This window comes from Kitasatospora sp. NPDC059408 (genome assembly GCF_042751525.1).
In the GTDB taxonomy this organism is placed as follows: domain Bacteria; phylum Actinomycetota; class Actinomycetes; order Streptomycetales; family Streptomycetaceae; genus Kitasatospora.
The window spans coordinates 111,591-167,295 of record NZ_JBHYWI010000007.1 but is presented as its reverse complement, the minus strand read 5'-3'; the positions used below and the strand labels follow the sequence as shown (position 1 = coordinate 167,295).

At 74.3% G+C, this 55,705-nt stretch carries 52 protein-coding genes and 1 pseudogene (2 of these 53 only partly in view); 26 read left to right on the top strand and 27 right to left on the bottom strand.

All coding sequences use genetic code 11. The features are described 5' to 3' along the window. From ACFXDE_RS07700 to ACFXDE_RS07680, 5 genes are all read right to left on the bottom strand, one after another. On the bottom strand, positions 1–1,089 hold the 5' portion of the coding sequence (locus ACFXDE_RS07700; RefSeq protein WP_380491851.1) for a sensor histidine kinase. Its footprint begins 108 nt before the window's first position; the window shows 1,089 of its 1,197 coding nt (coding positions 1–1,089); it begins with the start codon at positions 1,087–1,089; its stop codon lies off the left edge, out of view. Between the two features lie 64 nt (positions 1,090–1,153). After that, positions 1,154–1,579, bottom strand: coding sequence for a hypothetical protein (locus ACFXDE_RS07695; protein ID WP_380491849.1), 426 nt, complete (start codon positions 1,577–1,579; stop codon positions 1,154–1,156). A gap of 151 nt (positions 1,580–1,730) precedes the next feature. Beyond that, complete coding sequence (locus tag ACFXDE_RS07690) at positions 1,731–2,444, bottom strand: maleylpyruvate isomerase family mycothiol-dependent enzyme (protein WP_380491847.1); 714 nt, start codon at positions 2,442–2,444, stop codon at positions 1,731–1,733. A gap of 61 nt (positions 2,445–2,505) precedes the next feature. Then, positions 2,506–3,036, bottom strand: coding sequence for an SRPBCC family protein (locus ACFXDE_RS07685; protein ID WP_380491844.1), 531 nt, complete (start codon positions 3,034–3,036; stop codon positions 2,506–2,508). A gap of 122 nt (positions 3,037–3,158) precedes the next feature. Continuing rightward, entirely contained in the window at positions 3,159–4,076 is a 918-nt protein-coding gene (locus ACFXDE_RS07680; protein WP_380491842.1) for a LysR family transcriptional regulator, read from the bottom strand. A gap of 68 nt (positions 4,077–4,144) precedes the next feature. On the opposite strand from ACFXDE_RS07680, the gene ACFXDE_RS07675 reads away from it, so the two are divergent. Then, entirely contained in the window at positions 4,145–5,071 is a 927-nt protein-coding gene (locus ACFXDE_RS07675; protein ID WP_380491840.1) for a DMT family transporter, read from the top strand. Positions 5,072–5,200: 129 nt separating this feature from the next. Here the strand turns inward: ACFXDE_RS07675 and ACFXDE_RS07670 are convergent, their stop codons facing one another. Beyond that, entirely contained in the window at positions 5,201–6,055 is an 855-nt protein-coding gene (locus tag ACFXDE_RS07670; protein ID WP_380491888.1) for a ketopantoate reductase family protein, read from the bottom strand. A gap of 390 nt (positions 6,056–6,445) precedes the next feature. Then, positions 6,446–6,724: pseudogene (locus ACFXDE_RS07665) on the bottom strand (DUF6817 domain-containing protein); the annotation flags it as partial. Positions 6,725–6,925: 201 nt separating this feature from the next. Here ACFXDE_RS07665 and ACFXDE_RS07660 point away from each other — a divergent pair. Both ACFXDE_RS07660 and ACFXDE_RS07655 read left to right on the top strand, forming a co-directional pair. Further along, on the top strand, positions 6,926–7,813 hold the full coding sequence (locus ACFXDE_RS07660; protein WP_380491838.1) for a LysR family transcriptional regulator: 888 nt from the start codon (positions 6,926–6,928) through the stop codon (positions 7,811–7,813). A gap of 167 nt (positions 7,814–7,980) precedes the next feature. Next, positions 7,981–8,358: an ASCH domain-containing protein gene (locus ACFXDE_RS07655; RefSeq protein WP_380491836.1), complete on the top strand. Its 378-nt coding sequence runs from the start codon at positions 7,981–7,983 to the stop codon at positions 8,356–8,358. 106 nt (positions 8,359–8,464) lie between these two features. Here ACFXDE_RS07655 and ACFXDE_RS07650 read toward each other — a convergent pair whose 3' ends face one another. The 3 genes from ACFXDE_RS07650 to ACFXDE_RS07640 form a co-directional block, all read right to left on the bottom strand. After that, positions 8,465–9,085 (bottom strand): TetR/AcrR family transcriptional regulator, encoded by a 621-nt coding sequence (locus ACFXDE_RS07650; protein WP_380445058.1) that lies wholly within the window; start codon positions 9,083–9,085, stop codon positions 8,465–8,467. 22 nt (positions 9,086–9,107) lie between these two features. Next, complete coding sequence (locus ACFXDE_RS07645) at positions 9,108–10,178, bottom strand: redoxin domain-containing protein (RefSeq protein WP_380491834.1); 1,071 nt, start codon at positions 10,176–10,178, stop codon at positions 9,108–9,110. A gap of 70 nt (positions 10,179–10,248) precedes the next feature. After that, positions 10,249–11,019: an enoyl-CoA hydratase-related protein gene (locus tag ACFXDE_RS07640; protein WP_380445060.1), complete on the bottom strand. Its 771-nt coding sequence runs from the start codon at positions 11,017–11,019 to the stop codon at positions 10,249–10,251. Positions 11,020–11,133: 114 nt separating this feature from the next. Here ACFXDE_RS07640 and ACFXDE_RS07635 point away from each other — a divergent pair, with 114 nt between their 5' ends. Then, entirely contained in the window at positions 11,134–12,471 is a 1,338-nt protein-coding gene (locus tag ACFXDE_RS07635; RefSeq protein WP_380491832.1) for a PLP-dependent aminotransferase family protein, read from the top strand. A gap of 15 nt (positions 12,472–12,486) precedes the next feature. Here the strand turns inward: ACFXDE_RS07635 and ACFXDE_RS07630 are convergent, their stop codons facing one another. Next, entirely contained in the window at positions 12,487–13,455 is a 969-nt protein-coding gene (locus ACFXDE_RS07630) for a helix-turn-helix transcriptional regulator (RefSeq protein ID WP_380445062.1), read from the bottom strand. 101 nt (positions 13,456–13,556) lie between these two features. On the opposite strand from ACFXDE_RS07630, the gene ACFXDE_RS07625 reads away from it, so the two are divergent. Then, the gene (locus ACFXDE_RS07625) at positions 13,557–14,102 is read left to right on the top strand and encodes a DinB family protein (RefSeq protein ID WP_380491829.1); all 546 of its coding nucleotides are present in this window, start codon (positions 13,557–13,559) and stop codon (positions 14,100–14,102) included. 56 nt (positions 14,103–14,158) lie between these two features. Here the strand turns inward: ACFXDE_RS07625 and ACFXDE_RS07620 are convergent, their stop codons facing one another. Next, the gene (locus ACFXDE_RS07620) at positions 14,159–14,887 is read right to left on the bottom strand and encodes a DUF2306 domain-containing protein (protein WP_380491827.1); all 729 of its coding nucleotides are present in this window, start codon (positions 14,885–14,887) and stop codon (positions 14,159–14,161) included. A 216-nt stretch (positions 14,888–15,103) separates the two neighbouring features. Here ACFXDE_RS07620 and ACFXDE_RS07615 point away from each other — a divergent pair, with 216 nt between their 5' ends. Beyond that, positions 15,104–15,766, top strand: coding sequence for a TetR/AcrR family transcriptional regulator (locus ACFXDE_RS07615; protein ID WP_380491825.1), 663 nt, complete (start codon positions 15,104–15,106; stop codon positions 15,764–15,766). 12 nt (positions 15,767–15,778) lie between these two features. Here ACFXDE_RS07615 and ACFXDE_RS07610 read toward each other — a convergent pair whose 3' ends face one another. Further along, positions 15,779–17,167: a pyridoxal phosphate-dependent decarboxylase family protein gene (locus ACFXDE_RS07610; RefSeq protein WP_380491823.1), complete on the bottom strand. Its 1,389-nt coding sequence runs from the start codon at positions 17,165–17,167 to the stop codon at positions 15,779–15,781. A gap of 265 nt (positions 17,168–17,432) precedes the next feature. Here ACFXDE_RS07610 and trpD point away from each other — a divergent pair, with 265 nt between their 5' ends. The 4 genes from trpD (at position 17,433) to ACFXDE_RS07590 (ending at position 25,196) form a co-directional block, all read left to right on the top strand. Beyond that, on the top strand, positions 17,433–18,521 hold the full coding sequence (trpD, locus tag ACFXDE_RS07605) for an anthranilate phosphoribosyltransferase (RefSeq protein WP_380491821.1): 1,089 nt from the start codon (positions 17,433–17,435) through the stop codon (positions 18,519–18,521). A gap of 359 nt (positions 18,522–18,880) precedes the next feature. Further along, positions 18,881–21,769 carry a type 2 lanthipeptide synthetase LanM family protein gene (locus tag ACFXDE_RS07600; RefSeq protein ID WP_380491819.1) on the top strand — a complete coding sequence of 963 codons (2,889 nt, stop codon included), beginning with the start codon at positions 18,881–18,883 and terminating at the stop codon, positions 21,767–21,769. A gap of 23 nt (positions 21,770–21,792) precedes the next feature. Continuing rightward, on the top strand, positions 21,793–21,978 hold the full coding sequence (locus ACFXDE_RS07595) for a hypothetical protein (RefSeq protein WP_380445069.1): 186 nt from the start codon (positions 21,793–21,795) through the stop codon (positions 21,976–21,978). Positions 21,979–22,235: 257 nt separating this feature from the next. After that, a complete protein-coding gene (locus ACFXDE_RS07590; protein WP_380491817.1) occupies positions 22,236–25,196 on the top strand; it encodes an ATP-binding protein in 2,961 nt (986 codons plus the stop codon). A 60-nt stretch (positions 25,197–25,256) separates the two neighbouring features. Here the strand turns inward: ACFXDE_RS07590 and ACFXDE_RS07585 are convergent, their stop codons facing one another. From ACFXDE_RS07585 to ACFXDE_RS07575, 3 genes are all read right to left on the bottom strand, one after another. Next, a complete protein-coding gene (locus ACFXDE_RS07585) occupies positions 25,257–26,408 on the bottom strand; it encodes a lanthionine synthetase C family protein (protein WP_380491815.1) in 1,152 nt (383 codons plus the stop codon). Between the two features lie 280 nt (positions 26,409–26,688). Further along, positions 26,689–27,567: an aldo/keto reductase gene (locus ACFXDE_RS07580; RefSeq protein ID WP_380491813.1), complete on the bottom strand. Its 879-nt coding sequence runs from the start codon at positions 27,565–27,567 to the stop codon at positions 26,689–26,691. Continuing rightward, positions 27,564–28,472, bottom strand: coding sequence for an NAD-dependent epimerase/dehydratase family protein (locus tag ACFXDE_RS07575; RefSeq protein ID WP_380491811.1), 909 nt, complete (start codon positions 28,470–28,472; stop codon positions 27,564–27,566). Before ACFXDE_RS07575 ends, ACFXDE_RS07580 begins: the two co-directional genes overlap by 4 nt. 45 nt (positions 28,473–28,517) lie before the next feature. Between ACFXDE_RS07575 and ACFXDE_RS07570 the strand changes: the two genes are divergently transcribed. Both ACFXDE_RS07570 and ACFXDE_RS07565 read left to right on the top strand, forming a co-directional pair. Continuing rightward, complete coding sequence (locus ACFXDE_RS07570) at positions 28,518–29,063, top strand: Lrp/AsnC family transcriptional regulator (protein WP_380446184.1); 546 nt, start codon at positions 28,518–28,520, stop codon at positions 29,061–29,063. Between the two features lie 167 nt (positions 29,064–29,230). After that, complete coding sequence (locus ACFXDE_RS07565) at positions 29,231–30,403, top strand: alpha/beta fold hydrolase (protein ID WP_380491808.1); 1,173 nt, start codon at positions 29,231–29,233, stop codon at positions 30,401–30,403. A gap of 82 nt (positions 30,404–30,485) precedes the next feature. Here ACFXDE_RS07565 and ACFXDE_RS07560 read toward each other — a convergent pair whose 3' ends face one another. After that, positions 30,486–31,118 (bottom strand): hypothetical protein, encoded by a 633-nt coding sequence (locus ACFXDE_RS07560; protein ID WP_380491806.1) that lies wholly within the window; start codon positions 31,116–31,118, stop codon positions 30,486–30,488. Between the two features lie 145 nt (positions 31,119–31,263). Here ACFXDE_RS07560 and ACFXDE_RS07555 point away from each other — a divergent pair, with 145 nt between their 5' ends. Both ACFXDE_RS07555 and ACFXDE_RS07550 read left to right on the top strand, forming a co-directional pair. Next, the gene (locus tag ACFXDE_RS07555; protein ID WP_380491804.1) at positions 31,264–31,569 is read left to right on the top strand and encodes a GNAT family N-acetyltransferase; all 306 of its coding nucleotides are present in this window, start codon (positions 31,264–31,266) and stop codon (positions 31,567–31,569) included. A 140-nt stretch (positions 31,570–31,709) separates the two neighbouring features. Beyond that, positions 31,710–32,555, top strand: a complete 846-nt coding sequence (locus tag ACFXDE_RS07550) for a methionyl-tRNA formyltransferase (protein ID WP_380491802.1) — start codon at positions 31,710–31,712, stop codon at positions 32,553–32,555. Here ACFXDE_RS07550 and ACFXDE_RS07545 read toward each other — a convergent pair. From ACFXDE_RS07545 to ACFXDE_RS07535, 3 genes are all read right to left on the bottom strand, one after another. Then, the gene (locus tag ACFXDE_RS07545) at positions 32,533–34,779 is read right to left on the bottom strand and encodes an ATP-binding protein (protein ID WP_380491800.1); all 2,247 of its coding nucleotides are present in this window, start codon (positions 34,777–34,779) and stop codon (positions 32,533–32,535) included. The two genes, ACFXDE_RS07550 and ACFXDE_RS07545, sit on opposite strands and share 23 nt — an antisense overlap. A gap of 295 nt (positions 34,780–35,074) precedes the next feature. Next, a complete protein-coding gene (locus ACFXDE_RS07540; RefSeq protein ID WP_380491798.1) occupies positions 35,075–35,692 on the bottom strand; it encodes a DUF6879 family protein in 618 nt (205 codons plus the stop codon). Then, positions 35,685–35,954, bottom strand: coding sequence for a hypothetical protein (locus ACFXDE_RS07535; protein ID WP_380446191.1), 270 nt, complete (start codon positions 35,952–35,954; stop codon positions 35,685–35,687). The genes ACFXDE_RS07540 and ACFXDE_RS07535 overlap by 8 nt, the downstream gene beginning before the upstream one ends. 500 nt (positions 35,955–36,454) lie before the next feature. Here ACFXDE_RS07535 and ACFXDE_RS07530 point away from each other — a divergent pair, with 500 nt between their 5' ends. Beyond that, positions 36,455–37,549, top strand: a complete 1,095-nt coding sequence (locus ACFXDE_RS07530; RefSeq protein ID WP_380491795.1) for a family 16 glycosylhydrolase — start codon at positions 36,455–36,457, stop codon at positions 37,547–37,549. Positions 37,550–37,748: 199 nt separating this feature from the next. Continuing rightward, positions 37,749–38,198, top strand: a complete 450-nt coding sequence (locus ACFXDE_RS07525) for a DUF6299 family protein (RefSeq protein WP_380446193.1) — start codon at positions 37,749–37,751, stop codon at positions 38,196–38,198. 135 nt (positions 38,199–38,333) lie between these two features. Here ACFXDE_RS07525 and ACFXDE_RS07520 read toward each other — a convergent pair whose 3' ends face one another. Beyond that, positions 38,334–38,960, bottom strand: a complete 627-nt coding sequence (locus tag ACFXDE_RS07520) for a TetR/AcrR family transcriptional regulator (RefSeq protein ID WP_380491793.1) — start codon at positions 38,958–38,960, stop codon at positions 38,334–38,336. Between the two features lie 155 nt (positions 38,961–39,115). Between ACFXDE_RS07520 and ACFXDE_RS07515 the strand changes: the two genes are divergently transcribed. Beyond that, positions 39,116–40,000 (top strand): lipase family alpha/beta hydrolase, encoded by an 885-nt coding sequence (locus tag ACFXDE_RS07515; RefSeq protein ID WP_380491791.1) that lies wholly within the window; start codon positions 39,116–39,118, stop codon positions 39,998–40,000. 122 nt (positions 40,001–40,122) lie between these two features. Further along, on the top strand, positions 40,123–40,635 hold the full coding sequence (locus tag ACFXDE_RS07510) for a hypothetical protein (protein ID WP_380491789.1): 513 nt from the start codon (positions 40,123–40,125) through the stop codon (positions 40,633–40,635). Positions 40,636–40,751: 116 nt separating this feature from the next. Here ACFXDE_RS07510 and ACFXDE_RS07505 read toward each other — a convergent pair whose 3' ends face one another. Then, positions 40,752–41,948 carry a M20 family metallopeptidase gene (locus ACFXDE_RS07505; RefSeq protein WP_380446197.1) on the bottom strand — a complete coding sequence of 399 codons (1,197 nt, stop codon included), beginning with the start codon at positions 41,946–41,948 and terminating at the stop codon, positions 40,752–40,754. Between the two features lie 190 nt (positions 41,949–42,138). On the opposite strand from ACFXDE_RS07505, the gene ACFXDE_RS07500 reads away from it, so the two are divergent. From ACFXDE_RS07500 to ACFXDE_RS07485, 4 genes are all read left to right on the top strand, one after another. Beyond that, the gene (locus tag ACFXDE_RS07500; RefSeq protein ID WP_380491786.1) at positions 42,139–42,741 is read left to right on the top strand and encodes a dihydrofolate reductase family protein; all 603 of its coding nucleotides are present in this window, start codon (positions 42,139–42,141) and stop codon (positions 42,739–42,741) included. A 570-nt stretch (positions 42,742–43,311) separates the two neighbouring features. After that, positions 43,312–44,133, top strand: a complete 822-nt coding sequence (locus ACFXDE_RS07495; protein ID WP_380491784.1) for an SDR family NAD(P)-dependent oxidoreductase — start codon at positions 43,312–43,314, stop codon at positions 44,131–44,133. Between the two features lie 449 nt (positions 44,134–44,582). After that, positions 44,583–45,029, top strand: coding sequence for a hypothetical protein (locus ACFXDE_RS07490; RefSeq protein ID WP_380491782.1), 447 nt, complete (start codon positions 44,583–44,585; stop codon positions 45,027–45,029). 146 nt (positions 45,030–45,175) lie between these two features. After that, a complete protein-coding gene (locus tag ACFXDE_RS07485) occupies positions 45,176–46,036 on the top strand; it encodes an NAD(+)/NADH kinase (RefSeq protein WP_380491781.1) in 861 nt (286 codons plus the stop codon). Between the two features lie 30 nt (positions 46,037–46,066). Here the strand turns inward: ACFXDE_RS07485 and ACFXDE_RS07480 are convergent, their stop codons facing one another. Beyond that, a complete protein-coding gene (locus ACFXDE_RS07480) occupies positions 46,067–46,759 on the bottom strand; it encodes a rhomboid-like protein (protein WP_380491779.1) in 693 nt (230 codons plus the stop codon). A 316-nt stretch (positions 46,760–47,075) separates the two neighbouring features. Between ACFXDE_RS07480 and ACFXDE_RS07475 the strand changes: the two genes are divergently transcribed. Next, positions 47,076–48,164: a glycoside hydrolase domain-containing protein gene (locus ACFXDE_RS07475; RefSeq protein WP_380491777.1), complete on the top strand. Its 1,089-nt coding sequence runs from the start codon at positions 47,076–47,078 to the stop codon at positions 48,162–48,164. Positions 48,165–48,174: 10 nt separating this feature from the next. Beyond that, positions 48,175–48,474, top strand: coding sequence for a hypothetical protein (locus ACFXDE_RS07470; RefSeq protein WP_380491775.1), 300 nt, complete (start codon positions 48,175–48,177; stop codon positions 48,472–48,474). Between the two features lie 17 nt (positions 48,475–48,491). On the opposite strand, the gene ACFXDE_RS07465 is transcribed toward ACFXDE_RS07470, so the two are convergent. Beyond that, positions 48,492–49,553 carry a UbiA family prenyltransferase gene (locus ACFXDE_RS07465; RefSeq protein ID WP_380491773.1) on the bottom strand — a complete coding sequence of 354 codons (1,062 nt, stop codon included), beginning with the start codon at positions 49,551–49,553 and terminating at the stop codon, positions 48,492–48,494. 548 nt (positions 49,554–50,101) lie between these two features. Between ACFXDE_RS07465 and ACFXDE_RS07460 the strand changes: the two genes are divergently transcribed. Then, complete coding sequence (locus ACFXDE_RS07460) at positions 50,102–51,040, top strand: nucleoside hydrolase (RefSeq protein ID WP_380491771.1); 939 nt, start codon at positions 50,102–50,104, stop codon at positions 51,038–51,040. Continuing rightward, a complete protein-coding gene (locus ACFXDE_RS07455; RefSeq protein ID WP_380491769.1) occupies positions 51,037–53,025 on the top strand; it encodes a hypothetical protein in 1,989 nt (662 codons plus the stop codon). Before ACFXDE_RS07460 ends, ACFXDE_RS07455 begins: the two co-directional genes overlap by 4 nt. A 62-nt stretch (positions 53,026–53,087) precedes the next feature. On the opposite strand, the gene ACFXDE_RS07450 is transcribed toward ACFXDE_RS07455, so the two are convergent. The 3 genes in view from ACFXDE_RS07450 to ACFXDE_RS07440 are tightly spaced (at most 1 nt apart) and all read right to left on the bottom strand, a layout consistent with a single transcriptional unit that may run on beyond the window. Beyond that, positions 53,088–53,594 carry a hypothetical protein gene (locus ACFXDE_RS07450; RefSeq protein WP_380491767.1) on the bottom strand — a complete coding sequence of 169 codons (507 nt, stop codon included), beginning with the start codon at positions 53,592–53,594 and terminating at the stop codon, positions 53,088–53,090. After that, positions 53,587–55,302 (bottom strand): type IV secretory system conjugative DNA transfer family protein, encoded by a 1,716-nt coding sequence (locus ACFXDE_RS07445; RefSeq protein WP_380491766.1) that lies wholly within the window; start codon positions 55,300–55,302, stop codon positions 53,587–53,589. The genes ACFXDE_RS07450 and ACFXDE_RS07445 overlap by 8 nt, the downstream gene beginning before the upstream one ends. A 1-nt stretch (position 55,303) precedes the next feature. Then, on the bottom strand, positions 55,304–55,705 hold the end of the coding sequence (locus ACFXDE_RS07440; RefSeq protein WP_380443659.1) for a type VI secretion protein. The gene runs 1,158 nt beyond the window's last position; the window shows 402 of its 1,560 coding nt (coding positions 1,159–1,560); its start codon lies off the right edge, out of view; the stop codon is at positions 55,304–55,306.

Below are 55,705 nucleotides of genomic sequence, written 5' to 3'. Positions count from 1 at the left end.
GGTGACCCGCAGCCGCCACCCGCGCGGGCCCAGCGGGCCGGCCTCGACGTTACCGTCCGCCGCCGCGACCCGTTCGCGCAGGCCCGCGAGCCCCTTGCCGTCGCCGACGGGGGAGCCCTTGCCCGGCCCGTCGTCGCGGATCTCCACCGAGGTGCCGGTGAGCAGCACCGTGCAGCGGGCCGCGCGGGCGTGCCGGACGACGTTGGTCAGGCCCTCCCGGACGACCCAGCCGAACAGCTCCCGGTGCGCGGGGGCCACCGCGTCGGTGGCGCCCGGCAGGTCGGCGACCACTCCGGCGGCCCGCAACAGCTCGCGGCCGCGCGCGAGTTCGGCGGCCAGCGTCACCTCGCGGTAGCCGGAGACGGCCGCCCGCACGTCGGCGAGCGCCTGCCGGGAGAGGTCCTCCACGGCGGCCATCTCCTCGACCGCGAGGGCGAGGTCCTTGGCGGCGAGCCGCTGTGCCAGCCGGGACTTGACGGTGATCGCGGTGAGCGAGTGCCCGAGCAGGTCGTGCAGGTCCCGGGCGATCCGGTTGCGCTCGGCCTCCGAGGCCAGGCGCGCCACCTCGGCCCGGGCGGCGACCAGTTCCTGGTTGGTGGTGGCGATCTCGGAGAACCCGCGCACGGTCAGCGAGCTGAAGAGCAGGGCCAGCGCCTGGAACCAGCCGGGCCCGCTGTGCCAGGGGCGCACCGCCCACGGCAGGACGAGGGCGCCCGCCGTGCCGGCCATCACGGCCGCGGTGGCCCGGGCGGGGAACAGCACGGCGACGAACGAGACCACGCCGGTGCCCAGGAAGAAGGCGTCGGCGTGGGCGAAGGGCAGGGCCGCCGCGAACAGCGTCGCCTGCCCGGCCGTCAGGAACTCGGCCTGCCGCCGCCGGCCCCGGGCGAACGCGATGCCGCCGGCCGCGTAGCAGACCGTGAAGGCCGCGACGACCGCGTACCCGGCGACGGCCCGCGCCCCGGTGACGGTGTGGGACACGCCCAGGGCGGTGAGGGCCGGGTAGACGAGCATCCCGGTGGCCAGCATGACGCGCCGCCAGCCGTACGCCCACGGGTGCGATCCCGGGTCGGGGCCTTCGTCGGTCACGGGTGTTCCTTCCGTCGGTCGGGGTCCGGCTCGCGGGCCGGGGCTCGGTTCGCCGGGTCGGAGCTCAGCTCTGCGGGGCGGCCGCCGTGAAGAGCGTACGCAGGTGGCGTCCGTTGAGGATCACGGCCACCCCCAGCAGCAGGGCGCCGCACAGCGCCTGCTCGGCCTTCATCCAGAACGGGAAGGTGCCCGGCAGGGCGATGATCACGACGATGGCGACGAGCATCGCGGTCGAGATGATCCGCAGCCGGCGGAACGCTCCGGTCGAGCCCCCGGCCGCCTTGACGGCCAGGACGAGCGTGATCACCGAGCTGGCCGCGACGGCACTGCCGCGGATCCAGACGGCGACGTTGACGAGGTCGGGGTGGCCGGCGAGCGCGACGATCGCGGCCATCGTGACGAGGCTGATCCCCAGGTAGGCGCTCAGGAGGCGGCGGATGGTGCGGAAGGCCCGGAGGGTCTCGGGGTGGTTCAGATCGGTCGAGGTCATGGCATTCATGCTGGCCGGGGGCACCCCGCGCGGGGCAGTGTGCTCGCACACGGATGGGCCGTGACAAATGTCAGCACCCCCGGCCCGGCACCCCCCCGGCCCGGCATCGGCCGGCTCGGCTCACCCCCGGCCCGGCACCGCCCGGTTCGGCTCACCCCCAGCCCGGCACCGGCGGCTGCGGCCACCGCGGCGGGGCCGGCAGCCCCGCGTCCGCCGCCGGGCCGCGGCCCGCGAGCCAGGCGAGCAGCGCGTGGCCGGGGCCGGCCGCGGTCGGGCCGGTCGGGGCGACGGTCCAGGAGCGGCCGAGGTCGACGGCCTCGAACCGGCCGACCGGGAAGCCCCGTTCGGCGAGCGCGGCGGCGGTCTCCGCCAGGGCCGCCGCGACGAAACCGGCCGGCCACGCGGCCGGAGTGTGACCGAGGGCCAGGTCGGTGTGGTGGACCTCCAGTTCGCGCCGCGCGCGGTGGAGGGTGTACCAGGCCGGGTGCTTCCAGCCCGCGAGGGCCGAGACCAGGACGGACCAGCGCTCGGCGGGCATCGCCGACACCTCGTCGAGCAGCCGGTCGAGGCTCGCGCGCAGGTCGGCGGCGAGGGCGGGGACGTCCCGCCGGGCGCCCTCGTGCAACAGGCGCTCCAGGGTGGCGCCGTCCGCCCTGGGGCCGGGCTCGACCCCGGTGCGGGCCAGGGCGAGCAGCCAGGTGTAGACGTCGGCGCTGCGGGCGACGTGGGTGACGACGTGCGCCCGGCTCCAGCCGGGCAGCGCCGAGGGCCCGCGCGCCTCCGCCTCGGTCAGGGCCGAGACGGAGGCGGCGAACCGGGCGGCGGACGCGCGGACGGCGTCGGGGAGTGCGGTGCGGTCTTCCACGGTGGTGCCCGACTTCCTTGCTCTGTACGGTCGTTCCGGGTGCAGCTTTGCCACTGGGCGGCTAACTTCCCTGTTCCGCCAGGGTCTTGATGCCGTCGAGGGTGGCCGTCATTCCGGTGCGCAGTTCACCGAGGCGGACCTCGATGATCTGCTCCTCGCGGTCCGGCCAGCGGTCGATGGCGGCCGTCACGCCGTTGCGGCCGGGGCCGATCAGCACCGAGTGGCGCAGCCGGGTGCCGCCGTCCTCCGGCGTGAGCTCGTAGCGCCAGGAGGCGAGGGAGGCCGCCGGGTCCACCGAGGGGCGGCCGAACCGGCCGTCCGCGTCGGTGACGATCCACGCGAACACCTCCCGGTCGGTCAGCTCGGTCACGTGGGAGACCGTCCGCCAGTTGCCCAGCCGCTCGTTCTCGTTGTGCCCCTCGAAGCGGGCCCCGACCGCGGGCCCCTCCGCGCCGTCGAGCCAGGCGACGCCCCGGAGTTCGGGGCTGAGCCGGGCGGGCAGGGCGATGTCGGTGATCAGCGACCAGACCTCCTCGACCGTGGCCTTGATGTGCACCTCGCAGTACGTCCGCGGTCCGTCCGCGTATCGCATGGCGCTTCCCCTCCGTCGCCGGGACCTTCACGGTTCCCGGGTGGTGACCGTCCGTGATGTTAGCGAGTTGTCATGGACCTCGACAGGTGCCGGACGAATCCCCGGCGATCTCCTCGGCCCGCTCACCGGACCCTCGACGTTCGGCCGCCCCGCCCGACGGACAATCCGTTCGCAGACCGTCGGTTCCCGGTCACCACGGCGCGGGCCAGCCGGACCAGGTCCGGGATGGCCGGGTGCGCCGGGACGCCCCGGCGCCAGGCCAGGAACAGCGGGACGGGCGGGGCGTCGGCGAGCGGGCGGTAGGCGATCGCGGGGTGCTTGTGCAGCCGGGGCGTCGCGACCGTCGAGATGCCGACGGCCCGGCCGGCCGCGATGGCGGTCAGCCACTCGTCGGTGTTGGCGACCTCGATCGTCGCCGTGGGGCGGTGGCCGGCCGGCCACAGGTCGAGGGTCGTGGTGCCGGCGACCGTGTTGAGGGCGACCGGCCACGCCGCGAGGTCCGCGAGGGTGAGGACCTCGCGGTCGGCGAGGTCGCTCGCGGCGGGCACCACCGCCACCCGCTCCTCGTCCAGCAGCAGCTCGGTGACGAGACCGGGCGCCGTGACCTCGCCGCGCAGCAGGGCGATGTCGACCCGGCCCTGGGTGAGGCCGGCCGTGCGGTCGTCGATGCGGCGCAGTTCGAGCGGCACGTCGGGGTGCTCGTCGTCCCAGCGGCGCAGCAGCGGGATGGTGTGATCGCCGAGGGCGGCCCAGGGGTGGCCGAGGCGCAGCGGCGGGGAGGCGAGCGTGCGGGGGTCGAGGGCGCTGTCCACGGCGGCGAGCGCGGCGGCGGCGCGGTCGCGGAAGGTGCGGCCGGCGGCGGTGAGCTCCAGGTGGTGGGTGGAGCGGTCGATCAGGCGGACGCCGAGGTGGTCCTCCAGCTGGCGCAGGGTCCGGGAGAGCGCGGGCTGGCCGGTGTGGAGGCAGGTGGCGGCGCGGGTGATCGTGCCCTCCTCGACGATGGCGAGGAAGGCCCGCAGGTGGCGCAGCTCGATGGTCATGCTTCGGAAGCATAACGGCTTGCCATTCGGCATTTCCCGGGGCACGAACGAATCCCTACCGTGGGGGCATGACGAACACGATGTCCGGGATGTCCCGGACGGCGGCGGCCGCCGCGACCCTCCCGGCGCCCCACCCGGCGGGACGGCCCGTTGCGCCGTCCCGGAGCGGCCTCGGCGGAATCGGGCTGGTGCTGGGCGGCACGCTGTCGGTGCAGTTCGGCTCGGCCGTCGCCGCCCTGCTGTTCCCGCGCGTCGGGCCGTTCGGGACGGTCGCGCTGCGGGTGACGATCGCGGCCGTGCTGCTGCTGGCCGTCTGCCGGCCCCGGCTGCGCGGCCACAGCCGCGGGGACTGGGCCGTCGCCGGGGCCTTCGGGGTGGCGCTCGGCGGCATGAACATCCTCTTCTACCAGGCGATCGACCGGATCCCGCTGGGCCCCGCGGTGACGCTGGAGGTGCTCGGCCCGCTCGTGCTGTCGGTGCTCACCGCCCGCCGGGCGGTGAGCCTGGTGTGGGCGGCGCTCGCGCTCGCGGGCGTCTTCCTGCTCGGCCGGGACGGCTTCGAGCGGCTCGACCTGACGGGCGCCGGGTTCGCGCTCGCCGCCGGCGCCCTGTGGGCGGCGTACATCGTCCTCAACTCCCGCTCCGGGGCCCGCTTCCCGCGCCTGGACGGGCTCGTGGTGGCGATGGCCGTGGCGGCGCTGATGAGCCTGCCGCTGGGGATCGCCGCCGCGGGCACCGCCCTGCTCGACCCCGCGGTGCTGGCGCTCGGGCTGGCCGTCGCACTGCTCTCCTCCGGCCTGCCGTACGCCCTGGAGGTGCTCGCCCTGCGGCGCCTGCCGGCGGCGACCTTCGCGGTGCTGATGAGCCTCGCCCCGGCGGTCGGCGCCCTGGCCGGCTTCCTGGTGCTGGGGCAGACCCTGTCGGCGTCGCAGTGCGCGGCGGTCGCCCTGGTGATGGCCGCGAGCGCGGGCGCCGTCCGCACCGGCCGGGCGTAGCGGCGGGCGCCGGCCGGGCCGGGCGGGCCTAGCGGCAGGCACCGGGCGGACGTAGCGGCAGGCACCGTCCGGACCGGCCGGACCGGGCGGGCCTTGCGGCAGGCCGTCCGGACCGGCCGGGCGTGACCGTCACCCCAGCTCGGCGACCAGGCGGGTGGCGAGCGGGACGGGGACGGCGTGGCGGGCGGCGGCGCGGAGGAGGGCTCCGCCGATGGCGTCGAGCTCCAGGGGGCGGCCCGCCTCGGCGTCGCGTTGCATGGAGGACTTCGCGGCGGGCGGGAACGCGTCGTAGAGCGCCAGCGACTTCGCCGGATCCGCCGGGGCCCCGCACGCGCGGGCGACGGCGGCGGCCTCCGCCACGAGGGCCTCCAGCTCGGCGCGGTGATCGGTGCGGACGCTCCCGATCGGGCTCCCGTACCGGGTGGTGAGCAGCGCGAACGGCGCGAGGAACGCGAACTTGGCCCACAGCACGGCCGGTTCGTCCTCGCTCACCCGGGTGTGCAGGCCCGCGCCGTCGAGCAGCCGCGCCACCGCGTCGAGCCGGTCGGCCGGACCGGCGAGGTCGATCTCGGTGAACGGGCTGCCGTGCTCGACCACGCCCGGCGCCACCCGGGCCGACTCGACCCGGACGACGGCCCCGACGACCCGCTCCGCCCCGAACCGCGCGCGCAGCCGCGCCGGATGCTCGATGCCGTTGAGCAGCGGCACCACCAGTCCGTCCGCGACGAGGGCGGGCGGCACCCGCTCCAGCGCCTCCGCCAGGTGGGTGTGCTTGACGGTCACCAGGCACAGGTCGACGGGCTCGCGCAGCGCGGTGTCCGCCTCCACGGGTGCGGTGAACTCGCCGAACTGGGCGCTGCGCACCCGGATCCCGTCCCGGCGCAGCACCTCGGCGGTCGCCTCCCCGGCGAGGCAGATCACCCGGTGCCCGGCCCGCGCGAGCAGCGCGGCGAGCAGCCCGCCGACCCCGCCGGGGCCGAGCACGGCGACCGTCCGGCGGGGGCCGTCGGGAGCGGAGGGACCGGAGGGACCGGAGGGAGCGGCGGTCGCGGGAGCCGGGGCGGGGGTGCGCGCGGTGGCGGCCGCTGCGCCGGGGCCGGGCGCGGCTTCGGGGCCGAGGACGGTCCGGCAGTCCTCCCACGCGGCCGGGCTCAGGAGCGGCCGCAGCCGGGTGAACAGGGCGAGCAGGTCCGCGCCCCACCGCTCGCGGAAGGCCGGGTCGGTCCGGGCGAGGTCGAGCTCGTTGGCAGCGGTCAGCTCGGCGAAGTCGCGCAGCTCGGACGGGTCCGGGGTGAGCGCGCGGCCGGTGAAGCGGTCGTGGAAGGCGGCGTCCGGGCCGGGCAGTCCGGGGTAGGTGGCGCGGCGGTCGCAGCTCGCGTACCGGTGGACGATCCGCTCGGCCCCGGGGCCGATCACGGCGGCCAGGTCGGAGCGGCGGTCGAGCGGCAGGAGGGCGGTGGGGAAGCCGTCCGTCCCGTAGGCGGCGTGGCAGAGCCCGGCGAGCCGGAGGTCCGGGCGGGCGCCCCAGTCGGCGAGCCGGAGCCGGACGCGTTCCAGGTGGGCGAGCAGGGTGCCGCCTGGGTGCGGTACTTCGGCCGCGCCGAGCGAGCGCAGAAAGGAGACGGCTCGGGGGATGGCATGGTCGATCGTCAACTCGGTGTTCCTCTCGGGGGATTGTGGGTCGGCACCCGCCGTGCCCCGCCTTGCGTCCGGAACGCGCGAGGACAGCGGGCGGGTTGCCGCCCTGGGCCCTGCAGCGATGATCGAGCCGCGCGGACATCCAAGTCAATCCACGGATTCACTAGGGAACCCCCAAGGGAAAGCTTGGGTCGGCACGAGCGTACGGTGGCCGCCGTGACCCTCGACGATCTCCGCGTCTTCGCCGCGGTGTGCCGGGCCGGCTCGCTCAGCGCCGTCGCCCGCCGGCTGTCCTGCACGCAGTCCGCCGTCAGCCAGCACGTGAAGCGGCTCGAACGGGAGCTGGGCGTCGTCCTGCTCGAACGCCACCCGCGCGGCGTCGTGCCGACGAAGGCCGGGCAGTTGCTGCGCGCGGCGGCCGTCGACAGCCTCGGCGGCATCGAGCACGCGTTGCGCGGCATCGACGAACTCGCCCGCGGGGAGGGCGGATCGGTGCGGATCACGACCGGCGCCACCAGCATCCGGCACTTCATGTCGGCGGCCGTCGTCGACTTCCGCCGCCGCTTCCCGGGGGTGAGCCTGGAGTTCCAGACGGAGGTGTCCAGCCGCAGCTGCTTCGAGGCGCTCGCCGCGGGCCGCGTCGACCTCGCCTGGATCTCGCTCGGTGCGCCCGCGCGCGGGATCGAGCAGCGGCCGATCGTCGAAATGCCCTGGGTGCTCGCCGTCGCCGCCGGGGACCCGCTCGCCGGCCGCACCCACGTCGACCCGGTCGACCTCCAGGACGCCCGCCTCATCGGGCTGCCGCAGAACTCCGTCTCGCGCTCCCAGCTCGACTCCTGGCTCGCCGGATCGGGCATCCGGCCGGTCTTCGACACCAGCGTCGCGGACTGGGACACCGCGATCCTGCTGGCCGAGCTCGGCCTCGGCCAGGCCGTCGTGCCCGCCCTTCCCGAGTGGCAGGGCCCGGGCCACCCCGGCCTGCGGCTGATCCCGCTGCCGGCCCTCCCCGCGCTCACCGCCGGCTGGGCCGTCCGCCGCTGGGACACCCTCTCGCCGCCGGCCCGCGCCTTCGCGGACACCGTCGCCGAGCACTGCGGGACGTGAGCGCGCGCCGCGCGGGCCGGGTGGACCGGGCAGACCCGGCAGACCCGGCGGCGGTCTGCCGCGGATACCCGTCCGGGCGGCAAGCGGATCTGCTAGAAGTGGAAACGATCCGCCCGGGGGCGGGCGCCCGGGAGAGGTGAAGGCAGATGTGGCCCAGGGTCAACGGTATGCGGTCGATGGAGCTCGGCACTCCGGACGGGATGCGGGCGGCGCTGAACTCCCTGGCGCTGGCCGGGCACAAGACCGCCACCACCGGCCTGCTGGACGACTACGCCAAGGAGACCGAGGGCCTGGAGTACCCCGGCGAACGCCTGGCGCTGGTGGACGACCAGGGACGGTTCGTCGCCGCCATCGAGATCACGGGCGTGGAGGTGAAGCCCTTCGGCGAGGTGACCTGGGGACACGCGCAGGCCGAGGGGGAGGGCTTCGACTCGCTGGAGGCGTGGCGCGCCGGGCACCGGCGGTACTGGGACCGCCTCGGCACCGCGGTGGAGGACCGCACTCCCGTCGTCTGCCTGGCCTTCCGTCTCCTCGCCGTGGACTGATCCGCCCCGGGCGCGGGGCCCCGGACCGGCAGCTGCGCTCAGGCGAAGGAGGCCAACGCCCACACCGCCAACGCCCACACCGCCAACGCCCCACGCCGGCAACGCCCTACGGCAGGAACGCCCCCACCGCCGCCCGCGTCAGCGTCCGGAAGCGCTGCTCGCCGAGGGCGCCCGGGAAGTGCCCGCCGCGTTCCAGGCTGATCACGCCGTGCGCGGCCGCCCACAGCGTGTCCGTCACCTCGTCCACGTCCGCGTCCGCCCGCAGCACGCCCGCCTCGACGCACGCCCGCGCCGCCTCCCGCAACACGTCGAGGCTCGTGGCGGCGGCCGTCCTGCACTCGTCGTCCGGGACGAAGCCGGGCACGCCCTCGCCGTGCATGACGCCGTAGAAGTTGGGCTCCTCCAGCGCGTTGGCCCGGTAGGCGCGGCCGAGGGCGGCCAGGTGCGCGGCCGGGTCGTCGCCGCGGGGCACCGCGTCCAGGCGGCGGCGCAGCCGGGCGAAGCCCTCCAGGTAGAGCTCCCGCGTGATGCCGTCCTTGGCCCCGAAGTGCCGGTACAGGACGGTGGTCGAGCAGTCCGCGGCGGCGGCGACGCGGCGCATGCTCAGCGCGGCCGGGCCCTCGGCGGCGAGCAGGCCGGCGGCGATGTCCAGCAGGGCGGTGCGCAGCGCGGCCTCGCCCAGGGCCTGGGCCCGGGCGAAGGCGCCGGTGGGTGATTTGGCGGGCATGCGGACGATTCTCCCGTACGCCCTAACCGCGCTCCGGCAGCGGACGGTAGATCGGCACGCCCGCCCCCTCCAGCGCGGCCCGGCGGGCGAAGTACTCGTCGCCCATCGGGTCGACGCCGAGCAGCGGCATCGCGCTGCGCCACGTGGTGACGTCCTCCGGGGCGAGGTCGGCGGCCGTCGCGAAGTGCCGTTCGGCGGCGCCCGGGTGGCCGTGGCGCAGCAGCCACAGGGCGAGTGCGGCCTCGGTGCGGGCGCGCTGGCGCGCGGGGGTGCCCGGCTCGGTCAGTGCGGCGACGGCGGCGGCGTCGACGCCCGGGTCGCCGGTGGCCGCCCAGCGGCGCAGCGCGTCGAGCGTCCGGCCGGAGTCGAGGCCGCTCATCGAGCGGAACAGGTCGGTCGCGAACTGGGTGTCGTTGGGCCGCACGATGCGGCCGTCCTCGTCGATCCAGACCGCGGTGGGGACGTTGAGCAGCTGGTAGAGGTCGGCGACCCGACCGTCGACGTCGATCAGCGCCGGGTGGGTCGGCGCGGCCTCGGCGATCCAGGGCGCGGCGTCCTCGGTCCTGCGGTCGACGGCGACGCTCAGCACGGAGAAGCCGTCGGCGGCGAGTTCGGCGTGCAGGCGCTCCCACGTGGGCAGGTCGTAGCGGCAGCCGCACCAGGAGGCCCAGAAGACCAGCGCGACCTTGCGCCCGCGCAGGTCGCTCAGCGCGTGCCGGGTGCCGTGGACGTCCGGGAGCGAGAAGTCGGGCGCCTCGCCGGCGGCCAGGGCGGCGGAGCGGTCGGCGGCGGAGGCGCCGAGGGCGAGGACGCCGGCGGCGGGCTCGGCGGCCACCGGGCGGCCGAGCAGGGCGGCGAAGGCGGTGAGGTCGAGGCGGCCGGCGTCCTCGAACCGGGCGACGGCCGCCGCCGGGACGCAGACGTCGCCGCGGCACCAGCCCTGCGGTTTGCGGGTGAAGCCCAGCGCGCGTTCGACGTCCGCGTGGGCGAGCCAGACGTGCGGGTCCGCGCCGTCCGGCGCGGGGCGCAGGTCGGCCGCGACGCGGGTCTCGGTGTGGTCGTCCAGGATCGTCAGCTCGACGGTGCCGCCCATCGCACGCCTCCTCGATCGAAATAACGCCGTTACTTGAGAATAACGGCGTTATTTCGGGGACCGCAACCCCTCAGCGGTCCAGGAAGCGCTTCAGCCCGTCCCGGACCCCGTCGGTCGGCACCGTCGCGGCGAACCAGGCCGCCTCGACGGCCAGTCCCTCGTCGATCGGCAGGTTGATCCCGCGCGTGACGGCCCGCAGGCAGGCCGCGACCGCCGTCGGCGCGTGCCGGACGATCCGGTCGACCAGGTGCCGGGCCGCGTCCATCAACTCCTCCGCCGGCACGACCGCGTTCACGATCCCCAGCTCGGCCGCCCGCGCCGCCGGGACCGGGTCCCCGGTGAGGATCATCTCCAGGGCGCGCTTGCGCCCGACGTGCCGCGGCAGCCGCTGCGAGCCGCCGAAGGGCGGCGGGAAGCCCAGCGTGATCTCCGGCTTGGCGAAGGTCGCGTGCCCGGCCGCGATCGCCAGCGGCGCCGCCTCCGTGATCTCGCAGCCCCCGCCGTACGCCAGCCCGTTGACGGCCACGACGATCGGCTTCGGGAACTCCTCGATCCGCCGGGTCAGCGCGTGCCCGCGCCGCACGACCTCGCGCAGCGCCCGTTCCGTCCCGCCGGCGATGCTGCCGGCCAGCGACGGGATGTCGGCGCCCGCGCTGAAGGCGCGCGTCCCGGCGCCGGTGAGGATCACGGCCCGGACGGTGTCGTCGGCGTCGATCCGCGCGAGTTCGTCGAGCAGCGCGTCGATCGTCGGGTAGTCGAGGGCGTTGAGCTTGGCCTCGCGGTCGATGGTGAGGGTCACGACGTGCGCGTCACGTGCCACCCGGACGGTGCGGACGGTCATTGCGGCTGCTCCCTTGCGCCTGGCTGCGGTCGGGACCGAGGCTAGGGAGCGCCGTGCAGGACAATCCACTCATTGTCCTGGATACACCTGGGTACCCACGGGAGGCACAGGCCCATGCGACCGCCCGCCTACAAGGCCGTCGTCGACGAGTACGCCGCCGCGATCCGCTCCGGCGCGCTCCCGCCCGGCACCCGCCTGCCCACCCACCGGGAACTCGCCCGCGAACGCCGCGTCGCCCTCGCCACCGCGACCCGCGTCTACGCCGAACTCGCCGCCGCCGGGCTGGTGGTGGGCGAACAGGGCCGCGGCACGTTCGTCCGGGTCCGCAGCGGCTACGACGGCGTCGAACCCTCGCGCACGCTCCCGGTGCCGCGCCTCGCCGACCTCTCGTTCAACCAGCCGCTCGCCCCCGGCCAGGGCGACGACCTCCGCCACGCGCTGCGCGCCCTCGCCGCCTCCGGCGACGCCGAGGCCCTGCTGCGCCAGGACCCGCCGGGCGGGCACCGGCACGACCGGGCGGTCGTCGCCACCTACCTGCTGGGGCGCGGTGTCGACACCACCCCCGAGAACGTGCTCCTGACCAGTGGCGCCCAGCAGGCGCTGGACTGCGTACTGCGCGCGCTCACCCGGCCCGGCGACGTCCTGGCCGTCGACGCGCTCGGCTACCCGGGCATCAAGCTGCTCGCCGCCGCCCACGGCCTCGACCTCGCACCCGTCCCGGTCACCCCGGCCGGCCCGGACCTCGACGCGCTCGACCGCCTGTGCCGGGCCCGCCGGGTCCGCGCGGTCTACACGATCCCCACCGTCCACAACCCGCTCGGCTGGGTGCTCGACCAGCGGCAGCGCGAGCGGCTGGCCGCGATCGCGACCGCCCGGGACCTCGTGGTCGTCGAGGACGGCACGTACGCGTTCCTGGAGCCCGCACCCCCTCCCCCGCTGCACGCCCTCGCACCCGAACGGACCTGCTACGTGGCCGGGTTGTCGAAGAACGTGGCCCCCGGCCTGCGGTTCGGCTTCGCCGTCGTGCCCAAGCACCTCCTGCGGCCCGCCACCTCCGCGCTGCGCGCCGCCGCGTGGGGCTCCCCGGGCCTGGTCACCGCGCTCGCCACCGGCTGGATCGCCGACGGCACGGTCGCCCGACTGGAACGCCACCGCCGCGAGGACGCCGCCGCCCGCCAGGCCATCGCCCGCGCCGGACTCGCCGGGATGGACGTCACCGCACACCCGTCGTCGTACGCGGTGTGGCTGACCCTGGAGGCCCACCAACGCCCGGACCAGGTGGCCGACCTGCTCGCCCGGGAAGGCATCCTGGTCTCCACCGCCGACGCCTTCGCCACCGGCCCGCACGTGCCGCACGCCCTCCGCCTCGCCCTGGCGACCCCGCCACGGCACGAACTCGGCGACGTGCTGGGGCGGTTGCGCAGGACGATCGAGTCCATCCCGCCGCCGTGACGCCCGGCCACGGCACTACCGCGAGGCCCGGACCGCCCGGCCGAAGCGGGAGGACCACTCACCGAGCCGCTCGACCAGTTCGGGCGGCTCGACGACGGTGAACTCCGCGCCGAGCGAACCGAGGGCCATGATCGGCCAGTTGAGGTCGTCGGCGGCCATCACGATCCGGCAGCGCCCCTCGTCCACCTCCTCGACCGCGCCCCACCGGCCGATCCGCTCGCGCACGCCCCCGGCCGGCGCGGCCACCACCGCCTCCACCCGGTACGGGCGGACCAGGCCGTTGACACCCGCCCGGACGAACTCGGCGGCGTCGGCGGCCGGCAGCTCGCGCGGGGCGAACCGGCCGCCGCCGCCCTCGGGCGCCGTGAGCCGGTCGAGCCGGAAGGTGCGCCAGTCCTGCCGGGTGAGGTCGTAGGCCACCAGGTACCAGCGGCGGTCCAGGCACACCAGCCGGTGCGGCTCGACGTGCCGGTCCGCCCGCCGGCCGTCCGCCGCCGTGTACGAGAAGCGCAGCCGCTCGGCGTCCCGGCAGGCCAGCGCCACCACCGTCAGCCCGTCCGGGTCCACCGCCGCCGCGGGGCGGCCGCCCCAGTCGACCGGCACCGTCATCGCCCGCAGCGCCTCCACCCGCCGCCGCAGCCGGGCCGGCATCACCTGCACCACCTTCGCCAGCACCCGCACCGACGCCTCGGCGATCCCCTCCACCGGGCTCTCCGCCGCCGCCTGGAGACCCACCGCCAGCGCGACCGCCTCCTCGTCGTCGATCACGAGCGGCGGCAGGGCGGCGCCCGCGGCGAGCTGGTAGCCGCCGTCGACCCCGCGCTGCGCCTCGACGGGGTAGCCGAGCTCGCGCAGCCGGTCGATGTCGCGGCGCAGCGTGCGGGCGGAGACGCCGAGCCGCTCGGCGAGCTCCTCGCCGGGCCAGTAGCGGTGCGTCTGCAGGAGGGAGAGCAGCCGGAGGGTGCGGGTGCTGGTGTTCGCCATGGCTCCGATTCTGCGCGCAATTCAGGTCAGGAAGTGGCCGCAATGGTCCCTACTGTGGTTCTTGTCCGAGGGAGCAGGAAGCAACACGGAAGGCGATCACCATGACCACCACCTCCACTGCCGTCGACAAGGCCACCGACACCACCGGCGAGCGCGCCGACCTCCTCGTGGCGCTGGCCAAGCAGCGGCACTTCCTGAGCTTCACCGCCCGCGAGCTGACCGACGAGCAGGCCGGGGAGCGCACCACCGTCAGCGAGCTGTGCGTGGGCGGCCTGATCAAGCACGTGACGGTGGTCGAGAAGCTGTGGGCGAACTTCATCGTCGACGGCCCGTCCGCGTTCCCCGACTTCTCGTCCTTCACCGCGGAGGACTACGCCCGCCGCGCCGACGAGTTCCGCATGCTGCCCGGCGAGACCCTGGCGGGCGTGCTCGCCGCGTACCGGGAAGTGGCCGCCCGCACCGACGAGTTGGTCGCCACCCTGCCCGACCTGGGTGCGATCCAGCCGCTGCCGAAGGCCCCCTGGTTCAAGGACGAGGCCTGGTCCGCGCGCCGCGTCCTGTTCCACGTCATCGCCGAGACCGCCCAGCACGCGGGCCACGCCGACATCATCCGCGAGGCCATCGACGGCGCGAAGAGCATGGGCTGACGGTCCGGCGGGCCGCAGCCGTGATCGGCTGCGGCCCGGCTACGGGCGGGCGCCGGTCAGGCCGGGGTGATGCGGTAGGAGGGGAGGCCGCGGCGGCGTATCAGGAACTCGGCGACGACGAGGTTGGGGAGCCAGGCGAGGAAGGGCAGGACGGCGTACGCGGTGTCGAACACGTGCGTGCCGTCCACGGGCCCGTCGGCGGTGAGCGTCTGGAGGAGGATCAGGACGCCGAGCCAGGCGCGGAGGGTGACGGCGGCGTAGGTGAGGGCGAAGCTGCGGATCATCCAGGCGCGGTGGTTCGGCAGGTCGCCCCCGCGGATGGCGCGGTAGGCGCGCCAGGTCGTCCACGCCCACAGCACCGCGAGGCTGCCGAAGCCGAAGAAGCCGTCGAAGGCGATCGAGCTGACGAAGGACATCACGAACGCGGCCGGCGAGCCGAGGCCGACGCCCGCCAGGTACACCCGGCCCGTCCAGCGGTGGACCGCGCGGGAGCGGCCGCGCAGCGCGGCGGAGAACTGGAGCGGGCCGACGAGCAGCGCCACCGAGGCCGTCACGATGTGGACGTAGAAGGCGAGTTGGATGCCGAGGGGGCGCTCGGCGTAGGTGGCGGCGAGGCCCCCGCGCGAGCCGTCGAGGGGCAGACCGGCCTGGGCGTAGGTGGCGACGACGTAGCCGACGATCCCCAGGGAGGTCAGGAGGACGACGGTCCAGGGGAAGCGTCCGCCTCCGGCGGGGCCGGTCCCCTCGGTCGGGGCGACAGCGGGCGGAGCCGTGGTGCTGGTCATGGGTGTCCCCGTTCTGGTCGGTGGAGCGTCCCCGGGCAGGGGGCCGGCGCGACCCGTCCCCCAATGTGGACACTGTGAACTTACGCGCGCATGTGGACGGCGTCAACATTTATTCGAACGTGCTGTCCCGTACCCCAACAACTGTGCAGCACAAGCGGGTTCACGAGGAGAGCCGGGCCCGGCCCGGTCGACGTGTTCACGCTGTTAACATCGGGCATGGATTCACAGCGAGCGGGCTACCACCACGGCAACCTCCGCGAGGCCCTCGTGCGGGCCGGCGTCGAGCTCGCGCGCGAGGGCGGCCCCTCGACCATCGTGCTGCGCGAGACCGCGCGCCGGGTCGGCGTCTCGCCCAACGCGGCCTACCGGCACTTCTCCGCCCTGCCGGACCTCGTCGACGAGGTCGCCCGGGACTCCCGCCGGCGCCTCGCCGAGGCCATGGACGCCGAGTTGGAACGGCGCACGCCCGCCGCCGACCCGGGGCTCGACGCCGCCGGCCGCCTCACCGCCGTGGGCGAGGGCTACATCCGCTACGCCCTGGCCGAGCCGGGCCTGTTCGCCACCGCGTTCCCGACCGGCGGCAAGACCCGGGCCCCCGAGCGCAGCGGGCAGGACCCCGCCCCCGACGACGAGGGCGACGGGGTGCGGCGCGGCCCCTTCGCGATCCTCCAGGAGGCCCTCGCCGCACTCGACGCCGCCGGCCTCCTCGCCGGACCCGCCGCGACCGCCACCTTCAACGCCTGGGCCGGCGTCCACGGCCTCGCCCTGCTCCTGCTCGGCCCCTACGCCGAACTCCCGGACGAGGAACGGGAGTCCGCCCTCACCGACGGCGTCGCGTTCGTCGTCCGCGGCCTCACGACCGCACCGGCGACGGGCTGAAGCGATCCACTGTCAGGCCGACTCGGCCACCGCCCTCGCGAGCGCCGCGACCGTCCGGCGGACGTCCGCCTCCGTTGTGCGCCAGTTGCTGAACGCCGCGCGGAGGGCCGGGACCCCGGCGTAGCGCGTCGGCGTGAAGAAGGCCTCCCCCGCGACCCCGGCGGCCAGACCGGCGAGCCGCTCGGCGGTGGGGTCGTCGGCGAGCGTGAAGCAGACGACGTTCAGCCGCACCGGCGCGAGCAGGCGCAGCCCGTCGATCCCGGCCACTGCCTCCCCGAGGGCCCGGGCCCCGGCGACGCAGCGCTCGACGATCTCGCGGTGGCCCGCCCGCCCGTACGCGCGCAGCGTGAACCAGGCGGCGAGGGCGCGCAGTCGGTGCGAGTTCTCGGGGGTGAGGTGGACGAGGTCGGGGTGCTCGCCGAGAGGGCCGAGGTAGGCGGCGGAGTTCTGGAAGACGCGTGCCTGGAGGTCGCGGCGGCGGGTGAACTGCACGGCGCTGTCGTAGGGCACGTTGAGCCACTTGTGGAGGTCGACGCAGACGGAGTCGGCGAGGTCCAACCCGGCCACGAGACCGGCGTGTTCGGGCGTCAGGGCGGCGAAGGCGCCGAACGCGCCGTCCACGTGCAGCCAGAAGTCGTACCGCTCGCGGAGCGCGGCGATCGCCCGCAGGTCGTCGAAGTCGACGGTGTTCACGGTGCCCGCGTTGGCCACGACGACGCACGGGCCGTCCGCCTCCGCGAGCGCCCGCTCCAGCGCCGCGAGGTCGACCGCCTCGCGGCCCGGCAGCGTCGGCACGGCGGTGAGCGCCGAGCGGCCGAGGCCCAGCACGGACAGCGCCTTGGCGATGCTGGAGTGCGCACTGGCGGACAGCACCCGTACCCGGCCGAGCGCGCCGGCGCCGTCCTCGGCGACGTCCACGCCGAGGCGCTCGCCCAGCCACTCGCGGGCGATCGCGAGGCCGACGGTGTTCGACATGGTGGCGCCGCTCACGAACGTGCCGGTGTGCGCGTCGGAGAGGCCGAAGAGCTCGCGCAGCCAGCCGACCGTCTCGCGCTCCAGGTGCTGACCGGCCGGGTCGAGCGAGGAGTTGGAGTTCTGGTCGGCGACGGCGGTGAGCCAGTCCCCCGCGAGGGCCGCCGGGGTCGCGCCGCCGGTGACGAACCCGAAGTAGCGCGGCCCGGCGCTCGCGCTCAGCCGCGGTTCCCAGCGCTCGCCGAACTCCGCCAGCGCCGCGCGCAGCCCGATCCCCCCGCCGTCCCCCAGCCGGACCGGCGCGGGCTCCTCCGGCGCCGTCACCACCGGACGCTCGTCGAGACCGCCGAGGAAGGCGACGGCCCGCTGCCGGGTCTCCTCCAGCAGCGCGGGCAACCGGTCCAGGTCGGCGGCGAGTTCAGGGTGCATGGGGTCACTCCGTAACGGGGAAGATCGACTGTGCCCGAGCGTATCGACCGGCACACCGGCCGTCCCGGTCCAATTCCACCCGAGTGGCCTGCCCCGGGCCCGCGGCATGGGCTAGCATGACCGCCATGACGACGTGCCGCGGATCCTGGTGGGCCCCCGATCGGGTGGCCTGACAGCGCAGCGCGTCATGTATCGGCCGTCCGGTGGGCGGCCGATTCGCGTTTCCCGGGCCCCCGCTGGACTCGACGCCAAGGACGGCGAACCAGTGGACGACAGGACCCTCACACGCAGCACGGTCACGCACACCCCGGCCCTCACCTGGCCGCGGCTGCTCGCCACCCTGGCGGCCGGGCGCGACCTCCGGGCCGACGAGGCGCGGTGGGCCATGGAGCGCGTACTGGACGACGACTTCCGGCCGGAGCAGCTCGCGGGCTTCCTGATGGGCCTGCGGGTCAAGGGCGAGAGCGCCGCCGAACTGTCCGGCCTGGTCGCGGCCGCGCTCGACCACGCGGTGCCGCTGGACGTCGACGGCGGCCGGTGCGTCGACCTCGCCGGCACCGGGGGCGACGGCGGCTCGACCGTCAACATCTCCACCATGGCCTCCGTCCTGGTCGCCGCCTGCGGAGTGCCCGTCGTCAAGCACGGCGGCCGCTCGGCCTCCTCCAAGTGCGGCACCGCGGACGTCCTGGAGGCGCTCGGTATCCCGCTGGACCTGCCGCCCGCGGCCGTCGCCGAGGTCGCCCGCCGGGCCGGGATCACGTTCTGCTTCGCGCCGGTCTTCCACCCGGCGCTGCGCAACGCCGCCCCGGTGCGCCGCGCGCTCGGCGTGCCGTCCGCGTTCAACCTGCTCGGGCCGCTGATCGGTCCGGCCCGGCCGCGCCACCAGGTGGTCGGCGTCGCCGACCTGCGGGCGGCGCCCGCGATCGCCGGCCTGCTGGCCGAGCGGGGCACCTCCGCCCTCGTGGTGCGCTCCGAGGACGGGACGGACGAGCTGACGACGACCGCGCCGGCCCGGATCTGGGCGGTCCAGGACGGCGCCGTGACGGAGGAACGGCTGGATCCCGCCGGCCTCGGGCTCGCGCCGGCGCCCGCCGGGGCGCTCGTCGGCGGCGGCCCCGAGCACAACGCGCGCGTCCTGCGGGAGGTCCTGGCGGGCGCGACCGGCCCGGTGCTGGACACCGTCCTGCTCAACGCGGCGGCCGCCCTGATCGCCGCCCGGCCCCGGCCCGGCCGGGTGGTGCCGCGGTTCCCGGCCGCCCTGCACGAGGCGCGGCAGGCCGTGGAGTCGGGGGCCGCGCTGAAGGCGCTCGACGGATGGCTGACGACGGTCCGGGACGTGCGGACGGCCGGATAGCGGCGATTCGGCCACCCGGCGCGAGGGCATCGCCCGCCCCACGGGGGGAGGGCGGGCGACGTCCGCGCGCCGGGTGGCCGGCGGGTTCCGGCTCCCCCCGGGCCGGAACCCCCGCCCCCACGCGGGCGAACCGTCCACCTGTGGTGCCGCCCCGGAGGCCGCCGCTGCCCTGATCGGAGACGGCCTGGCCGGGAACGGAAGCGGAGAACCGCGGCCGCGATCGCCATTCTGGGCACGCGGCCCCCACCCCCGCATGGGGGACCGGCCCCCATGTTCTTACGCGCCCCGCGATCCCCCGCACCCACCCGGCTTGATCAAACTCTTGTGCGAACCGTCTTCCGGCTGACACGCTCTGTGCCGTGACCACTCCTCCGAGCGACGCGACGGCCACGGCCCTGACGGGACGCTGGTGGGAGCCGGGCCTGCGCCCCGGCGAGCCCGCGCGTGACGGCCGCCCCGCGTGGGCCGCCTTCGTCGAAGAAGCGGTCGCCGGCGCCGGGGCACCGCGGACACCCACCGGACCGCTCCCCGGAACCACCGGATTCCGCCCGGTCGTGGCGCCGCTCGTCCGGACCGCGCTGTCCCGCGTGCGCACCGCGATCCCGCCCGAGCTCGCCGACCTCCCCGCGATCCGCGCCCGGTTCGCCGACGACCTCGCGGACGCCCTCACCCGGCAGGCCGCCCGCACGCTCGTCCTGGAACTCCACACCGCCCGGACGAACGGCCGGCTGCCAGGCGCCACCCCAGAGAATCGTTTCCGCTCCTACATCAAGGCGACGGCCCACCAGTCCGGCCTCTCGGGCCTCTTCCACTCCTACCCCGTCCTGGCGAGGATCCTCGCGCAGACCTGCCTGGCCGCCACCGAGGCACTCACCGACCTGCTGAACCGGTTCGCCGCCGACCGGGCGGACATCGTCACCACGCTGCTCGGCGGCACCGACCCCGGCCCGCTCACCGCCGTCCACCGCACCGGCGACCAGCACCGACGCGGCCGCACCGTCGCCGTACTGGGCTTCACCACCACGAAACGGGTCGTGTACAAGCCGCGCTCCCTACGGACCCACCGCCACTTCAACGCCGTCATCGACCGGTTCAACGCCCAGCCCGGCTCGCCCGGTCTGCGCGCCGTCGCCCTGGTCTCCCGGGGCGGCTACGGCTGGACGGAGTTCGTCGACCGCCGCCCGTGCACGACGCCCCGGGACGTCGAGCGCTTCTACCTCCGGCAGGGCGCGTGGCTCGCGCTGCTGCACGCCTTCGACTGCACCGACCTGCACTTCGAGAACCTCATCGCGTGCGCGGACCACCCCGTACCGGTCGACCTCGAAACCCTCTTCCACCCGCCCGCACCGCAGCGGCCCGGGGAGTCGGTCGACCCGGCGGCCGTCGCCCTCGCCGCCTCGGTGCACCGGACCGGCCTGCTGCCGCGCCTGATCCTCGGTGACGAACAGGCCGTGGACGCCTCCGGGCTGGGCGGCGACGCCGGAGCCACCGTGCCCGGGGAGTCCGTGCGGTGGGAGGAGGCCGGCACCGACCGGATGCGGCTCGCCCGCCACCCCGGCGAACTCCACGGCGGCGCCAACCGCCCCACCCTCGCCGGCACGGACGCCGACCCGGCCGACCACGCCGACGCCCTGCTCGACGGCTACCGCCTGGCCCGCCGCATCCTCGCCGACGACAGGGACGGACTGCTCGCCCTGCTGCCGGCGTTCGCCGACGACGAGACCCGCGTCGTCGTCCGCGCGACGGCCGACTACGCCACGCTGCTCGACGAGTCCACCCACCCCGGCCTCCTGAAGGACGCGGCCGACCGGGACGCCCTGCTCCGGGACGCCCTCGCGGACGGCACCGACCACCCCGGCTGGACCGGGCTGGCCGACGACGAAGCGGCAGAGCTCTGGAACGGCGACGTACCCGTCTTCACCACCCGCCCGGGAACGGCCGACCTGTGGACCGGCCAGGGCAGGCGCGTGCGCGGCGCACTGGACCGCCCCGGCCTCGACCGGGTCGGGGAGCGGCTCGGGCAACCCTGCCCCCACCAGGAGTGGATCATCCGCGCGGCCATGACGAGCCGCTCGGCCACCCCGCCCCACCAGCCGGCCCCCACCCCGCCCAGGACTCCCCGCCCCGGCGCCCGACCCCCCTCCCCCGCCGACCTCCTGAACGCCGCCCGCCGGATCGGCGACACCCTCCTCGACGAGGCCCACCGCACCACCGGCCGAATCAACTGGATCACCCTCGAACTCCTCGGCGACCGCTACTGGCAGCCCGCCCCCGCCGGCGCCGACCTGGGCGGCGGCTACCCCGGCCCCGCCCTGTTCCTCGCCCAACTCGCCGAGCTCACCGGCGGGGACCGCTACGCCGAGGCCGCCCGCCAGGCCCTGCGCCCGGTGCCCGAACTCCTCGACCGACTCACGGCCCGGCCCGCGGAACCGCCACTGATCGGCTCCGGCGCGTTCACGGGCCTCGGCGGCCTCACCTACGCGCTGAGCCGGCTCGCCGTCCTCCTGGACGACCGCGAGATCGCCGCCTGGCTCGCCCCGGCCGTCCAACTGACCGCCGCAGCAGCCGAAGCGGAACACTCCCCCACCCTCGCCGAGGGCACCGCCGGCGGCCTCGCCGCCCTCCTGGCCGTCGGCACCGCCGAAGCCCGGCAAGGCGCCCGCCGCTGCGCGGACGCGCTGCTCTCCCGCACGCTGCCCACCCAGCACAGCTTCACCACCGGAACCGCCGGCATCGGATGGGCACTTCTCCGCTTCGCCGAGTCCGAGGACGACAGCACGGAACACAGGCGAGCCGGGCTGGCCGCACTGCACGCCGCCGCCACCTCGCCGACCCCCCGGTCGACGTGGTGCGAAGGCACGCCCGGAATCGCCCTCGCCCTCGCCGACAGCGGAGCCGCACCGGCCGACGAACACCTCAGCCACCACGTCAAGACCACCACCGAACGCACGGCCGCAGCCGGCCCACTCCCCACCCACAGCCCGTGCCACGGCGAACTCGGCGTCCTCGAACTGCTCGCCCACGTGAAGGACCCGGCCCTCGGCACCCGCACCACCGCCCTGCTCGCCGCACTCGACCGGGCCGGCCCGGTCTGCGGCACCCCGTCCGCCGTCCCGGCCCCCGGCCTCCTGACCGGCCTGGCCGGCATCGGCCACGGGCTGCTGCGGCTCGGGTTCCCCGACCACACGCCTTCGGCGCTGCTCCTGCGAGCGCCGATCGAACCACGGCCGTCACACCGGACGCCGTGACCCCCCGAACGAGAGGAAGAGCCATGGACATCCACGAGACCGTCCGTCGCCGGACGTCGCCGATCGTCGCCCAGGAAGCGGCCCAGGACGACCCGATCGGCGCGATCCGCCTCCGCCCGACCACCACCGGCCTGCTCACCCGCCGCGCCGAACTGATGGGCACCCGCGACCGCGGCAAGTGCACGATCGAGACGGTGACCTTCCGCTAAGCACCACTCACCCGACGGCCGGAGCCGGGGAGCCCAAAGCCCCCCGCCCCCGGCCGTCGGCACACCCGCACCGATGCACCCAACCCCCTCACCTCCGCCCCCTCCGCCAGGCCCCGCGAACCGCACCCACCCGAAAGCCCACCCCACGCCCCAAGCCCCGCGCAGCGGCCCCCACCCTCACCCGCAATCGCCTGCCCGCCCCGGGATTTTGGCAATCGTTTTGTCAACTTGTTCATACGATCAACTACCCTGCCGACATGCGCATCACTTCGCCGGTCACCATCGGCCGTCAGGAAGAAATCTCCCTGCTGGAGAGATCCTTGACGCAGCTTCGGGAGAGCACCGGCCGCACGGTGTTCCTGGTCGGCGAGCCCGGAATCGGCAAGTCCCGGCTGGTCGACCACTGCGTCCAGCAGGCGGCGGACCGCGGCATCCCGGTGCTGCGCGGCCGCGGCAGCATCACCGGCGGCGGAACCCCGTTCCGTCCGCTGTTGGAGGCGCTGTCCTCGCACTTCCGCACCACCGCCCCACCCACCGACCCCGAACTGCTCCCCTACCGTTCGGCCCTGGCCCGGGTCATCCCGGAGTGGCGGAACGCCGCCGCCCCCGGCCGGACCGAGAGCGTCGTCGAACTGGCCGAGGCGCTGCTGCGCCTGCTCGCCGTGATCGGCCGGGACGGCGGCTGCGTCCTCGCCCTGGAAGACCTGCACTGGGCGGACTCCGAATCCGTCGCCGTCACCGAGTACCTCGCCGACAACCTCGGCCGCCTGCCCGTCCTCCTCCTCGCCACCGTCCGCCCGGACCCGGGCACCGCACTGAACCTCGCGCGGAGCACCGAGCGCCGCCGCGTCGCCACCGTCGCGACGCTGCGGCCCCTGACCGCTCCCGAGATAAGAGCCCTGGTGGCCGGCTGTCTGGACGCCCCGGCCGCCGACGTACCGGACGCCGTCGTGGAGCGGCTGGTCGCCCGCAGCGACGGCAACCCGTACCTCGCCGAGGAACTCCTCGCCGACCTGGTCGACTCCAAGCTGCTGAGCACCACCACCGACGACCCACAGGCCGCCGACGGCCCACAGGCCACCAACCGCTCACAGGCCGCCGGCGGCTGGCACGTCACCGGCGACCTCGACACCACCGTGCCGACCACCGTCGTGCAGAGCTTCGGCCACCGCCTCCTGCAAGTCGACCCCCCGCTGCGCGACTTCCTCCTCCTGGCAGCCACCATCGGCCCGCGCTGCTGCGTCTCCGCCCTGCGGACCGTCACCGGACTCGACGACCCCACCCTGTTCAGCCGCCTCCGGGCGGCGACCGAGGCGCACTTCCTCGTCCCCGACGACTCCTCGCCGCACGACTACGCGTTCCGCCACGCGATCACCGTCGACGCCGTGCTCGCCGGCATCCCCGCCGCGCAGCGCGCCGCACTCGCCCGCCGGGCCGCCGACGCGCTGCGCGAGGACGGGCCGCCGACCCCCGACCGCTGCCAGCTGGTCGCCGACCTGCTCGTCACCGCGGACGACCGCCCGGGTGCGGCGCTGCTGCTCGCCGAGGCCGGCCGGCTGACGATGGCCGACGGCGCCTCGGCGTCGGCGGTGCTGCTGCTGGAACGGGCCGAGTCGCTGGCCGGCCCGGCGCACCGGGCGGAGATCACCGAGTCGCTGGCGCACGCGCTCGCCGAGGACGGCCGGTTGGACCGGGCGTTCGCGCTGGCCGGCACGCTGCCGACGCTCGGTTCGACGACGCTGGCCGCCGACCGCATGGTCGCCCTGCACACGCGGCTGGCCTGGGCCGCCGTCGTGGCCGAGCGGAGCGCGGAGACGGTCGCCCAGGTGGCCGCGGCCCGGGCCCGGCTGCACAACGGCGGCGCACCGGAGCAGGCCGCCGCGCTGGCGGTCGTCGAGGCGCACCTGGCACTGCTGCCCGGCGAGGAGGAGCGGCTGCCGGACGCCGAGCGGCTCGCCGAGGAGGCGGCGGACATGGCCGAGCGGGCCGGGCTGCCGGTCCTGGCCTGCCAGGCCTGGCAGGTGCTCGCGATGCTCTCCCGCACGCACGGCTTCGACGTCGCCGACGGGTGCCTGGAGCGGATGCTCGCCGTGGCGGAGACGCACGGGCTGCCGGGCTGGCGGTTCGAGGCGCTGATCCGGCTGGGCGGCAACGCGTTCATGCGCACCGGCGAGGCGCGGCGGCTGGAGCAGGCGAGGGCGGCGGCCGAGGACCTCGGCTCGATCGTGCTGAGCCAGCGCACCGAGGGGTTCCTGGCGATGCACGCCGTCCTCTCGGGCGACCCGGCGACGGCCGAGGAGATCATCGGGCGGTGCCTGGACGCGGCCGGCCGGATGCGCAACCACGCGACGCACCGCTACCTGCTGCTGACCTCCGCGACCCTGGCCGCCCACCAGGGGCGGCGGCGCACGATGGAGCACGTCCTGCGGGCGTTCCGGCAGGCGGGCGGCGAGGGTTCGCTGCTGACGCCGGTGATGCTCGGCCTGTGCCGGGCCATGTGCGCGCTGTTGGAGGAGGACCGCGCGACGGCCGACGCCGAGTTCGCGGCGGCGGCGGCCTGGGAGGCCGAGCACCCGAACGTCTACTTCCTCGCCGGGCGGTACGGCCTGCGCCCGCTGCTGGCGGTGCTGGCCGGCACGGCGGGCTGGGCCGAACACGCCGCCGTCGCCGCGTCGCCGGGCGCCGAACTCGCGTGGAACCGGCAGTTCCTGGACCTCGCCGAGGCGGTGCTGCTGGGCCGGGAGGGCCGGGCCGCCGAGGCCGCCGAGGCGGTCGCCCGGGTCCGGCGGGATCCCGGGCGCTTCCCCACCGGGCACCACCTGGGGCTGCGCCTGGTCGCCGAGGCCGCGCTCGCCGACGGCTGGGGCGACCCGGTGGCCTGGCTGCGGACCGCCGAGGAGTACTTCCACGCGCTCGACGTCCCGCCGGTGGCGGGCGCCTGCCGGGCGCTGCTCCGGCAGGCGGGGGTGAACGTCGCCCAGCGCCGCAGGGGCCGCGAGCTGATCCCGGCCGGGCTGCGCGCCCAGGGCGTCACGCCGCGCGAGTACGAGGTGCTGGCGCTGCTCGTCGACCGTCCCGGCAACCAGGACCTGGCCCGGCTGCTGTCGATCTCGCCGCGCACGGTCGAGAAGCACCTGGCCAGCCTGATCCAGAAGACCGGCCGCCCCGACCGGGCCGCACTCTGCCGGCTGGCCGCGGACCTGGCCGTGCACGGGTAGGGCACGCCCTGGGCCGTGTCGCGCGTACCGGGCCCGGTGGCGACGCGGCCCGGAGCCCGGTCACCGGGACAGTTCGTCGAGCAGGAAGTCCGCCGGGCAGCCGTGGTGCGCGCGGTGCAGCACGCGCAGCACGCCCACCGAGCCGGTCAGGTAGTCGCACGCGAAGCGGGGCACGGCCTCGCCGGGCTCGGACAGGAAGGTCCTGCGGACGACGTCGAGCCGACGCAGGGCGGTTTCCCGGTAGGCCCGGTCCCCGGTGATCTCGGCGGCGTCGAGCAGGGCGTCGGCGACACCGACCGTGCCGGAGCCGTGGCCGTGGCCGTGGCCGAAGCCCCGGCCGGGCACGTCCAGCGCGCGCAGCACGGCCCGCGCGTCGTCGAGGCCGCCGTAGCGCAGCAGTACCCTGGCGATGCCGGCGCCGCCCGCCTCGACGTACGGTCCCATGGCGCCCTCGTGCTCGAACACGGGCACGCCGTCGACGAGTCGGGCCTGCACCAGCTCCCACGCGAGGGCGGCGCGACCGAGCCCCAGATGGCTCTCGTCACCCGTGACCTGGTACAGCCTGAGCAGGAACATCGCCACGCCGGCCTGGCCGAAGGCAAGACCCGTGAGCGGACCGGCCACGGAGAACTCGTTGAACTCCGCTAACTCGCCGAACTCACCGAACGCGCTGAACTTGCCGAACTCGCCGATCCAGTAGGCGTGTTCGCCGTCGCGCCGCACGGTCTCGCGCAGTGCCCGCGCGCAGTCGAGGGCGGCGGCGAGGTCGCGTTCGTCGTGGCCCCGCACGTAGAAGCGCAGGTTCGTCATGCCGACGCCGGCGAGGCCGCAGTAGAAGGAGTGATCGCCCGACTCGGCGGCCCGCCGGTTGGCCAGGGCGAGCAACGTCCGTGCCTGGCCGCGGAATCCGAGCTCGTCGGAGGTCCAGGCGAGGCCGGCCAGGCCGTCCATGAGACCGGCGGGGTACGTCGCCGGGTCGACCGCGTCGAGCCGCTCGCGCAGCCACTCCTTCCAGCCGGGCCGCAGCGGGACGCCCGAGGCGTCCAGCGCCCACAGGACGCCGCTCGCACCGAAGCCGAGGCTCAGCGGGTTGGTGGTGCGGGCGAACGGGTCCGTGGGGAACAGCGTGCTGCACGCGGGGTCGGCGGCGGCCGCGACGGAGGCCGCGATCCCGGCCACCGCCGTCCCGAACTCGTCCGGTTCGTCGCGCATGTCTTCCTCTGCGGTTCGTGCGGACGACCGCCCTCGATGGCCGGGAGGACGGCGCGATCCGTGCGGGGACGCTGCCCGCTGCCCCCGCACGGATCCGCCGGAGCAGCATCGGGTGGAGCTGCTGCTGCTTCGCGCCGGACTTCCCTCCGGCACACACAGAGCCAACACCGTCCGCCGCCCGCCCGCATGAGGGATCGGACCCCAGAATTCCGCCCGCCCCACCCACGTATCCGGCGTCCGCCGGGCGCGTCCCACGAATCAGCCGGACGCGACCCGCGAATCAGCCGCGCGCTGCCGCTCGGCCGACCACCGGGAGCACGTTCAGTTCCTCCTCCGTCAGCACCAGTTCGGCCGCTGCCGCCGAGTCCCGGATCGTCTCCGGCCGGCTCGCGCCCGGGATCGGCAGCATCACCGGCGACACGGCCAGCAGCCAGGCGAGCGCCACGCGCTGCGGGCTCACCCCGCGCCCGGCCGCGACCTCGGCGAACGCGCCGCTCCCGACCGCGTCCGCCCGTCCGATGCCGCCGAGCGGGCTCCAGGGCAGGAACGCGAGGCCGAGTTCGGTGCACAGCTCCAGCACCGGCCGGTGCTGCAGGAACGCCGGCGAGAAACGGTTCTGGACGGACACCAGGGCGTCACCGAGGATCCCGCGCGCCTGCCGCACCTGCTCCACCGAGACGTTGGAGATGCCGGCCGCCCGGATCTTGCCCTCGTCGTACAGCTCGCGCACCGCGCCGAGCGAGTCCTCGTACGGGACCCGCGGGTCCGGGTAGTGCTGCTGGTACAGGCCGATCGCCTCGACGCCGAGACGGCGCAGCGAGCCCTCGCAGGCCCGCTTGAGGTGGGCCGGATCGCCGTCGATGGTCCAGGAGCCGTCGCCGGGCCGGCCGCGGCCGCCCTTGGTGGCGACCAGCACGCCGTCGGCGCCGGGGCCGTACGCGGCGAGGGCGCGGGCGACGAGGCGTTCGTTGTGGCCGTACTCGTCGGCGTGCCAGTGGTAGGAGTCGGCGGTGTCGATCAGCGTGATGCCGGCGTCGAGTGCGGCGTGGACGGTCGCGACCGCCCGTTCCTCGTCGGGGCGGCCCTCGACGGAGAGCGGCATGGCGCCGAGGCCGATCGCGCTGACGTCCAGGGATCCGAGGCGGCGGGTGGCGGTCATGCGGCGGCTCCTCGTCGAAGCGTCTCGGCGACGAGCTCGGGCAGCCAGTCGCGGGTGTGGGAGAAGGTGTAACCGAGCTGTTCGGCATGGGAGTTGTCCATGCCGTAATAGCGGTCGAAGGAGAACGGCGAGGCCTCGTCGCCGGGCGCGGGTGCGGCCGTCCGGTACGAACTCCCCTGAGCGATCAGGTCGCAGAGGTCCGTGGCCGTCAACTCGCCGTGCGAGCAGGCGTTGACGGCGCCGGTGAACCCCGCACCGGCCGCCCAGTGCAGGACGTCGGCCATCTCGGCCTCGTGCGCGTACGAGGACGGCAGGTTCGCCGGGTGGACGGCCACCGGAAGCCCGGCCTCGATCCGTTCGCGGTAGTGCGCGAGGCGCCCGGTGAAGTCGTCGGCGCCCAGCACGTGCCCGGCCCGGACGGCGACGAACGGGAACGCGTCGCCGCGGGCCAGCACCGCCTCCGCCTGCCGCTTGCCCTCGCCGTACGACCGATCCCTGAACTGCCGGTCGATCCACGGCAGTTCCAGCCGCACCGGCCACCGGGCCGGATCGACGACGTCCTCGCCGAGCGGCACACCGGCCGGCCGGTCCTCCCCCGTGTCGTACACCTCGATGGTGGACGTCATGACGTACCGCCCGACCCGCCCGGCGAACGTCCGCACGGCTCCCTCGGCGTGCAGCGGCGTGTAGCAGACCTGGTCGACCACGACGTCGAACTCCCGGCCCGCGAGCACCGCGCCCAGCGCCGCGGCGTCCTCCCGGTCCGCCACCAGCCGCTCCACCCCGGGCGGCGGGGGCACCGACCCCCGGTTCAGCACGCTCACCCGCGCTCCGGAGTCCCGCAGCCGGGTGACCAGCCGCCGCCCGAAGTAGCGGTTCCCCCCAATGACCAGCACGTTTTCCATGCCCACAAGTGTTACCGTGCGGCGTCATCTGATGAAGGGGAGATCATGGGAGTTCAGGCGCTTCGACCGAAAGACCGACGGCAGACGGGCCCGGCCGCCGACGATTCCTCAGGACGGTCCGCCGCGCGCCCCGAGAGCGCCCTGGACGCCGTCGACCTGCACCTCCTGGAGCTCCTCCAGACCGAGGGCCGCATCACGCTCAGTGAGCTCGGCCGCCGCGTCAGCCTCAGCCCCGCCGCCGTCGGCGAACGCGTCCGCCGCCTCGAAGCCGACGGCACCGTCACCGGCTACGCCGCCCAGGTCTCCCCCGCCCGCCTCGGCTACGGCATCCAGGCCTTCGTCCGCGTCTCCCCGCACGCGCGCGTGACCGTCAAGTACCTCCGCAGCCAGGAACTCGTCCACCGCCCCGAGGTCCTGGAGGTCCACCACGTCATCGGCGAGGACTGCTGGATCTTCAAGATCGCCGCCCGCGACACGACCCACCTGGAAGAACTCATCGAACTCATCTCCATCCTCGGCCGCACCACGACGTCCGTGATCCTCTCCTCCCCCGTCACCCGGAACGCCGTCCTCCCGCCGCCGTCCCTGTAGCCCCCGTTATCAGCCCCGGCAACCGGCGGCCGACCCCGGGGCTCCGCAGCGCACGTCGTCCGAGCGGCCCAACCCGATGAGCGCCGGACCGTCCGCCCGGCGGACCCTTGCCTGAGATGGCCCCGGCCACCCAGCCGGGGCCGAGTCGACGGATCGGAGGGCGAACGATGCCCAACATCCCGCCCCAGGACCATGCCGTCCCGCACGTCTCGACCGTCCCCGCGAACCTCAACGAGCACGTCGAGCTGTTCGTCCGCGAGTACGACGGGACCAAGCCGCACCACGACCCCGAGCCCGTCCTGATGCTGCACGGCCGCAGCGTCCCGGCCCTCGCCGGCTTCGACCTCCAGCACGACGGGTACAGCTGGGCCCAGGACCTGGCCCAGGCAGGCTACGACGTGTTCGTGATGGACCTCCAAGGCTCCGGCCGGTCACCGCGGCCGGAGATGGACAACCCGTGCAACGCCAACCCCGCACAGCAGAAGGCCGACCTGGTCCCCAACCCGCTGGCCGCGCCGTGCCCCCCGGCCTACCCGAAGCAGTTGGGCAACTCGCAGAGCGAGTGGGACGAGCTGAACACGGTCGTCGAGTTCGTCAGGAAGCTGCGGAGCGTGCCACAGGTCGCGTTCGTCGGCTGGTCCGCGGCCGCCTTCGTGATGGGACCGTACGTCCTGCAGCATCCCGGCAAGGTGAGCAGCCTGATGTTCCTGGCGCCGATCTACCCGCCCCGCGGCAACGCGAGCAAGCCGGGCACCCGGTTCGGCGCACCGCATCCGCTGCCCCTGACCACCCCGGCCGCCCAGTTCGGCTTCCCGATGAACCTCCTCACGAAGGCCGACCTGACGCACGTGTGGGACCCCGAGCTGAAGTGCGCGGGCCAGCGGGAGAGCGGCATGGTCGACGTGGTGTGGGCGGCCATCATGGACAACGACGCCGTCGGCAAGACCTGGGGCCCGCTGAACTCCGGCGTGCCGGAGGGCGTCTGCCGGTTCCGCAACTCCTTCTGGTGGGGCTGGAACGACGCGACGGTGCCGCTCGACAACACCCTCGGCACGGTGGTGCCCGTCCTCCTCGTCTACGGAGAGGACGACACCCAGGCGATCCACCCGACGCCGGACGACAAGACCAACTTCTCGGTCCCCGCCCTCTATGCGGCCATCCCCGGGACCGACAAGCTGATGATCAGAGTGGCCTGCGCCGGCCACCAGATGGTCTGGGAGAACCGCGCCAAGGACCTGCACCACATGGCCCGCGAATGGCTCAAGCACACCGCCGTCGACGGGCTCAAGAGCGGCAGCTACGCCCTGGACACGAACGGCAACTACACCCCGTACCCCTGACCACCAACCCCCGCCCCGAGACCCCTGCCGATCACCGGCGGGGGCCTCGGTGTTCTCGCATCGGCGTTCTCGCAGAGGAAGCTCACGGCCCGAAGGAGGACCCCGTGCCGTCCCACGACGCCTCGGGGCCCAGCGGGGAGACCTCGTCCGGAGTCAGGCCGGTCGCGGCCAGGAAGGCGGCCGCGACGTGCTCCCGCGGCGCCTCCTCCAGGTCCAGGACGACACCGCACTCCGCCGCCCACGCCACCGCCACCCGCTCGCCGGAGGCCAGCCGCAGGACGAGGACGTCGAGTTCGGCGCCCCCTTCCGTGACCGTCTGCGCGATGCCCAGACGCGCCTGCCCGGCCGGTTCGTCGAGGTGGAGGCGCAGCAGTGGGCGCGCCACACGGAAGGACGGCCACCATTCGTCGGTGTCGAGCGTGCGGAACGGCCGCTGCGGCCAGGGGCGCATGCGGTCCAGCACGTCCCGCAGCAGGGCCAGGAACTCCCGGACGTCCTGCTCGCCGTGCGGCTGCGGGATCGCTCCGGCGATCGGGCTCCCGCCCGCCAGCGCGTCCCCCAACTGCTCGTACCGGACGGCGACTTCCTCGTCACCGAGCTGCCGGCCACGGACGATCATGCCGGCGACCCGCTCCGCCGCGGCCCGGTCGAGCGCACCGAACTGCGCGGCGTACAGCACGCCGTTGGTGAATCCGCGCCACGTCTCCATCGTCATCCGCCCCCTGTCCTCGGAATCCGATGCTTCCACACTGCCACAGACGGTCGACACTGTTGAGATTTCAACTAGTTTCCGGCTAGGGTGGTCCCCGCCGGCACCCGCCGGCCCCCGCCGGCACCGCAACACCCCACAGGAGGAACCCATGGCACACCTCGTCACCGACAACCCCGGGAAGTCCCGTTTCGAGATCCACGAGGACGGCGAACTCGCGGGCTTCGCCGAGTACCACCGCTCCGGCGACGAGATCGCCTTCATCCACACCGAGATCGACCCCCGCTTCGAGGGCCGCGGCCTGGCCGGCGGGCTGGCGCGCGCCGCACTGGACACGGCCCGCGAGCAGGCGCTCTCCGTCCTGCCGTACTGCCCGTTCATCCGCGGCTGGATCACCAAGCACCCCGAGTACACCGACCTCGTCCCGGAATCCCACCGCGCCCGCTTCGGCCTCTGAGCCGCGCCGCGCCGCGTCACCCCGGGAGTGGAGGAGCGCGGCGGACCGACTTTTCATTCTCGCGCGGTCGGCCGCCATTCATTCGACGGAACAGTGGAATTGACGCTTCGGCAGTTGGAGAACTGCTAGGGTCCCGAGCCGTGGAAGATCATCTGCGCATCGGCATTGCGTCCTTCGGGGTCCGCGAGTTCCAGGCCATCCATTCCGTGTGCCGACAGGAGGGGCACGATCCACTGGTTCACGTGTATTCGCGCTCGATGCGGCCCGGAAGGCCCACGGACGACCACGCGGCCGCAGCGGTCGGTTCCCTCCTCGGTGCGATCCCCGCCGGCGTCGACCTCCTCGTGCCGGGCAGCCCCGAGGGATTGGCGCGCGCCCTCGCCGGTTACGCCCTGGACCTCCTCGTCGTCTACGGCTTCAACTGGAAGCTGCCGCCGTCGGTCCTGGCCACGCCCCGCCTCGGCGTCATCAACGTCCACTGCTCGCTGCTGCCCGTCTACCGGGGGCCCGCGCCCGTGCTGTGGGCGATCCGCAACGGGGACCACCACCTCGGCGTGACGGTCCACCGCATGGACGAGGACTTCGACACCGGCCCGGTGCTCGCCCAGCAGGACGGAATCCCGATCCCCGACGACGTCACGCCGGACATCCTCTGGCCACGGCTCCAGCCGGTCATTCGGCGACTGCTCGCCGAATCGATCGGCCGCATTTCGAACGGAGTTCCCGGAATTCCGCAGGACCACTCCCGCGCGAGCCGCGCAGGGCTGATGGAAGCGGAGTTCTCCGTCGTCGATCGCACGCGCACCGCACGCGAGATCCACAATCAGGTCCGCACCTTCCGTTTCATGGGGGCGGGCCTCGGCCCGACGGTCGACATCGACGGGCGCGCCCTCCGGGTGCTCCGGACCGCGCTGACCCCGGCCGACGGCATCCGCCTCGACTGCGCCGACGGCCCGCTCTGGATCACGGAGTCGGCCCCCGGCTGATCCCGTCCCCACCGGTCCCTTGCCGGCCGATGTCGTCCCCGCCGGTCCCTTCGCGGCCGATCCGCTCCCGTCGCTCGGCCGCCCGCGGATCGTCGAAGCCCGCGAGGAGGGCCAGCGCCTCGGTCCGGTGGCGGCGGGCCTCCTCCTCGCGGCCTGCCTCCCCGAGGGCTCGCGCGAGGTTGTCCAGCGCACCCGAAAGCTGCCACTGGTCCGCGCACTCCCGGTGGATCCGCGCGGCGGCCTCGTGGAGACGAATGGCGTCGTCCGTCCGCCCGAGGTCGCGGCAGGCCTCCCCGGCCCCGTCGAGCGCCGTTGCCTCCCGGCTGCGGTCGCCCAGCCGCCGCTGGACGTCGACCGCCCGCTCGCACGCCCGCAGGGCCTCCCCGGGCCGCCCCGCCGCGCGTTCCACGTGGGCGAGCCCGACGAGCCAGTGCGCCTCCCACAGGTCGTTGCCCTCCTGGGCGGCGATCGCCAACGCGGCCTCGGCCGCGGCACGGGCCCCCGCGAGCGACCCCAGCCCGCGCCGGGCCCAGCCGAGGAAGTGCAGCGCGTTGCCCTCACCGCTCCGGTCGCCGAGCTCGCGGAACACCGCGAGCGCCCGCTCCAGCGCCTCGGCCGCCGGGCGGAAGTCGCCGAGTTCGCAGCGGGTCTCGGCGAGGTTCGACAGCAGCAGCGCGGCCCAGCGCCGTTCACCCAGGTCGGCGAAGATCGCCGCGCCGGCCTCGAAGCACGACCGGGCCTCGTCCAGCCGCCGCCGGCGCAGACCGAGCAGGCCGAGGGCGTTGACCGACACCGCCTCGCCGAACCGGTCACCGGTGCGGCGGCGGATCTCCAGGGCGGCGCGGTGGCACTCCTCGGCCTCGTCGAGCCGACGCGACTGGAAGTACGCCTTCCCCAGGTTCTCGTACGCCTCGGCCTCACCCGCGCGGCTCCCGTCCCGGGCGGCCGAGCCGATGCCGATCCCGGCCGTCGTCACCCAGTCCTCGAAGGCGTTCTGGTGCATGAACACGGCCCGCAGGACGACCGCCAGGCGCCAGGCGAGGTCGTGGCAGCCGGTCTCCGCGGCGGCCCGCACCGCGGCGACCAGGTTGCCGACCTCGGCGCGGTACCAGCGGAGCGCCGACGGGTGGTCGTCGAAGGCCAGCGGGACGACGTCCGCCGGAACCGGCAGGTCCAGCGCGTAGCGGTCGAACCGCGCCAGCGCCGACTGCGCGTTGTCCGCGGTGTGCAGGTACCAGGACAGGACGCGCCGCCGGACGTCACGGCGGGCTTCCGCCGACTCCGTCTCCTGGACCTGCGTGACCGCGTACGCCCGCAGGAGGTCGTGGAGCCGGTAACGGCCCGGGGCGCACTCCTCGACCAGGTGGGCACCGGTCAGGACGTCGAGCCGGCGGCGCGCCTCGGCGAGCGTGCTCCCGGCCAGCGCGGCGGCGGCCGGCAGGCCGAACTCGTCCCCCGGGTGCAGGCCGAGCAGCCGGAACTGCCGGGCGGCGGCCTCGGGCAGGGCCCGGTAGGACCAGGCGAACACGTGGTGCATCGCGTCCGTCTCCTCTTCGGTCTCCGCCGTCAGGACCTCCCACAGCGCGGACCGGTCCTTGAGTTCGGCGATCAGCTCGCACAGGAGCATCAGCGGCCGGCCCGCCGCGCGTTCGGCGGCGATCCGCAGCGCGAGCGGCAGGCCCGCGCAGAGCCGGGCCAGTTCGGCCAGTTCGTCCGGCCGGTCGGCCGTCCGGGACGCGGCCGTCACCGCGCGGAGCAGCAGGACGGCCTCGGCGTCCGGGAAACGCGCCAGGTCGAGCCGGTCCGCACCCTCCCGGGCCACCAGGCCGGGCAGACTGTTCCGGCTGGTGACCAGGGTCAGCGAGCCCGCCGCGCCGGGCAGCAGCGGCCGGACCTGCGCGGCCGTCGCGGCGTTGTCGAGCAGGACGAGGAGCCGGCGGTCGGCGGTCATCGAGCGGTACAGCGAGGCCCGGTCCTCCACGCCGACCGGGACGGCCGCGGCGGGGAGCCCCAGGTCCCGGAGGAAACGGTCCAGGACCTGGCCCGGGGAGACCGGCGCGTTCGCGTCGTGGCCCCGGAGGTTGACGTACAGGGCTCCGGCCGGGAAGCGGTCACGGACCCGGTGCGCCCAGTGCAGGGCGAGGGAGGTCTTGCCGACCCCGGCCGTGCCGGTGACCACCACGACGGCCGACGGCACGAAGACCTCGCCCCCGCCGTCGGCCATCCGGTCCAGGCTTCCCAACTCGCCGCTTCGGTTGATGAAACGGCCGCCCGCATAAGGGAGTTGGTTGGGCCTCACACTGAACGGGCGCTGCTCCACCGGCTGGTGGAAGTGGATTCCGCCGTGAACGTCGTGCGCCTGGACGACGTCCCTCGCGGCCGCGGATCCGGCGATCCGGTTCGACTGCCAATCGCCTTTCGCCGAAGGCTCGTTCGGCGCAGGCTCGTTCGGCGCAGGGCCGCTCGGCGACGGCCCGTCCGGCGCGCGGCCGCTCCGGTCGGATCTGCTCATCGAGCGGTCAGCACCGCTGCCCGGTGGGCGGCGAGAGGACGGCCACCTCCCGGGCGAAGAAGGCTTCCAGCGGCTCGCCGTCCGCGTAGAGGTCGGCGATGAAGCGCCGGCAGCGCAGGATCAGGTCGCGATCGGCGAACCTCCGGACGGATTCGAGGACGCCGTCCTCGTCGTAGACCGCCTCGTACATGACTTCGGAGCCGAGCGTGTAGATCTCCGGGAGGAGGCCGCCCGTCTCGAAGCGCGCCACCCGCTCCGGGCCCACGACGCGGATCGGCCCGCCGCTCTGGTCACGGACGCGGAGGGCGTGGAGCTCCCACTGGAGGTAGGCGCTGATCGGCTCCTCCACGATCCGCACCCGGCACGCCGAGAATCCGCGTTCGGCGATCCTCCGGTGGTAGCCCTCCATGTCGGACCGGCCGGCTTCCAGAATTCCCGTGGAATTCTCCCAGTCACCGGCGGCGAAGGCCTCCCAGCTGTCGTATCCGGGCTCCTTGAAGGTTTGTCGGCGCTCCAGTTTCCAGAATCCCAGGGCGTTGATCCGCCAGAAGATTTCCTCGAATTCCGCGTAATAGTCCCGGAGCTCCATGCGCTCCCAGTCGGCCCCGGCCAGGAGTTCATGCATCCGGGATGTCCGCCTTCGCCGCGACGATCGTCGCACGCGGGATGACGACGAGCTGCTCACCAGGGTCGATGCTCACGCCTTCGGGAAGTCTGTCCTGGTAGGAGGCGGTGAGGTCACGTCCGATGACTGCGACGTCCCCGTTGTCCAGCTCCCAGATGTCCGGGCAGCTGGCATTGCCGGAGGTCTGGCCGAGCTCGTGCGAGGACTTGCCCAGGCGGCGGGCGAAGGATGCCGCGGGGTCTGGTTCCCAGGTGACAGCCATGCATTCCCCGTCAGTACGAGAAGAATCGGGGTGACAAAATTTAGCGCAGCCACGGGCGACGGTCAAGGGAGTTTGTCGGAAGAGTCGGTCCGCGACTCCTGTTCTCATGAGCTTAACGGAATTCGGAAATCCACAAACGCGCGTCGCGCCCGCTGCGCCGCCGTTGAGTGAACGTTTCATCTGCGCCGGCCCCAGCGGATCGCCCAGGCCGGCCGCCGGGCAAGGTGGGGCGAGCCGAGGCGAGGTGGGCGAGGCGCGGGGCGCGGGTGACGGTGAGTTCGACGAACCGGATGGCCGTTCATCAGCCGGTCCCGACACCTCGGTTGTCGGCGGGTCACCCACCCGGGCCCGTACGACGCGCGACTCCTCGGGACGGGTGCCAGAGTCGTCGGTAGCGCGCTCACCACTTCAGGGCCGACGCCCCGGCCCCCAACGTCCGGCCGTCATCCTCGGGCGGTCCCGTCGACGGCCGCGACCTGTCGCAGAACGGTGGATCCTCGGTGAAACCCTTGAAGTTGGCCGCTGCCGCCATGGCCGGCGCGGCCGTGTGCGCCCTCGTGTCCCCGACGGCCGTGGCGGCGCCGCACCGGAGCGCCGCGGTCCAGCCCTGGCCCTGGCCCTGGCCCTCGCCGGGGACCGGTTCGTGGCCCTTCCCCGGCGGCTGGCCGACGCTCCCCTCGGTGCCGACGCTCCCCTCGGCGCCCCTCCCGTCGGCGCCGACGCCCGCCGACCCCTCACCCCGGCCGCCGACCACCCCCGCGCGGCCCGCGCCCGCAGGGCCCGCCGGGCCGTGGGACCTCAAGTTCGCCGACGAGTTCGACGGCACGTCGGTGGACCGGACGAAGTGGTCGTTCCAGTCCGCGGCGGAGGCGGACTGGTCCGCCGCCCCGCTCGGGACGGGCAACCCGGACAACCAGCAGCTCGAATTCGACCAGCCGGCGAACTGCACCGTCTCCGGCGGCACGCTGGACATCACCGCGAAGCCGGATGACATCACCAGCGCCGGCGGCAGGCACTACGCCTGGTCGAGCTGCATGCTCAACTCGTCGCCGTCCTACGCCTTCCGCTACGGCTACACCGAGATCCGCGCCAAACTCCCGGCCCCCAAGGGCTTCTGGTCGGCCCTGTGGACGTGGGCGGCGCCCGGGGTCTCCATCCCCGCCAACGGTGAGACCGACGCCTTCGAGTTCTACTCGGACGACCACTCCCGGCTCCACCTCACCCAGCACAACCCGGGCGGAGCCCCCCAGGACCTCCTGCCCGGCTTCCCGTGGCCCGGGATCACCCGCCCCGGCCCGAACGTCCCCGGCCGGAACGTCCCCGGATCGAACGCCGTCGGCACCGTGCACCGGCCCGGGTTCGATCCGGCCGCGGACTTCCACACCTACGGCGTCGACATCGAACCGTCGGGAACGGACTGGTGGATCGACGGCCGGATGGTCTTCCACAGCAGCCGGACGTCGAACGGCCCGGTGAACGTCCTCCTCGACAACTTCGTCTACTCCAAGATCCCGCCGGCGCCGGGCAGCCGGGGCCACCTGATCGTCGACTACGTGCGGGCCTGGCAGCGACCGGCGGCCTTCCCCGGACACTGACGGACCGAACCCTCCGCAGGGACCGCGCGCAGGCGGGAAGGGCGAGCGCCCGGGCGTCGCACCTCGGCCATGCCGGGAGTCCGCGCAGAGCCATCCGGGTGGAGCCGCGCCCGGTGGCGGGTGGCGGCATGCGGCAGGGCTCCGGCACGCGGTAGGTACGTCGGTGCACTCGCACCACACCTTCGGAGGACCCACCACCATGCGCAAGCTCAGCACGCTGGCCGCCGTGATCACCGCGATGATCGGCCTCGCCGCCCCCGGCACCGCGGCCACGGCCGCCACCACGCCGGCCGCCCCCTCCGACGCGGTGAGCGTCACCGGCGGCACCCTCGCCGACGACGGCACCGTCACGCTGACCGGCGGCTACCGCTGCGCCGACCACCCGGGCAAGGTCGTCCTGATCGGCAGCAACGTCATCCAGGACGGCCACCCCGAGTCGATCGGCGGGTTCAGGGCGCAGTGCGACGGCACCGAACGCACCTGGACCAACACCGGCCGACCGATGACCGACGGCCGCCGCCCCGGCCCGCTCCTGCGCACCGGCCCGGTCACCGTGAAGGCGACCATGCTCACGATGGGCCCGAACGGCATGCCGCTCCCCCAGACCGTGGCCACCGCCGAGACCCCGATCGAGCTGCTGGCCGAGTGACCCGTGCCCGCAGGCCCCCGCACGCCGGTGCTGCACCGGCGTGCGGGGGCGGCGCGGGAGGGCGGCGCGCTTCGGAAGCCGTCGGACCACGACGTGCCGCCCAAAAAACCACCGGGGCCCGAAGCCGGCCGTCGGTCAGTAGGTGAGCCGGGCCAGGAGCAGGTCCGTCAGCTCGGCCACGACCTCGTCGAACTCGGCGGCGACGTAGCCCGCCGCCCAGTCGTGCAGGAGCGCGTTGACCGCGCCGATGAACGCCGCGGTCGTCAACGTCCAGTCCCGGCCGGCCACTTCGCCGCGACCGGCGGCCTGGTCCGCCTCGGCCGCGAGCAGTGCGGCCCAGCGCGCGCGGCGGTCGGCGCGGAGCCGCTCCAGCGTCGGGTTGACGCCGACGATCTGGACGTAGGCGATCTGCGCCCAGCGGGCGTCGCCCGCCGTCACCCGCGCGTAGGCACCGAGGCCGGCCCGGACCCGGGCGGCCAGTGCCGCCGCCGGGTCGAGTGCGCCCAGCGCCGCCAGCACCTCCGCCTCCGCCCGGTCGTTCACCGAGGCGTAGAGACGCGTGAGCACGTCCTCCAACGTCCGGAAGTGCTCGTAGAACTGACGTGTCGACAGTCCAGCCGCACCGCAGAGAGCCGCCACGGTGGTCCCCCGGTAGCCGGGCTCGCCACCCATCAACTCCAGTGCGGCGTCGAGCAGTCGGCGCTCCCGCTCCTCGCGGCGCTCGTCGACGCTCCGGCCCCGGTAGCGACTTCCGGCTCTCATGCACCAAGTATCGCGGCCGCGTGGATCTTTGAAAACAGCCGTTGTCAGATCCCTTGTCGTGTACCTGAGTTACTCCTACTCTCCGGTAGGGCCACATGTGAAGCGCATCGTTTTCACATCGAGTCGCACCCCCTCACCCCCAAGGGAGTTCCCCCATGCGCAACCGACTCAGGAGCACCGTCGCCGCGCTCGTCTGCGCGCTGACCGTCGCCGTCGCCGCCCCCACCGCCTCGGCCGCCCCCACCGCTCCCTCCGCCTCCACCTCCTCCATCCCCGACTCCGGCTGGAACGACTGGTCCTGCCGCCCGAGCGCCGCGCACCCCGAGCCCGTCGTGCTGGTCCACGGCATGGGCGGCAACGGGGTGGACAACTTCCTCACCCTCGCCCCGGCCCTCGTCGCCCACGGCTACTGCGCGTACTCCGAGACGTACGGGCAGACCGTCCTCGGGCCCCTCGCGGGCGGCCTGGCCCCGATGGCCGGCAGCGCGGCGGAGCTGGGCGCCTTCGTCGACCGGGTCCGCGCCGCCACCGGTGCCGCGAAGGTCGACATCGTCGGCCACTCCGAGGGCACCACCGTCCCCGCCTACTACATGAAGGTCCTCGGCGGCGCCGCGAAGGTCGACCGTTTCGTCGGCTTCGGCTCGAACTTCCAGGGCACCACCCTCGACGGCCTGGGCGCCCTCGCCTCCGCCATCCACCTCCAGGCGATCCTCGACGGCATCGGCTGCGGCGCCTGCGCGGACTTCCTGCCCGGCTCCGCCTTCCTGACGAAGCTCGACGACGGGCCGGTGGCCGTGCCCGGCCCCGTCTACACCAGCATCGTCTCCCGCTACGACCAGGTCGTCACCCCGTACACGAGCGGCCTGCTCGACGGGCCGAACACCACGAACATCGTCCTCCAGGACGTCTGCGGACCGGACTTCACCGGGCACGTCGGCCAGGCCGTCGACCCCAACGTGACCCAACTGGTCCTGAACGGGCTCGATCCCGCGCACGCCGCACCGTTCGTCTGCCTCCCCTTCTTCGACTTCGGCGTCTGAGACCAACGCGGCCACGCGGTCGGCCCGTGACGGCTCTGGACCAGGGGCGGGCCCGGTGCGAGCATGACGTGTAGCCGTCAGGTGGCACCCAGTCACCTCACAGACTCCCGTCAGGGGGGATCATGCGCATCGGCGCCCGCGTGCGCGCGGCATCCACCGCCCTCGCCGTCATCACCACCAGCCTCACCTTCGCCGTCGTCGGCACCGGCACGGCACACGCCGGCTCCACGTCCTGTGCCGCCGTCCTCGGCGGCGGCCAGTACATCCGGGCCGGTGGGCGGACGATCGGCAACCTCTACCTGGCCTGGAACTACTGCGATCCCACCAACAAGGTCGCGTACACCGAGGTCAACATCTGGAACACCAACTTCGTCAACGGCAACTGGCACAACGGCCTGATCGACGTGAAGTCCAGCTCGGACCACGCGTCGAACGCCGGCTCGCCCCAGCCCAACGCCGGCAGCTGGTGGTGGGACTCCGGGTTCATCAAGGTGGCCCCGAACGTGCACAACGACCGCCGCTACCACGGCAGCATGAACTTCAGCGCCGGCGGTCACCAGTGCTGGGGGGACACCCCGACGTGGGACTTCTCCGGCGCCGGGGTCGTCGCGGCCGGCTCGGTGCACTGCACCTGACTCCCGGGGCGGGTCCCGTTGCCCACGGGACCCGCCGTGGCCCACGGGTCCCGCCGTGGCCCACGGGTCCCGCCGTGGCCCACGGGTCCCGCCGTCGCCGACGGGACCCGCCCCGGTCACACCGCCAGGCGGCGGACGGCGAGTTCGGCGTAGAGCGCGCTGCCGTCGGCGAGCACCTCGTCGTCGAACTCCGCGTACGGCGAGTGGTTGGGGGCCCGGTCCCCGGGGTCGCTCCCCTTCGGGGCCGCGCCGAGCATCACGAACGAGCCGGGGACGGCGTTCAGGACCCTGGAGAAGTCCTCCGAGGCGGTCAGCGGGTTCGCCATCGTCCGGAAGCGCTCCTCGCCGAACACCTCCCGGACGGTGTCCGCCAGGAAGTCCGTCTCGGCCGCGTCGGTCTCCGTCACCGGGTACTCGGGACGGAACTCGGCCTCCGCCCGCAGCCCGTGGGCGGCGGCGACGGACCCGACCAGCTCGACGGCCGCCTCCGCGACCCGGGACTGCGCCTCGGCGGAGAACGTCCGCACGGTCGCCTCGAAGCGGGCGGTCTCGGGGATCACGTTGCGCCGCGTACCGGCCCGGAAGAGCCCGACGGTGATCACCACCGGGTCGAACACGTCGAAGCGGCGGGTCACCATGGTCTGCAGGGCCGTGACCATCTCGCAGGCCGCCGGAACGGGGTCCTTCGCCCGGTGCGGCGCCGAGCCGTGTCCGCCCGCGCCGTGGACGGTGACGTGCAGCGAGGCCGAGGCGGCCATCATCGGGCCGCGCCGGGCGGTGAACTCCCCGTGCGGCATCGTCGCCACCACGTGCACGCCGTAGGCGGCGGCAGGGCGTCGGCCGGCCGCGTCCAGCACGCCCTCGGCGAGCATGGCCCCGGCGCCGTCCCACCCCTCCTCCCCCGGCTGGAACATGAAGACCACGTCGCCCTGGAGGCGCTCGCGCCGCGCGGCCAGCAGGTGCGCGGCACCGGCCAGCATCGCCGTGTGCAGGTCGTGTCCGCAGGCGTGCATGGCGCCGTTCCCGGCGGCGAACGGCACCGGGGCCTTCTCGGCGACCGGCAGGGCGTCCATGTCGCCGCGCAGCAGCACCGTCGGCCCCGGGCGGGCGCCGCGCAGCACCGCCGTGACCGAAGTCAGCGCGCCGCCGAGGCCGATCTCCAGCGGCAGCCCGTCGAGCGCCGCCAGCACGCGCTCCTGGGTGCGCGGCAGGTCGAGGCCCACCTCGGGGAGGCGGTGCAGGTCGTGGCGGAGCCGGACCAGGTCCGGGGCCAGTGCGAGCGCGTCGTCGTACAGGGAGTCGTGCGGGGCCACGGGTACCTCCGAAGCGAGTCCGAGTCCGGGTCGTGCGGCGGGGAGCATACCCACCGCACGCCCGGCCGACGACCCGTCGGCGGAAGAAGACCGGATCCTCGAAGCTCTTCGCCGCGCGCCGATGAGTTCCGGCGCCGCGACCGGTCCAACCTGACGGGACGACCGACACCGAGCTCGTAGGGAGCACCTCATGAGGAAGATCACCGCCGGCCTGTTCATCGCCGCCGACGGCGTCGTGGAAGCGCCGGACCAGTGGCACTTCCCGTACTACAACGAGGAGCTGGGCGCGGCCGTCAACGCCCAGCTCGGCTCGGCGGACACCCTCCTGTTCGGCCGCGCCACCTACGAGAACTTCGCCGGGGCGTGGCCCTCCCGGGAGAACGGCCCGGTCGACGCGGGCGACGTCGCGGCGGCGGTCGCCGAGGTGTCCCAGCTGTCCCGGATGGCCAAGGCGCTCGGCGACGCCCGCAAGCTCGTGGTGTCGCACTCCCCGCTGACGTTCACCTGGCGCAACTCCGAGCAGCTGCGGGGCGACCTCGTCGAGGCCGTCACCGAGCTGAAGAGCGGGCCCGGCGGTGCCGTCGCGATGTCCGGCTCGGTCTCCGTCGTCCGCCAACTGCTGGCCGCCCGGCTCCTCGACGAGCTCCACCTGTTCGTCCACCCGATCGCGGTCGGCCACGGGCAGCGCCTGTTCGCCGACTCCGCCACGCCGCTCCCGCTCACGCTGCTGAGCTGCGAGGCCTTCCGGACGGGCGTCCTGCACGTCGTCTACGGCCCCGCCGAGGAGGCGTAGCCGCCGGTCCCGTCCGCTTCCCCGCACGCAGGAAGTCGGCCCTGTCGACTTCCTGCGCGGGGGCGTGAAGTGGTGGCATGAAGTGGTGGCGTCAAGGACCCGTCAGCAGCGCATCAGTGCTTCGTCAGGGCGGGTGAAGGCGCTTGCCCCGGGCCGTCCCCCGGGCTTTGATGATGGGCATGCACCGCTCGACACGCCACCACGACCGCCCGCCGCATAGTCGGCCGCGGATCGTCGCTGTCGCCGTCGCGGTCGCCACCACCGTCCGGTAACACCGAGCGCTACCCCGCTCGGCGCCGGCCGCGTGCGCACGGGCTTCTCGCCGCTTCGTCCGGCCCGGCCCCTGCGCCGATCCCCGCCGTCCGTCCCCCGGCCCGTCGGCTCCGAGGCCGGGGGACGGACGCGCGAAACATCCCTCGGACGCGCGAAGCATCTCTCCGCGCATCACCTCTTCCCGCTCATCACTTCTCTCCGCGCATCACTTCTCTCCGCGCCGACGGCACCGGGGAGGTGCGGCCACGCGCCGCGCCTCCTTCGCACCCCGTCGGCGCCCTCCACCCTGGATGGGTCATGTCCGTCTCTGTTCTGTCCGCCCGCACCGCCCTCGTCACCGGCGCGTCCTCCGGCATCGGCTGGGAGACCGCCCGGCTCCTCGCCGGCCTCGGCGCCACCGTCCTGGTGCACGCCCGGACCACCGCCGAGGCGGAGGCGGCCGTCGCCCGGCTGGTCGCCGACGGCGCCCGGCGGGACCAACTCGTCGAGCTGGCCGCCGACTTCACCAGCCTGTCGGAGGTGGCGGTGCTGGCCGGGACGGTCGTCAAGCACTACCCGGCACTGGACCTGCTGGTCAACAACGCCGCCGTGATGGCCCCCGAGCGCTGCACCCTCACCGACGACGGCAACGAGGTCTCGCTCCAGGTGAACTTCCTCGCCGGCCACCTCCTCGCCAAGCTCCTGCGCGCCCCGCTAACGGCGGCCGACGGCGCCCGCATCGTCAACGTCTCCTCCGCCCTGCACCGCACCGCGTCGATGAACTGGTCCGACCCGCACCGCGTCAAGAAGTACTCGCGCGTCGCCGCGTACGCGCAGTCGCAGCTCGCGCTCACCATGGACACCGCCGAGATGGCCCCGGACGGCTCCGGCATCACCGCCGTCAGCGTCAACCCGGGCCAGTGCGAGACCGCCCTGCTCCCCCTGTACGGACGCGTCGGCGCCCCGGCGGCCGAGGGCGCGGCGGCCGTCGTCCGGGTGTGCCTGCCGGACTTCCCGGTCGTCAACGGCGCCTACTACGAAGGCGGTTCGGTCGCGCCCACCGCCCAGGCGGCGCAGGAGGAGCGTTCGAAGAAGCGGCTCGCCAAGCTCGCCGACCAGCTGGTCGGCCAGGCGGCCTGAACCCCGCCGGCCCGAACCCCGCCCACCCGACGAACGGAAGCAGGTCCCCGATGTCCAAGCGCGCCCGCAAGAAGAAGGCCCGGCGGAAGAAGAAGGCCAACCACGGCCGCAAGCCCGCGTAGACCCATCCGGTGCCGCGTGCCACCGGCACCGGATGAGACCTCCGGCCCCCGGGGCTCCGCCGTCCGCTGGAGAGGACGACGGAGCCCACGGGGGCCGAGGTGCGCCCGGCCCTCATCGGATCCGACGAGGCGGGTCACAGCGACACCCGCACGCTCCGCCGTTCGGACCTCGGCGAGCGGACGGCGGCGTGGAGACGCGGAGGAGGCCGTCCCGTACACCGAAGCGGACCGGTGTTGATCACCGTGCACCGCACGTCCTACGCTTCCCGGGTCCGCCCCGCCCCGCAGCCGCGAGGGTGGCGCGGCCTTCTCGGGGGAGAAACGCAGATGGCAGACGTACCCGCCACGCCGCAGGACACCGTGCCGCATGACGCGGTCCCGCGGGAGGCCGTCCCGCGAGCGGCGGTCCCGCAGGACGCCGTGCCGGTGCCCGCCGCGCGCGAACGCCAGGCGCGACCGCCCAGGCCGTCCGATCGCTTCGCCGGGCTCAGGGACTGGTGGCAGGACGGGAGCGCCGAGTCCTCCCCGGTGAAGTCCTCGATCAACGGGGTGATCCTCGGCTTCTACCTCGCACTGATCGTCGGCGCCCGCGTCACCGGCCACCGACGCGACGCCCTGGCCCTGATAGGGGCCGGCTTCATCCTGTGCATGTTCGTGCTGGCCTGCCTGTGGTGGACCCTCGAACGCCCGCGGGCCGGCCTGACCGCCATGCTCGCCGGCGCGCTGGTGGCCACGGGGGTCGTCCTGGCCTGGGGCCAGGCCCCACCGGCCTAGGAGCCGCACGGCAAGCGCTCACCCCGGGCGCCCGAGGTCGCCGCCCCTGGCCGGCGCCGTCCCCGGCCCGTGCCCTTGAAGGCGGCACCCGGCTGTGCGTGACTGGGAGGAGCAACATCCGCCCGCACGACGGCGAGGTGCCCCGGATGGGATTCATCGGCACGGTGGGGCTGGTCCTCCACCCCGAGCGCACGTGCGCGCCGACCGTGGACACCGTCCTCCGGTGGAGCCGGGGGCACGGCGCCAAGGTCCTGGGCCTGGCGGCCGAGGTGACGCGGATCGGCTGCGAGGCCGTACCGGTCGAGGCGGAGGAGATGACCGCGAGCGCCGACCTGCTGATCAGCCTGGGCGGGGACGGCACCATGCTGCGCGCCATGCGGATGGTGTCCGGCGGCCACGCCCCCGTGCTCGGCGTCAACGTCGGGCGCCTGGGGTTCCTCGCCGAGGTCGACGTGCCGGACCTCCCGGCCGCGCTCGACGCGATCGACGACCACCGCTTCACCGTGGAGACCCGCTCCGGCGTGCACGCCCGCTTCGGCTCCACCGGGCACACGGCGCTCAACGACGTCGTGCTGGTGCGCAGCCCGGGGCACCGGACCGCGGCCGTCGCCGTGCACGTGCAGGACCAGCCCTTCGTGTCCTACACCGCCGACGCCGTCGTCGTCGCCACCCCGACCGGGTCGACCGCCTACAGCTTCTCGGCCGGCGGTCCGATCGTCTCGCCCAACGCCGAGGGTCTGCTGATCACGCCGGTGGCCCCGCACGCCGCGTTCAACCGCTCGGTGTTCCTCTCCAGCGGTGAGCGGCTCGCGCTGGAGGTGCTGCCGCACAGCGGCGGCCTCGCCGTCGAGGCGGACGGCCTGCTGGCCGGCCACGTGTCCCCCGGTGACGTCGTCGAGGTGACCATGCTGCCCGACGCCGCCCGCGTCGTCCGGCTCGGCCGCACCACCTTCTACCAGCGCGCCCAGCGCAAGCTCCGCCTCACCGGTTCGGCGGAGCCCGCCTGAGCCGCATCACGGCTCCGCCGAGCGGACGTCTCATCGCCGCGAACGGCCCTGCGAACGACCCTGCGAACGGCTCGGCGCACGGCCCTGCGAACGGGCCGGCTCCCGTTCGGCGGGCCGGTGGCGGCGGCGGACATGGTGGGCGACGACGACCGCGAGACCGGTGAGCGCGGCCAGCACGTGTCCGACCGCTGCCACGTCCCCGTCGGGCAGGCCGTCGAGCAGTTCGGGCGCCGACGCCACCAGCAGGGCCGACCACACCACCCGCCACCAGACCCTGCGGGCGCACCCCGCCGCGATGACCATCGCCGCGACCACGACGAACGACGGGCCGGTGTCCAGCTCGAACGCGGCGTCGGGCAGCAGGCCGCCGTGCCGGATGCGCCACCAGACCATCCCCTCGGTCACGGCCGTCGCCCCCGCGTGGGCCAGCGCGAGCACCAGCACCGCGCGCAACCGGCCGAGGACCGCCACCACGGTGAACCCCGACAGCGCGAGCAGCGGCCACGCCCACCCGTCACCCTGGGGCACGAACGCGGACGCCACCAGCGCCTCGACGGGGTGACCGGCCGGCCAGGGCCGCAGGTTGGCCAGATCGGTCGAGGCCCACCCACGAAGCCGCTCCGCGTCGTCGACGGGCAGCGCGTGCGTGACCGTCACCCCGACGGCCAGCAGGGCCGCGTACCACGCGGCGGGGTTGCGGACGAGTCGGCGCGCTGCGGGCAAGGAGGCTCTCCAGGGTTCTCGGCGGGCTCCGACGTAGCGTACGGCCCGCGCGACGTCGCACCGACGTCCGGCCCCGCCGGCATCCCGGGCTCATCCCGGGCTCATGCCGGGCCCATCCCGATCATCCGGCCCACCGGGATGATCGTGCCCATGTCCTGGTCAAACACGGTGCGGTTGTGGGCTTTGCCGCTCTTGGTGGCGGGGCAGAACGTACTCGGACAACCCGTCGGCCGACCGTCCGCCGAGCCCATCGCCCTCACCCCCACCCGCACTCCCACTCCCGCTCTCACCCCCACACACCCAAGGGAGCCACCTCGTGACCTGGGGAGTCGACTACCCCTGGACCCACCCGACGGCCGCCGCCCTCCAGGCCTCCGGCGCGGCCTTCGCCATGCGGTACCTCAGCACCGACGCGTCGAAGAACCTCACCCGCGCGGAGGCCGACGACCTGGCCGCGCACGGCATCTGGTGCGGCGTCGTGTGGGAGACCACCGAAGGCCGGGCCCTCGCCGGGCAGGCCGCCGGAGCCGCCGATGCCCGAACGGCCGCGGCACAGGCCGCCGCCTGCGGCATGCCCCCGGACCGGCCGATCTACTTCGCCGTCGACACCGACACCGACTGGCCGAGCGTCCGGCCGTACTTCGCGGGCGCCGCCGGCGTCCTCGGCGCGGCGCGAACGGGCGTCTACGGCGGACTGCACGTGGTCCGGGGCGCCGCCGCCTCCGGGCTCGTCACCTGGTACTGGCAGACCTCCGCGTGGTCCGGCGGCGTCTGGGACCCGGACGCACACCTCCGGCAGGGCGGAGCGGTCACCATCGGCGGCGTCGACTGCGACCGCAACACCGCCACCACCACCGACTACGGGCAGTGGATGCCCGACCGCTCCCCGCAGGAGGACGACGTGCCGTACACCGAGGACCAGCTCCGCGCGATGATCCGCGAGGAGACCGTCAACGCGGTCAGCAGCCAGCCCGTCCGGGACTCCATCGCCTACGCCGTCCACTACGCCGACGACAATCCGGACGGCATCCGCACCCTCGTCCGGGGGCTGCCGCAGCAGGTCTGGCAGCACGGCCTGCCGAACGTGACCGCCGACTGGCAGCAGCGGACCGGCGCCGACGCGGTCGTCCCGGCGATGTGGCTGCTCGCCGCCAACAACCCGATCCAGTACCAACTCGCCGTGGCGAAGGCCCAGATCGCGGCACAGGCGGCGGTCATGCAGACGCTGCTCTCCCACGCCGACGGCATCGACACCGCCACGGTCACCGCCGCCATCGAGGCCGCCGTGGCCAAGGCCCTCGCGTCCGGCGTCGAGATGCACGTCACGACCGGCCCGACCGACCCGACCGTGTCCGCAGTGCCCGCGGTGTCAACGGTGCCCGCCCCCACCACCCCGACCACCTGAGGGAGAACCGGTGCCCGACTCCGTCCGCCGCACGATCCGCACGATCCTCCAGCTCGTCCTCGGCCTCGCCGCCGCGCTGCCCGCCCTCGTGCACACCACGAACCTGCCGTCCACCCTCCCCGGTCTCGGCGTCGCGCTCGCCGTCGCCGCGGCCATCACGCGGATCATGGCGATGCCCGCCGTGGACGCCCTGCTGCCGGGCTGGCTCAGGATGACGCCGCCCGCCACGCCGGCCACCACGGACTCCGCCGACGCGACGCCGCCCACCACGGCGACCACCACGCAGGCGGGCACACCGGAACCGTCGTGACCGCTCCGCCCCCGCCCCTACCGGGCGGGGGCATTCACGACAAGCGCCCGATCACCGGGCGACGACGCCTCGGCCGCCTCCTGCCCGAGCGAGGCGGTGGTGAGCCCGGTTCCCGGCCCGTAGCGCACCAGGCCGACGACCTGGCCGACCGTCACCAGGAGGACCCCGCCGACGACCAACGCCTGCGCCCCCGTTCCCCACCCGGCCTGCCCCGTCGCCAGGTGCGCGAGCTGGAGGACCAGCAGCCCCCGGCCGATCACCGCCGCGCCCGCGATGAGCGCCTCCTCCCGCCGGTGCCCGACCTCGTTCGCCAGCGTGCGGAGGATGAGCAGCACGGCGGCGAGGCACACGCCGTACGAGGCCACGAACGCCGGTGTCGGCCGGGGCGCGGCGGCCAGGATGACGCACGTGCCGATCACCCAGCAGCAGGCGCTGAACAGACAGGTGGCGCGGCGCCCGTGCCGCACGAGGAACGTCCGCTTGCCGAAGAGGGCGTCGCCCCGGACGTCACGGAAGTCCTTGAGCAGGATCCGGCCCACGAAGCCGATGTAGAGGCCGCCCAGCATCATCAGGTCACGAGGGCCGACGGCGGCACCGGTGGCGGTGAGGCCGAGCAGGTACGGCAGCGCGACGTAGCAGGCCGGCAGGGCCAGCGCCGCGACGGCGCCCCGGTCGGCCAGCCGCACCGGGCGCAGCGAGTACCCGGCGCTCAGCGCGAGGGCCGCGACCATCAACACCCCCGGCCGCAGCCCGAGGAGGAAAGCCGATCCGAGCGCGACGACGGCGGACACGGCGGCCGTCACGACGAGGTTCCGGCTCCCCGCCGCGGCCGTGACCAGCGGCCGGCTCCAGTGCCCCGGCAGGTTGACCCGGTCGATCGCCTCGTCGGAGAGGTCGTTGACGCAGACCGAGCAGAGCAGGAACGCCACGACCGGCACGACGCACTCGGCGAACAGGAGCCGGTCCTCCGCGTGCCCCGCCTGGGCGAGCCCGAGCGCCGAGTAGAGGGCGAAGAGCAGCGCGACGGCGGGACGGCCGAGCGCGACGAGGACCCGAACGCGGACGGCCAGGCGCCGCACTCCCCGTCCGCCCCTCACTTGTTCGGCACCAGTCGGACCGAACCGGTGAACAACAGCACCATCCCCCCGAGCACCGCCAGCCCGGCGAGGGCCAACACGGCGGCCAGGGCACACCCGACGAACTCGATGCACGAAATGGGCCGCTTCCCGGGCGCAGATCCGCGCCGTGCGGACCGACGGTGCGGTTCGTCGGGCGACGACCAGAGTGCTCCCATGCGCCATTCCCCTTTGCAGCAACAGTCGTTGATCCGGCAGGCCGTCCGCCATCGTCCGCCGCCGCACGCGGGTTCCGCCTGAGTACGGATACTCAGTCACCTCCCCGCCGATCGGCGGGGAGGTGCTGGGTTCCCTCGCCCATGAGGTGTGTGGGCGGGCACCACTACGATGCATTCTTCGAGGTCTGGCGACCTTTGACGATTGAGCCAGAGAGGGAAGACGTGGGAGACAACTCCGAAGACACGTGGGATGACCTACGCCGGCACCGGGAAGCCGTCATGTCGCTGGGAGGGGCGGTTCCTGACAGTGTGTTCGGCAAGATGGCGGACCGCATGCGATCGGCCCCTTTCCCGGAGGACCTGCGCAACGCCCCGCTGATCATCGACACCGACATCGGCGGTGACGCCGACGACGCCCTGGCCGTCGCCGCCGCTGCGCGGTACACCAGTGACCTCAAGCTCGTCATCACCGGCGACGAGTCCCAGGGCCGACGCGCACGCTTCGCCCGCCACCTGCTGGACCTGATGGACCGCCCCGACGTGGCGACGGTGGCCGGCGCCGAGCTCTCCGACACGCCGTACTTCGTCATCGAGCACCTCGTCCCGCAGGACGTCCCGGCGCAGCGGACCGACGTCGTCGCCGCCGTCCGCGAGGTCCTGGACTCCACCGACGGGCCTGTTCTGTGGGTCGGCATGGCCCCGCTGTCGAACCTCGCCCACGTCCTCGCCGAAGCTCCCGAGGCGGCTACCCGGCTCCGGGTGACGCAGATGGGCGGCGCCCTGCGGTACCGCAACCCGGAGATCGCCGAACACAACGTCCGCCTGGACGTCCCGGCCGCTCACAGCGTGCTCGCGGCAGTCGCCGCCGGACAGCTCCCGACACCCGAATTCATCGCCTCCGAGGTCACGTTCACCCCGAAGATCGAGGTCACGGCCGAATCCGAGCTGTACCAGTGGCTGGCCGCTCCTGACGCACCCCCGTGGGCCGCCCTCCTCGCCGCCCACCTGGACGCCTGGTTCACCCGCTTCCACCCCGGCAGCATGCAGCACGACGCGCTCACCCTCACGGCCGCTCTCGACCTCCCGTTCGTCGAGTCGGACTACATGGGCATCTCGATGGACGACATCGGACGCACCACGGCCAGTGACGAGGGCGTCCGGCTTCGGTGGAGCTTCGAGGCCGAGTACGACGCCTTCATGGCCTGGCTGACCAAAACCCTGACAAGCCAGCCGAGCGCCGCGCCGGCTCATTACGAAGGCGAGCAGAGTTGACGGACCGGAAGTATCCAACCTTCGCCGAGCTGATGGACGAATACCCGTTAACACCGGCGGGAAGAGCGGCCGTCACGGAGTCATATGACGTCTTCCGACGCTTTCACGGGCCGTTCATCACCTCGATCGCGGCCGAGATGCTTCCTGACCTCCAGGCTGATGCCGAGCAGGGCCGGGTCATCGTCTTCCTGGGGCGGGACGGCTACAGCTTCTCGGCTGCGACAGAGGCGCTGGCTCCGGATTTCTTCGCCGCGCACTGCCGCGAAGTCGTGCTTTCACGTGTCGTTGCAGAGACGGCGCTACAGGATCTCGAGCAGAGCAGAGGAACGGACTTCCGCGAGATCGAGGGGTTCCGGGGCACCAGGGACCGAGTCGCACCGGAGCATGTACCGAGGGCCTACCGTCGGCTGACCGACTACCTCCGCGGCGCAGGCGTACCCGTCGGCATACCCGGCAGCCGTCTGACACTCGTCGACAGCAGCTACAAGGGAACGGTGCAGGAACTCCTGGCCGCCGCTTACCCGCGGACCGACTTCGAGGGTCGCTACGCCTTCTTCGGAGCCGCTCCGGATGATCCGCATCCCGATCGCAAGATCGGCTACGTCGTCCACCTGAAGGCCGAACAGACCGGTGAGGGCAAGGGGTACCCCTTCGACGACCTCCATCCCAACCAGGGGTGGACGTTCGCCAGCAAGGAACCCATCAACGTCATCGAGCACACTCTCCACAGCCCGATGGACACTCCGCGCAGCGTGACTGTCGACGGTCCCCAGCAGCGGCGTCAGCGGGACATCCCGGATGCGCTCCGCGGCTTCAATCCGTCGCTTGTCCCGGAACGGTTCCGGGATCCGCTGACGCGCGAGGCCATCAAGGCTGCAGCGCTGGTCGCCGTGTACGACGCCGCAGCGGAGCGCGCCGCCCTCGGCCCCATGGATGCCACCTGGCTGGCCGAACGGATGCGGGAGCGGGCGCAGTTCACCGACGCCGTACGGCAGTGGGTCGACCGCAGCCCCGAGGTCGACCCGCAGCTGAAGACCGTACTCGACAGCGTCGTACGCCGCGTCGACCACCCGGTCTACAGCGAGCTGCGGGACCACCTCGCAGAACAGGGGATCTCGGAGGAGCAAGCCGCCCAGGCCTGGTCCCGGATGGAGCAGTTCCCCGACCGGGCGAGCCGGGCCGACTTCGTCCGCGCCTCGACTCGATCGCTGCCCTACGGGGACGTGCCGGACGCCGACCTCGGTGCGGCGCTCGGCCGGGCTGTGGGGGAGGCGGAGGGCGCCCGGCAGCAGGCTGTGGCGGCCGAGGGGCGGGTCGGGGAGATCGCGGCCGCGCTCGCGCCGGGTGGTGAGGTGGAGCAGCGGGTTGCCGCCCGTGCGGGGCAGGTGGACGCGATCCTGCAGAGCCGGACGGACGCGGCCCGGGTCGACCGGTTGGCCGGGGACCTCGACCGGGCCAGGCAGCAGGCCGGGGCCGTGGAGGAGCGGTTGGCGGAGCGGGGCGGGTTCGGGAGGCCCGCCGTTCGCGGAGCCGACCGTGAGGCCCTCGAGCAGCAGCTCGCGCAGCTCGGCGTGGCCGTGCAGACCGGGGACCAGCGCCTCGCCGCCGCGCGGGAGCAGCTGCAGGTGAGCGTGCGTGCGGCCGGGGACGCCTCGGAGCACGACGCCGTACTGGCGGCCTGGCAGCAGGCCGGCGGCAGTCCGGCCGAGGTGCTGGCTCGCACGACCGCAGCGCGCGAGCGCGGCCTGGAGTCGGCCCGCTCACAGGCGCAGGAGGCGCACCAGCGCGCAGCCGGGCTGGAGACCGCCGTCGGGCAGATCCAGCAGGAGCTGTCCAGGCGTGCCGCTCAGCCGCCCGCGCAGCGCCTCGCCGAGGATGCCCAGCGGGTCCTAGCAGCCCAACGGGCGGCGGTGCCGCACCAGCAGGTGCAGCAGCCCGCACCGGTGCAGAGCCACTCCCAGCACCGGAGCGGATCCGCCCGGTAGGGCCGAATGCGCCTCGCCCCCACCGGTCCTTCCGGCGGGGGCGAGGCGCATTCGGTGTCCTCTCAGGCCGGCCAGCCGCCCGGCGTCGCCGCCTGCGCGGCGTCCGCGGCGGCGAGCCGGTTGGCCTCGACCTCGGCCGGGTGGGACGGCGCGGCGGCGATCCGGGGCGGGTCGTCGTCGAGCCAGTCGGACAGCGCTTCGCCCGTGGGCTTCTTCCTGGGCGGCGGTTCCTGGTGGCCGTCCTCGCAGGTCGGGGCGGCGAGGTACGGGGTGACGGAGTGCAGCTCCTTGATCCACGCGAGTTCGCCGAAGGTGCCCGTCCGGGCGGGGTCGCCGCAGTAGGTGCGGACCCAGCCGAGGTAGAGGCCCGTCAGGATCTCCAGGACGGGCTCGTGGCCGTCCCGGTACCAGCAGCGCGGGATCTTCCGGTGCAGGTGGTGGTGGGTGATCAGCCAGTCCACCCACGGGGCGAGTTCGACGAGGCGATGCTGCCGGTCGGCGGGCGTCATCGCCGACCACACCCACCGCCTCGGCGGGGTGCCGGTGATTCCGGCGGTGAGGTCATGCATCGGTGGCCTCCAGGGCCTGGTGCGGGACCGCGTCCACGCGCGGCGCGGCCGGCCGGGCCAGCCACGCCTTGACGTCCGGGTCGCGCCAGGTCAGGCGCATGCGGACCCGGATCGGCGGCCGGTTGAAGTACAGCGCGATAGCGGTGTGTTCGGGGATCTCGCGCAGTTGGTGGACGGGCAGCAGGTCCGACTCGACGACGTTGGTCGAGGTGGAGTCGCGGCCGGTGCCGGTGGTGTGGCTGGTCCTCTCCACGAGTTCCCGGCCGAACAGGAACGACATGTAGCGCATCGTCTCGTCGTCGGCCATGCCGGGCAGCAGCAGCCGCAGCGTGCTCGCCGAGATGATGGTCTTGGCGCCTTCACGGCCCATCCGGCCGGCGAGCTGCGAGTAGTCGTGCCAGATGCTCAGCACGGTGATGCCCATGCCGCGGCCGGTGGTGAGCACGTTGGGCAGCTTCGGGTAGCGCAGGAAGTTGCCGGCCTCGTCGACGAACAGGCCGAGCGAGCGGTCGGGGTGGCGGCCGAGCTTCTCGTAGCGGGCCTCGGCGGCGTGGAGGACCGCGGCGATCAGCGAGGTGAAGTAGGGCGCGAAGCGGTCGGCCTGCGAGGGCGCCGCGATCAGCACGAGCGTGCCGTTGCGTTCCAGCAGTTCCTCGGCGCTGAAGTCGGTCCGCTCGGCGGCCTCGCGGATGCCCGTGCTGCGGTACGTCGCCGCGAGGACGTTCAGGGTGAACTGGACGGAGCCCTTGCCGTCGTCGTGCAGCGTCGTCCAGGGCTGCGCGTAGTCGAGCGCCGCCTCCGGGTGGTCCTCCTCCAGGATCGCGCGGACGTGGTCGACCGCCGCCTCGCCCTGGGTGAGCCAGCGCCGGAACGACTTGATGCCGCCCTTGGACGTCCGGGAGGCCAGCAGCAGTCCGGCCACGATGGCACGGGCCTGGATCAGCCACGGCTCGGCCTTCGGGTCGTACGTCTTCTGGCTCGCGTCGGCCATCCACTCGGCCATGCGCTCGGCGGCCTCGTCGTCGACGGCGTAGTCCACCGGAGACCAGTGCGCGGTCAGCCACGGCCCGGCGGGCAGCCCCGCCGGGGCGATCACCCAGACCGGGCCGATGTGGCTGCGGGCGGCGTAGATCTCCTCCAGGTCCGAGGCCTTGGTGGTCGTCACCAGCGCCGGGCCCTGCCACTCGGCCGCGTTCGGGGCGAGCAGGCCGGAGGTCTTCGCGGAGCCGGGCGGGCCGAACGCGATCGCGCTCGCGCTGCGTTCGATGACGCCGACGATCTTCCGGGTCTCCCGGCCGCGCCCCGCGGTGATGCGGTCCGGGCGTTCGGCCGGGGCGTCGGGCAGGGCCATCTCCTTCTCGATCTTCGCCCCGCCCCAGGTCGCGCCGCCCGCCAGCGAGCGCCGACGGCGACGGCCGAGGCGCCGCACGACCACCCCGGCGAGGACGGCCAGCAGCACGACCAGCAGGCCGAAGACCGTATAGAAGAGCCAGGCGGGCGGGGCCGGCCGGTAGACGGAGGCCGGCCCCTGCGCGACGGACAGCAGCAGCGTCTCGGGCACGGACGCGGTCATCTTCGGCAGACCGCCCCCGGACAGCAGCCCCGCCAGGGCACCGGCCGCGAGCGACACCGCGCCCAGCGAGACGACCGCTCCGGCGGCGAGCCCGAACAGGAACGTGCCGTCGTCCACCCGGTTGTCGGAGGCCACCTCAGATCACCATCTTCTCGTCGGTCTCGAACAACTCCCGCTCGGTGCGCGACAGCAGGAGCTGCACGGCGTGCGAGCCACCGCCCCGCCCGACCTTCCACAGCGCCCGTCCGCGCTGCCCGGCGCCCCAGGAGCCGATCAGGTCGCACTCGGCGTCGGTGAGGCCGATCGCCTCGCGGGTGAGGTTCAGCGGCTTGGTGTCCTGGGCCAGCTGGATCCGGGTCTCACAGCTGGCGATCAGGTCCTTGGCGATGGCGACGGCCTCGGAGCCGGCCGCGCCGACCGCCTCGAAATCGCTCAACCGGTGCGTCGCGAGCAGCTGGATGGTGCCGGTCGCACGGCTCAGGCGCAGGTCGGCGTCGATCTTGCGGACCATCGACGACCCGCCCGACTGCATCTGCCG

Coding starts and splice junctions, on each gene's coding strand:
- ACFXDE_RS07500 (WP_380491786.1), top strand. CDS start 42,139: ATGAGGAAGATCACCGCCGGCCTGTTCATCGCCGCCGACGGCGTCGTG.
- ACFXDE_RS07695 (WP_380491849.1), bottom strand. CDS start 1,579: ATGACCTCGACCGATCTGAACCACCCCGAGACCCTCCGGGCCTTCCGC.
- ACFXDE_RS07560 (WP_380491806.1), bottom strand. CDS start 31,118: ATGACGATGGAGACGTGGCGCGGATTCACCAACGGCGTGCTGTACGCC.
- ACFXDE_RS07450 (WP_380491767.1), bottom strand. CDS start 53,594: ATGCATGACCTCACCGCCGGAATCACCGGCACCCCGCCGAGGCGGTGG.
- ACFXDE_RS07640 (WP_380445060.1), bottom strand. CDS start 11,019: ATGACCGTCCGCACCGTCCGGGTGGCACGTGACGCGCACGTCGTGACC.
- ACFXDE_RS07615 (WP_380491825.1), top strand. CDS start 15,104: ATGGATTCACAGCGAGCGGGCTACCACCACGGCAACCTCCGCGAGGCC.
- ACFXDE_RS07645 (WP_380491834.1), bottom strand. CDS start 10,178: ATGGGCGGCACCGTCGAGCTGACGATCCTGGACGACCACACCGAGACC.
- ACFXDE_RS07525 (WP_380446193.1), top strand. CDS start 37,749: ATGCGCAAGCTCAGCACGCTGGCCGCCGTGATCACCGCGATGATCGGC.
- ACFXDE_RS07585 (WP_380491815.1), bottom strand. CDS start 26,408: ATGCGCGACGAACCGGACGAGTTCGGGACGGCGGTGGCCGGGATCGCG.
- ACFXDE_RS07555 (WP_380491804.1), top strand. CDS start 31,264: ATGGCACACCTCGTCACCGACAACCCCGGGAAGTCCCGTTTCGAGATC.
- ACFXDE_RS07490 (WP_380491782.1), top strand. CDS start 44,583: ATGGCAGACGTACCCGCCACGCCGCAGGACACCGTGCCGCATGACGCG.
- ACFXDE_RS07590 (WP_380491817.1), top strand. CDS start 22,236: ATGCGCATCACTTCGCCGGTCACCATCGGCCGTCAGGAAGAAATCTCC.
- ACFXDE_RS07520 (WP_380491793.1), bottom strand. CDS start 38,960: ATGAGAGCCGGAAGTCGCTACCGGGGCCGGAGCGTCGACGAGCGCCGC.
- ACFXDE_RS07685 (WP_380491844.1), bottom strand. CDS start 3,036: ATGCGATACGCGGACGGACCGCGGACGTACTGCGAGGTGCACATCAAG.
- ACFXDE_RS07620 (WP_380491827.1), bottom strand. CDS start 14,887: ATGACCAGCACCACGGCTCCGCCCGCTGTCGCCCCGACCGAGGGGACC.
- ACFXDE_RS07630 (WP_380445062.1), bottom strand. CDS start 13,455: ATGGCGAACACCAGCACCCGCACCCTCCGGCTGCTCTCCCTCCTGCAG.
- ACFXDE_RS07655 (WP_380491836.1), top strand. CDS start 7,981: ATGCGGTCGATGGAGCTCGGCACTCCGGACGGGATGCGGGCGGCGCTG.
- ACFXDE_RS07570 (WP_380446184.1), top strand. CDS start 28,518: ATGGGAGTTCAGGCGCTTCGACCGAAAGACCGACGGCAGACGGGCCCG.
- ACFXDE_RS07545 (WP_380491800.1), bottom strand. CDS start 34,779: ATGGCCGACGGCGGGGGCGAGGTCTTCGTGCCGTCGGCCGTCGTGGTG.
- ACFXDE_RS07510 (WP_380491789.1), top strand. CDS start 40,123: ATGCGCATCGGCGCCCGCGTGCGCGCGGCATCCACCGCCCTCGCCGTC.
- ACFXDE_RS07680 (WP_380491842.1), bottom strand. CDS start 4,076: ATGACCATCGAGCTGCGCCACCTGCGGGCCTTCCTCGCCATCGTCGAG.
- ACFXDE_RS07580 (WP_380491813.1), bottom strand. CDS start 27,567: ATGACCGCCACCCGCCGCCTCGGATCCCTGGACGTCAGCGCGATCGGC.
- ACFXDE_RS07575 (WP_380491811.1), bottom strand. CDS start 28,472: ATGGAAAACGTGCTGGTCATTGGGGGGAACCGCTACTTCGGGCGGCGG.
- ACFXDE_RS07495 (WP_380491784.1), top strand. CDS start 43,312: ATGTCCGTCTCTGTTCTGTCCGCCCGCACCGCCCTCGTCACCGGCGCG.
- ACFXDE_RS07610 (WP_380491823.1), bottom strand. CDS start 17,167: ATGCACCCTGAACTCGCCGCCGACCTGGACCGGTTGCCCGCGCTGCTG.
- ACFXDE_RS07650 (WP_380445058.1), bottom strand. CDS start 9,085: ATGCCCGCCAAATCACCCACCGGCGCCTTCGCCCGGGCCCAGGCCCTG.
- ACFXDE_RS07460 (WP_380491771.1), top strand. CDS start 50,102: ATGCGATCGGCCCCTTTCCCGGAGGACCTGCGCAACGCCCCGCTGATC.
- ACFXDE_RS07535 (WP_380446191.1), bottom strand. CDS start 35,954: ATGGCTGTCACCTGGGAACCAGACCCCGCGGCATCCTTCGCCCGCCGC.
- ACFXDE_RS07625 (WP_380491829.1), top strand. CDS start 13,557: ATGACCACCACCTCCACTGCCGTCGACAAGGCCACCGACACCACCGGC.
- ACFXDE_RS07515 (WP_380491791.1), top strand. CDS start 39,116: ATGCGCAACCGACTCAGGAGCACCGTCGCCGCGCTCGTCTGCGCGCTG.
- ACFXDE_RS07485 (WP_380491781.1), top strand. CDS start 45,176: ATGGGATTCATCGGCACGGTGGGGCTGGTCCTCCACCCCGAGCGCACG.
- ACFXDE_RS07675 (WP_380491840.1), top strand. CDS start 4,145: ATGACGAACACGATGTCCGGGATGTCCCGGACGGCGGCGGCCGCCGCG.
- ACFXDE_RS07635 (WP_380491832.1), top strand. CDS start 11,134: ATGCGACCGCCCGCCTACAAGGCCGTCGTCGACGAGTACGCCGCCGCG.
- ACFXDE_RS07540 (WP_380491798.1), bottom strand. CDS start 35,692: ATGCATGAACTCCTGGCCGGGGCCGACTGGGAGCGCATGGAGCTCCGG.
- ACFXDE_RS07565 (WP_380491808.1), top strand. CDS start 29,231: ATGCCCAACATCCCGCCCCAGGACCATGCCGTCCCGCACGTCTCGACC.
- ACFXDE_RS07595 (WP_380445069.1), top strand. CDS start 21,793: ATGGACATCCACGAGACCGTCCGTCGCCGGACGTCGCCGATCGTCGCC.